Source organism: Paenibacillus tritici (genome assembly GCF_013204885.1).
Classification (GTDB): domain Bacteria; phylum Bacillota; class Bacilli; order Paenibacillales; family Paenibacillaceae; genus Paenibacillus_AQ; species Paenibacillus_AQ tritici.
The window spans coordinates 1-57,671 of sequence record NZ_JABMKX010000004.1; the positions used below are offsets into that span (position 1 = coordinate 1).

Here is a 57,671-nt window from a genome sequence, read left to right on the forward strand (position 1 = left end):
AGATTAACGTTCGCCGAGTTTGATCGGTTATTTACGCTGCAAAGGCTACCTGTGGAGTGGAAGATTTATTTAGCCCATGCTATTGATTTAATTACCAGAATATAGGTAATCAACAGGCTTAGCGTTTTTCCAACTAATAATACAGAGTGGATGCTCCCCATGAACGCCATATAATACACCAGTTCATTTCAGCGGAAAAGTAGCCGGGAATGGCGATCTAATCACAACTTGGGAAGGTGTTGGTTTGCCCTCCGGGATGATTTTGTTCTTTTGACTGTACCCCACACAAATATTTGTATAAAGTGGAGCTATGAAGAGTCTTATTGTGTGAGAGGAGCGGATGTAATGTGAAAGAAGTGAGTGTGGAATTACCCTTTAATCTTAACGGCGGAGAGACGGAGTATCAGAGCAGGGTCTGGCAGGGACTAACGCTGGGCTGGCGCGAAGGCCATCTGCTGCTGGAATTCCCGGCTGAGGCGGAGAGTATATCGAGCGCGGTGTATGGCGGAGGCACAGGACGCCTGAAGCGGGCAGTGAATCAATATGTCACCCGGGACTATGAATGCAGCAATCCGGTACGGGATATGGAAAATAAGCTGCGCGAATGGGGGTATGCGCCAGAAGGATGCGCAGGACTGATGACGGCCGTTCCGCTGGAACATGCCGCAGTTGCCGAAGAGGATACCGGATCAGCGGGGATATTCTGCTGCGTGACAGCCGCTGCCGGCAATGCCGCCCGGGCCGGGTCGCAGCGCAGCGTACTGGCAGCGTACCGTCCGGGTACGATTAATATCATGCTCGGCATTGACGGATGGCTGTCGCCGTCGGCCATGGTCAACGCTGTGATGACAGCTACGGAAGCGAAGGCTGCGGCGCTGGCCGATCTCGGAATCCGCGATTCCGAGAATGGGCTGATTGCCACCGGAACCACTACGGATGCCATTGTGCTTGCAGTGAGCGGAAGCCGCCGCTATGCTGCGGAGCATGTATATGCCGGAACCGCTACCGACCTTGGCGGAGCTATCGGCAGACTGGTGTATTGCGCGGTGACGGAGAGCCTGCGTTCGGTGAAGGCAGCGGAAACTCTGCGGAGGGAACAAGAGGAAGCGCCGCAGGCTGCACAAGCGGTAGTGGCGGAACAGGCGGGACAAATGAGGCAGACGGAGCAGGCGGTACAGGCGGGACAAATGAGGCAAACGGAGCACGCGACGCAGACTGGAGAAATGAGGCAAACGGCGCACAGGGCACAGACCGGACAAATGAGGCAAACGGTGCACAGGGCACAAACCGGACAAACGGCACAGTCGGCACAGAGGGGGCAAGCTCAGTTATCCGGGCAGCCTCAGAATGGCGGCCGGGAATGACGGGAACGGACTGCTATACACTGCAGCTGGGAATGACGGGCAAGAACTGCCAAACACAGCTGCGGGGTGAGCGGAAGTGAGGCTTGCCTTAATTCTACTAGCTGCTTATGTTGTGGACCGGATCGTTGGCGATCCGCGCAAGCTTCCCCATCCTGTTGTCTACATGGGGAAGGCTATTACTGCGATAGAGCGGTTTATCCGCCGCTTCGCCTCGGCGCCTCGTGCCCTTAAGCGGGCTGGCCTGCTGCTTCCGTTGCTGGTGGCGGGCGGCGCATGGGTGCTGACTACGCTGCTTGTCATTCTGCTCTACCGCCTATCTCCTTGGCTGGCTGGTGTTGCCGAAGTGTGGCTAATCTCCACGACGATCGCCTCCAAAGGCCTGAAGGACGCAGGGATGGCAGTGTATGCCGAGCTGCGCCAAGGCGATATCCCCGCGGCCCGCAGGGCGCTGGGGATGATCGTCGGCCGGGATACAGCCCACCTGGAGAGCCCGGAGATTGTCCGCGGCACGGTGGAGACAGTGGCGGAGAATATCGTGGATGCGATACTCTCGCCGCTGTTCTTCGCCCTGCTGGGCGGGGCACCGCTAGCTATGGCTTACCGTGCGGTGAACACGCTGGATTCCATGGTCGGTTATAAGAACGATAAATACCGTGACCTCGGCTGGGCGTCTGCCCGGCTGGACGACATCGCTAACTACATACCGGCGCGAATTACAGCGCTATTGCTAACCTTATGTGCGGCGCTCTTGCGTCTGGACTGGCGAAGATGCTGGCGCACCGTGCGGCGGGATGCCCGTCTTCACCCCAGCCCGAACAGCGGCTACCCCGAATCGGCGGTCGCCGGAGCGCTGGGCATCCGCCTGGGCGGAGAGAATGTATACCATGGCGTAACCTCCTTCCGCGCTTACATGGGCGATCCGCTGCGGACGACGGAGCCGGAGGATATTATAGCAACTTCGCGGCTGATGATGCTGTCTTCCGCCATATTTGTCTGTTTATGTGCAGCCGCCGCTATGCTGTGGCATGGGATTGGAGGCTGAGCGGGGTGGAGATGGACGAGAATGAGGGCAAGGGCAAGGGTAAGGACGAGAACAAGGACAAGGACAAGAACAAGGATAGGGATAAGGATAAGTATAAGGATAAGGACCAGTATAAGGACCAGTACAAGGATGAAGACAAGGACAAGGATAGGGATAAGGGTAAGAGTAAGGGAGGGCACTTGAAGGAGTTGCACCCGGCAGAACACGGTGCCCTAAGTGATCTGGCACATCAGATTGAGGTGGAACTGGTCCTGATCCGCCACGGGCACACCCAGTGGAATGCTGAACGCCGCTATCTGGGCCAAACGGATCTGCCGCTGCTCCCGGATGCGCATCAGCAGTTGTCCGCACTGAGGAGCCAGCCGGTACTAAGCAGAGAGTTCAGCCGCGTCTATTGCAGTGACTTGCGCAGATGCAAGGAGACGCTGGCAGACATGGCTCCGCATCTGGAGCGGCAGGCGATCTTTGACCCGCGGCTGCGGGAGGCAGATTTCGGCGCTTGGGAAGGCTGCACGTATGAGCAACTGAAGGATAACAGGCATTATCGCAGCTGGATCGACGATCCCGGGTCGGTAACCCCGCCGGACGGTGAGCCGTGGGAGGAATTTGCAGCCCGTGTAGACAACTTCTGGTCTCTGCTCCAGCGGGAAGCAGAAGCAGGATTATGGTCAGGAGTAGGAGTAAGTACGGGAGCAGGTGGAAGTGCAGAAGCAGGGGCTGATATAGGGGCAGGGGCAAGTGCAGAAGCAGGAGCAGATGTAGGTACAGGAGTAGGAGCAATTACAGGTGCGGGAGAAAGAACAGGAGCAGGTGAAGACTCTAATGCAGGAAAAGGTGCAGGAGCAAATTCAGGAGCCAGTGCAGAAGCAGCAGTAGATACGGGAGTAGGAGCAAGTGCAAAAGTAGAAGCAGGAGCTGATGTAGGAGCACTAACAGGATCAGGAGCGGTGCTGGTACATGAGGCTTCTGTAAGGCCGGAAGAACATATTACGAGTGGATGTACTCCAGAGACCACAGCAATGAAGCTAGGGTCAACGCAGGTTCCTAAGGTTTATCGTGTGCTGCTGGTAACGCATGGCGGCGTAATCCGGCAACTGCTAGCACGGATCGTCGAAGGCATGACGTTCTATGCAGCAGCGGCCCCGGCTCCGGGTGAGGTTATGGTAATGAATCTTCGCTGTCAGGCGGGAGTTTGGCGTATGATATCATGCGAAATCTAGCGGCTGGAAACAGCAGGGTGAAGCAGGAAATAACAGGGGATAGTAGGGGATAGTAGGGAATAGCAGAGAGTAGCAGGGTATATAGCCCGGATTAGCAGGGGAGCAGGACTTACCAATTGGCCGTGTAGCTACTTTTAAGGATTTGAGAATAACAAGGTAGCCATATTGCCGGGAACAGTCCGGTATAGCTGAGAGTAATTTGAAAAAGCAGAAGGTGATTGCACTATGTGCAACAGAATGAGGGGGGAAAGGTCCAAAAACACATTCTATTGTATTTCCTGCAGCAGAATATCGGAAATGGGCCCGATTAGGGTGGAAATCCAAAATTCTAATGTACATAGTGCAACAGAACACAGAAAAGGATAAGTTCTCCCCACTTCTACTGTACAAAATACAACAGATCACCCAAGGTGAATCCTGAACAGGCACGCCAGCCCTGAACAAGTCCGACAGCCATGATTCACGCCCGGTAGCTGTTTCACGCCCTATAGTCCTGATCACGCTCGATAGCCCCAGCCACACCCGGAAGTCCCCAGTCCCCCCGCTTGCCCATCCATAGAACCACGGCCGGAAGAAAATCCCGGGGCGGTGGTTCTTTTTTTACGGCTGCGTCTGTGCCATGATATCTGTGGGGGCGATCACAGGATGTTCAAGGATTTCAAGCTCATTGCCGGACGTCCGGTATATATCCAGGTGAAGGATTATATGAAGCATCTCATTATCAAAAGCGCGCTCCAGGGCGGCCAGAAGCTCCCTTCGACACGCGAGCTCAGCACCTTGCTGAAGGTCAGCCGCAACTCGGTAATTTCGGCCTACGAGAGTCTTGAAGACGATGGCTTCGCCTACACGGTGCAGGGCCAGGGCAGTTATGTCTCACAAGGCGCAGCGGCGCAGAGCGGCCCGGAGGCGGCCTCCTGGACTCTGGACTGGACAGAGCGGCTCAGCAGCCAGGCGCTGCTCGCGGAGGAGCTGGACATTATGAAGCGGGGGATACGCGCGGAGAAAGGAACGATTTCTTTTACCAGCATCGCCCCGGATGAGCGCCTCTTCGAGCTGGATCAGGTCCGGAGAGCTTTTCTGGAACGTATGTCCGTAGAGGGCAACGTTCTGCTGAATTATGGATATGCAAAAGGCTATAAGCCATTAATAGACTATCTTAAGCAATATATGGAGCACAAGGGCGTGGATCTGCGCGGGAAGGATCTGCTGATTACTAACGGGTTCACGGAGGGTTTTGACTTGGTGCTGTCGGCTCTTGGCAAGCGGCATGGCGCTGTGGTCTGCGAGAATCCGACCCATCATACGGCGATCAAGAATCTGAAGCTGCACGGCTTCGGCATTCACGGGGTAACGATGGAACGGGACGGCATCCACCTGGGAGAGCTGAAGCGGGCGCTGGAGGAGCGGGAATTCGACTGTGCTTATCTGGTGCCCTCCTACCATAATCCCACCGGCATCGTCATGTCTCCCGAGAAAAGACAAGGACTAATGAAGCTGATGCAGCACTACAACGTGCCGGTGATTGAGGACGGGTTCAACGAGGAGCTGCGTTATTCTGGTGCCCATGTGGCTCCGCTCATTGCGGCGGCGGGCGGCGGGAACAGCGTGATTTACCTCGGCAGCTTCTCCAAGGTCCTGTTCCCCGGGCTGCGGGTGGGCTGGGTGCTGGCGGATCAGGAGCTGATCTATTATCTCGAAAGCGTCAAGCGGGCACGCACCATTCATACCTCGACGCTCGACCAGTCTATTCTGTACCAATACCTGCTGGGCGGCAATCTGGAGAAGTATCTGAAGAAGGCCCGGCTGGAGTATAAACGCAAATACGAGCTGACCTTGGCCTGCTGCACCGAGCATATTCCTTATGCCTCCTTGTCGGGGGACGGGGGGCTGCATCTGTTTGTAACGTTCGCTGAAGGCTTCAGGACAAGGGAGTTGCTGGCGGCGTGCCATGCGCAGGGGGTTATTTTTACAGCGGGAGACATTTTCTTCACAGACGGTACAGGGCAGAACACGCTGCGGCTGGGCTTCTCCAGAGTGGCGGATGAGGATATACGCAGAGGGATTGAGATTATCGGCAGGACAGCACGGCAACTAATGAGAGGATGAGGTGCAGATATGATCAGAGTAGGTGTCATTATGGGCGGCGTATCGTCTGAATATGAGGTGTCGATGAAGACCGGCAGGGAGATGCTGAAGGCGCTGGACCCGGCAAAATACATCGGGATTCCTGTACCCATCACCACGCGTAAAGAGCTGCTGGAAGGCGTAAAGGGGCTGGACTTCGCTCTGCTCGCCCTGCATGGAGCCTACGGAGAGGATGGCACCGTACAAGGTACGCTGGAAACGCTCGGTATTCCGTATTCCGGGAGCGGGGTGCTCTCCAGCAGCTTGTGTATGGATAAAAGTCTGGCGAAGACGCTGATCCGCAGCCACGGGATTCCCACCCCTGACTGGCTGTGCTGGGACAGTATGAAGGAATACGAACCGCAAGCCGTGGAACGGCTCGGTTATCCAGTGATGGTCAAGCCGAATTCGGGCGGCTCAAGCATCGGCATGACCAAGGTGAATCATCCGCAGGAGCTGCGGGGGGCGGTGGAGAAGGCTTTTGCATGTGCCGAAGAGGGCCCGGTGCTGATCGAACGTTATATCACAGGGCAGGAGATTACCTGCTCGATCCTGGCGGGAGAGATGCTGCCGGTAATCGGGATTCAGTCCCTGGGTGCTGACTGGTTCGATTATAGCGCCAAATACGAGCAGGGCGGAGCAGAGGAGCGGATCATCGAACTGCCGGACGCCGTGGACGAACGGGTGCGGACGGCGGCGTTAACCTGCTACCGGGCGCTCAAATGCGCCGTGTATGTCAGAGTGGATATGTTGCTGAAGGACGGCATTCCGTATGTGCTGGAGGTGAATACACTGCCCGGGATGACCGCAACCAGCCTGCTGCCCCAGAGTGCTCAAGCGGCTGGTATTTCCTTCAGTAGCCTGCTGGATAAAATAATAACCGGATCGCTGCAGGAGCGCGGAGGGGCGGGGCTGGAACCGGAACCGGAACCGGAACCGTTGCAGGGAAAGTCGGCGGATTCACCGGATAACGATCTGCCGCAATATGCTGAAGCAGGGGGTGTCAGACGATGAGAAAAGGTCAATCTGCACTGCTGAACGGCAGCAGCTCCTTGTATGAGGAGTTCGTTACTCCCCGCTTAAGGGACATTCCGCCTTCGGGCATCCGGGCTTTTTTTGATATGGCTGCGGGTAACAACAATATTATATCACTTGGGGTCGGCGAGCCCGACTTCGCTACTCCTGAGCAGGTAAGGGCCGCCTGTATCCGCGCGCTGGACCGTGGAGAGACAATGTATACCCCGAACAGTGGAATGCCGGAGCTTCGGGAAGAGATTTCCGGCTATCTGCGGACCGGCTTCGGACTGAGCTATGAGCCAGCGGACGAGATACTGGTTACGGTAGGCAGCAGTGAAGCGGTGGATCTGGCATTGCGTGCGTTCATTGCTCCCGGGGATGAGATCCTCATTCCTTCTCCGGGCTATGTCGCTTATGCTCCTATCGCTTATCTGAACGGCGCGACGCTGGCTACGGTGGAGACGAGGGTGGAGGAGGGCTTCAAGCTTACAGCCGAAGCGCTGCGGCAGGCGGTTACGCCGCGGACGAAGCTGCTGATGGTGAATTTTCCAAGCAATCCTACGGGGGCGGTCATGACTTACGAGGATTGGCTGCCGGTCGCTGAAGTGGTGAAGGAGCACGGGCTGATCGTAATTTCGGATGAGATCTATGCCGAGCTGACCTATGGCGGAAGACATGTGAGTATCGCCTCCCTTCCCGGCATGAAGGAGCGGACGGTGGTGATCAGCGGGTTCTCGAAGGCTTTTGCCATGACGGGCTGGCGGGTGGGGTATGCCTGCGGGAACCGCGAACTTCTCGGGGCCATGCTGAAAATCCATCAATACACCGCCATGTGCGCACCTGTGCTGGGTCAGATTGCCGCTACGGAATCGCTGCGCACGGCGCTGCCGGATAAAGACCGGATGAAGGAGTGCTTCAGAGAACGCCGGTCGCTGCTGGTGGAGGGTCTGCGGTCCGCCGGACTGTCCTGCCATATGCCGGAGGGAGCCTTCTACGCCTTCGCTTCCATCGCCCGCACGGGTATGGGATCAGAGGAGTTCGCCTTGAAGCTGCTGAAGGAGGCTGGCGTTGCAGTGGTTCCGGGCCATGTGTTCGGAGCTGGTGGAGAAGGATATATCCGCTGCTCCTATGCCGCTTCTACGGCGAAGCTGACCGAAGCGCTGGAGCGGCTGGAAGGCTTCATGAAAGTGGACACCCGGAAGGGAAAAATCTAATTGTAAGATTATTTTATATCACCTATAATCCTTAAAGGAAGAAATAGGGATAAGATAGAGTAGATTGGCTTGCAGCCAGTTCAGCGGAGGCCCCCTTCTTCGAAGTTGGGGGGCTTTTTATGTTTTTAAGCTGAAGAGAGTTGTGGGACCGGATGGGTTTTGTGAAATATCAAGGACGGCGTAGCCGTTCAACTTGCAGGGGAATCACTCCTGCATGATCTGACAGGAGGCAATATCATGATCGCAGCCATTCAAGAAGTAACCGGACGAATCACCCCGCCTGACGAACAAGCCGCACTGCGCGCGGTACTCCGCCTGAACAGCCTGACCAAGCCGCCCGGCAGTCTCGGGCGGCTGGAGGAGCTGGCTGTCCGGCTGGCCGGAATCTCCAGAGATGAGCAGCCCAGTTACGGCAAACGTATGGTAGTCGTTATGGCTGCGGACCATGGGGTCTGCAGTGAAGGCGTCAGCGCCTTCCCGCAGGAGGTCACCATACAGATGGCGTATAACTTCCTGAACGGCGGGGCTGCGGTGAACGTGCTGGCCCGCCAGGGCGACGCAGAGGTGCGGTTCGTGGACATCGGGATCAACGGGGACATAGCCCACCCGCAGCTTATTGACCGCAAGGTGCGCCGGGGTACGGATAATATGGCAGCAGGTCCGGCCATGAGCCGGGAGGAGGCCATGCGCGCGGTTCTGGTTGGGATTCAGGTGGCCCAGGAGGCGGTACAGGACGGCGCGGAGCTTCTGATTACCGGTGAGATGGGAATCGGCAATACAACAGCCAGTGCTGCGGTATTATGTGCACTGGAAGGGATTCCGGCAGAGGCGGCAGCCGGACGCGGCACAGGCATCGGCGATGAGCGGCTGCAGCACAAGATCACGGTGATCGAACGCGCCCTGGAGGTGAATGCCCCGAATCCGGCAGACCCCATAGATGTGCTCTCCAAGGTCGGCGGGCTTGAGATAGCCGGCTTGGCCGGTCTGATTATCGGGGCGGCCGCGCTGCGGATTCCGGTCATTCTGGACGGGTTCATTTCCGGGGCCGCAGCCTTGGTGGCCAAGGCATTGGCGCCGGAATCCACGGCTTACATGATCGCTTCCCATGTCTCGGGCGAGCAGGGCCATAAGCTGATGCTGGACCGTCTCGGCCATACGGCCCTGCTGGATCTCGGGCTGCGCCTGGGTGAAGGCACAGGCGGCGCTCTGTGTCTGCACTTCATTGATGCGGTCAGCCGGATTATGCGGGAGATGGCCACCTTCGAGAGTGCGGGAGTCTCCGCCTCGGAGAGCGTATGAGTATCCTTGTAACCGGAGGGGCACGCAGCGGCAAAAGCGGCTTCGCCGAGCGCCTGACCCGGAAGCTGGCCGTTCCGCAGCAGGCGGTCTACGTGGCGACCGGACAAGCATTCGATGAGGAGATGGAGGCGCGAATTGCCCTGCACCGGCAGCAGCGGCTGGAAGACGGCTTCCGGTGGGAGACCCTGGAGGAGCCGCTTGCACTCACGGCGCTGCTGGAGCGGCTCTCCGGCAGCGGGCAGACCGTGCTGGTGGATTGTCTGACGCTTTGGCTGTCGAATCAATTGCTGGCCGTGGAGGAACGGAGTGACAGGCAGCAACGGATAGAGTCTGAGATTGCCGCCCTGGAGCAGGGGGTCGCCAGCTTCCAGGGGACGCTTATTCTCGTTACTAATGAAGTAGGCGACGGCATTGTGCCGGAATATGCACTTGGACGGCTGTACCGTGATTTAGCCGGGCGGATGAACGCCCGTTTAGCTGCCCGCTGTGAACAGGTATTCCTGGTTACGGCCGGGATACCGGTTGAGCTAAGAAGCCGGGAGTATCTTCTGTGAGTGCGAGGGGAAATGCCGCTGCCGCCTTTCAGTTCCTGACACGGTTCCCGGTCAGGTACAGCCCGGACTTCTCACCCGGGCTGCTGCGGGCAAGCGTGGTCTATTATCCGCTTGTCGGTGCGGCAATCGGACTCAGCACCGCACTTGGCGCCGCAGCGGCAGCCTGGCTGCTGCCGGCCTGGCCCGCCGCTGTAATCACCCTCATCCTGTGGGTGGGTCTGACCGGCGGGCTGCATCTTGATGGCTGGATGGACAGCGCCGATGCACTGCTGAGCTACCGCTCCCGGGAGCGGATGCTGGAGATTATGAAGGACAGCCGCGTAGGCGCTATGGGCGTGCTGGCCTGCGTGCTGCTCCTGCTGCTGAAGGCCTCGCTGCTGGCGGCATTTATCGGGGGCGGCAGCTTCAGCCTGCTGCCGCTGCTCCTGCTGCCGCCGGTCTGGGGCCGCTGGTACATGGTGCGGGCCATGGCCCGCTATCCGCTGGCCCGCGGCAATGAGGGGCTGGCCGCCACCTTCGGCGGGCTGCCTGCCCGGCTGGAGCGGCGCGCGCTTTTAAGCGCCGCGCTGCTTACGCTGGCCGCAGCCGCAGCGCCTCTGGCGCTCGGCGCGGGCAGCGGGGCCTGGCCGCTGCTTGCGGCGGCGGCCATCCTGGCGCCGGTGGCTGCGGCTGCCTGCGGCAGGCTTGCAGCACGGCGGGTCAGCAGCCGGCTCGGCGGGCTCACCGGCGACGTCTACGGCGCGCTGTGTGAGCTGCTGGAGACGGTGGTTCTGCTTGTGCTGGTGCTGGTGCAGCACAACCTGCTGTAGCAGGCCGCATCCGGCCTGCACTCAAGGCGCGCATAGCGCTCGAATCGTTCGGCGTTCGCCGCCCTGCACTCAAGGCCGCGCAGCGCTCTAATCGTTCGGCGTTCGCCGACCAGCATCAAACCCGCGCCGTAGCGCTCAATAGGACTGCACCGCCGTCAACTCCGGCCGCAGCAAGAAAGCGAGGAAGATGAACATGGAAGACACATCCGCAGGTAAGACCGCAGCCCAGGCAGGAGCGGGAGAAGCAGCGGAGGCGAATTTCGAGACTATTGCTCCATCGGCCCGTCAAGCTACAGTCCCATCTGCCAGTCAAGCAAAAGCTCCAGCGGTACACCGAGCCGCAGCTCCATCGGCCCGCCAAGCTACAGCCCAGCAAGCTGCGGCGCTATCGCCGAAGCCCGGGCCTGCCGCTGTGCTGATGATCCAGGGGACCGCGTCCGATGTCGGCAAAAGCCTGGTCACTGCCGCCATCGGACGGATCATGACCAGGGACGGGTACCGTACGGCCCCGTTCAAATCGCAGAATATGGCGCTGAATTCCTATGTTACAGCGGACGGCAAGGAAATCGGCCGCGCCCAGGGGATGCAGGCGGAAGCCTTCGGCATTACGGCAACCAGCGATATGAATCCAATTCTGCTGAAGCCTTCCGGTGAGATGAGTGCGCAGATCGTGGTCCACGGGGTGCCCCATGCCGCGCTCAGCGCAAGGGAATACCGGGAGAAGTTCCTCCCCGAAGCCAAAGGGACCGTGATGGATGCGCTGGGTCGTCTGCGGGAGGCCTATGATATTGTGCTGCTGGAAGGCGCGGGCAGCCCGGCTGAGATCAACCTTAAGGCCCGGGATATCGTCAATATGAATCTGGCCGGCTGGGCAGATGCGCCGGTGCTGCTGGTCGCCGACATTGACCGGGGCGGCGTCTTTGCCTTCATTGTCGGTACGCTGGAGCTGCTGGAGCCACAGGAACGCGCCCGGGTCAAAGGCTTCGTTATCAATAAATTCCGCGGGGATGTCTCCCTGCTGCAGCCCGGACTGGACTGGCTGGAGGAGCGCACCGGCATTCCGGTGCTGGGCGTGCTGCCGTTCCTGCCGCAGCTGCGGATTGAGGCAGAGGATTCCGTAGTTCTGGAAGGAACGTCCGGACGCTTCCGGGGGGATTCAGCGAAGGAGCTTGATATCGCGGTCATCCGTTATCCGCGGATATCCAACTTCACCGACTTCGATCCGCTGGAGGAGGAGCCGGATGCTGCCGTGCGTTACGTTACCTCGGCAGACGAGCTTGGAACACCGGATGTCATCATCCTGCCGGGCACGAAGAATACGGCGGCTGACCTGCAGTATCTGAGGGAGCAGGGGTTCCCGGAGGCGATAGAACGTGCGCTTGGGCAGGGAACACATCAGCTTGCCGGAATCTGCGGCGGATATCAGATGCTGGGATTGAAGCTGCTTGACCCCGATGCTGTAGAGAGTGCAGAACCTGGCGAGAGTGAAGGTCTCGGCTATCTGCCGCTCTCGACATCGTTTCTCCAGCAGAAGACTACGGTGCGTGTGAGCGGAGGGCTGGCTGGGGGCCATCCCCTGCGTTTAAGCCCCGCAGGTACCGGAAGAATGGGGGAGCTGCCTGTGACCGGGTATGAGATACATATGGGAACGACAACGAACCATGACCCGGCCTCCGTCTTGAGCCTGTTTACGATTGCGGCACCGGAAGAGCTGGCTGTGCCAGAGGGCTGGGGAACTCCGGACGGCAGAATCTGGGGCAGCTATCTGCATGGGCTGTTCCATAACGATGAGCTGCGCCGGAGCTGGCTGAACGGGCTTCGTATAGCCAAAGGGCTGGCGCCGTTAACCGCAACCTTCTCGGCCGCTGCTCTGCGTGAGCAGGAATTTGAGCGGCTGGCGGATACGATGAAGTCACATCTGAACATGGCTGCGGTTTATGAGATTATGGGCTTATCGGCAGGTGCGAACTAGAGAAGCTGGAGGACTAGAGAAGGAGGGGACAAGAGATGGTATTTGCAGTGCTTCTGTTCATTGTGGCCGGTCTGGCTGAGATCGGGGGCGGATATCTCATCTGGCTATGGCTGCGGGAATCCCGTCCGCTATGGTACGGATTAGCAGGCTCCGTCATCCTGATTGCTTATGGAGTAATCCCAACCCTGCAGAAGTTCCCATCCTTTGGCCGGGTGTACGCCGCTTATGGCGGAGTGTTCATTGTGCTTGCTGTGCTGTGGGGCTGGCTGGTGGACCGCAAAACCCCGGACTTCTACGACTGGATCGGAGCGGGCATCTGCGTGATCGGTGTATCCGTCATTTTATGGGCACCCAGGCATTGAGCAGGCGATCCCACCCCATCCTTTGCTTCATCAACCGGACCATCTACATAGCCACATAATCGCATCAATCAACCAATCGAATCATCGAACCAATGGCACCAATCAAAACATCGAACCAATCAATCCAATCGCGCCAATCGGACCAATCGAATCAACAAACCAATCAATCCAATCAAACCAATTGAAACAATCGAAAACAAACATGTCTTTCAAGGCACAACTCCAGCATGAAAATGAGCAGCGTGGCTAAAAAACAGAACATCGTCTTTTCATTTATTTAACATATTTTAACGGAAAACCGAACACAATTTGATTGGGTGCACCGCGTAGGCCGAATGTAATCGAAAAACCGAACACAATTGGACTGGGTGCACCGCGTAGGCCGAATGTAATCGAAAAACCAAACACAATTGGACTGGGTACGCCACGTAAGACAAATGTAATCGAAAAACCGAACACAATTGGACTGGGTACGCCACGTAAGCCAAATGTAATCGAAAAACCGAACACAATTGGACTGGGTACGTGGCGTTAGCCGAATGTAATCGGAAAACCGAACACAATTGGACTGGGTACGCCACGTAAGCCAAATGTAATCGAAAAACCGAACACAATTGGATTGGATGTGCCACGTAGGCTGTGCGTTTATCGAAGGTTGTACCAGACGTATTTTCACAGAAAACCGCACCAATATACCAATCCAATCAATCCAATCCGTTCAACCACACCAATCTCACAACCTCATCAGACCAAAAAGCAGTTCCATTAGCCAAGAGGCGTCTGGAACTGCTTTTTAACTTTTGCTATATAGATATGCCCCTCACACTGGAACTCATCCTGCCACTTTTCTACGCATTCGTCTTAAGGTACATAGCCTATAAATGTATATTGTACAATTAAAAGACCGCGAAACCCCAGATAAATCAACTTAAATGTACTCTGTGCAATTAAAAACAGCAGGGAGCCCTCGTTTGAGTAATATGGGCGAGTTTAATTGTATGAACTACAATTAAACTTACCATAAGCGTAATCTCCGCCATTTTAGTTGTACGTTATACAGTTAGAGTTACTGGAGCTGGTCTCATCCCTGGTCTCATTCCTGTTTCCATCCCATCCCTCAGCCTCAGCCTCAGCCTGTTGCCATTCATACAAGCCCGGACCCCTCCGGGAATTCCCCGGAATTCACTATATAGAAGGCTGAAATGGTAATAGCCGCCAGGCAGGTGACAGGAAGGTGGCAGGCTACCAGCTAAATCTTAAACTGCTCGACCGCCTGCTGCAGCTTCACCGCCTGCTGATACAGATGCTCGACGGTCATGGCGTGGCCTTCCAGCTCCTCATGCTGGCGTGCAGAATTGTCGGCAAGGGTGTCAGCACTTTGCTGGGACTTGGCGGTAATCTGCGCCGTTTCCTCCACGGAGGCACTGACCTCCTCGGTGCCTGCGGAGATCTGCTGGGTAGCGGCAGATACGGACTGGATGCTGTGGTTGATGCTCTGAATGAGGATCAGCAGGTGGTTGAAGGCATTGCCTGCTTCTACAACCTTATTCACCCCGGAAGCGACCTCTGCGTTGACATGGTTCATTTCCGATACCGAATGGTTCATATCTTCCTGCAGACTGAGCAGGAATTCACGGATCTGTTCATTGGAGGTCTTGGATTGCTCGGACAGCTTACGCACTTCCCCGGCAACGACAGCGAATCCCCGGCCATGCTCGCCCGCGCGGGCGGCTTCAATGGAAGCGTTGAGCGACAGCATCTGAATCTGCTTAGTAATCTCGGTAATGCCCTGCACGACCTCGCCGATCATGAGGGAGCGTTCATTCATCATCCGGAACTGCTCCAGCGACTGTTCGGATGCCTGTTCAACCTGGCGCATCTGCTCCACTGCACTCTGGGCAATATCATTGCCGCTCTGGGCTTCCGTGGAAGCTTCGCTGATCTGCTCGGTGACTTCACCGGCGGCGGAAGCGATATGCTGGATGCCCATATTGATCTCATCCATGGCCCGGGAATTATCCCTTGCACTGCTGGCAATCATGGTGCTGCCCTTGCCGATCTCCTCTACAGAGGATGCCGACTGTTCGGCCATGTGATTCAGAATCTGGACACGTGCCTTCAGATCATTGGAATCGGAGACTACCGTACCGGAGGTATCCAGCACATGTCCGATCATCTCCTTCAGCCGCTCGCTCATGGTGCGGAAGCTTTCAGAGAGCTGGCCAACTTCATCCGTGCCTTTGAGGGTGAGCGCTTCAGTGAAATCACCCCCGGCCAGCTTGTTGCTGTAGGCAGCCAGCTGGGTGATCGGGCGGGTGATTCTGCGGCTCATGTAGGCTGCGGCCGAGAGCCCAATTGTAAGTGCCAGCAGGGTAATGCCTGTACTGGTCCAGAGAATGCTGCTCATTTTGTCTTTTACAAAACCCATATCCGAGCTTACCGCCACAATCATTGTGGTTCCGGGAACTCCAACATAGGCACTCTTATGTATACCGTGGTTGTCTTCATAGATTTCACTAAGTTCGGTTTTTCCTTTGGAGGCTTGCTCCATGGCAGGCGACACCTCAATGGCTTCGTCCGGCTTAAGCTTGGCGCCATGATCCGCAGTCAGCACCTTGGCCTGGCCCTCCTTCAGATCAATAAGGAAGACGGTCTCCACATCCAGCTTCTTCCGCTTCTCCTCAAAAAAGAATTCGACATTGGTCCGTGCCTGTTCATTCTTGTTAAGCGTCTGCTGCGCACTGGTTGCATTCAGGTTCTTATATACATCCTGGGCGGCGGCAGTCAGAGACTTGTCGATCTGCGGCATCACATAGCTGTTTATCGTACCAATAGAGTTGACATAGAAGCTGATACTTAACAAAAGCGAAGTGAGTAACAAAACGACAAACAGCAAAAGCGTAAACTTGCGGCTAATTGATTTTTTGAAGCTAAACATGGCATTCGCTCCTTTTCCGTAAAGTGCATCTTAATCTCCCAAGCCGGACAAAGAGCCAGCAAGCTGCAATATATTCCATGGGTATAGGTCATATATTATGGTTAGCGGAAGGTGATTGATAACTATTCTATAGAATTAACCTCAGGTTGAATAGTGAAAAATTGCTATATACCGCATTATTTTCAGAAAAAACTGAATATTTAAGAAGTCGATCACCAATTTGCCAAAAAGAATGAATCAATTTCCATTTTCATGAAAAATTAAAATTCCATAGCATGTTAGCTTTATATGTGATAGAGTATTAGTGTTTTGTGGTCAGAAGCTGATCTCCGCGGTTCGTAACCATCCCGCGTAACCAAAACTAGGAGGAGTACCAGGCACTATGTTTAATTTGTTGTGGGGAGCTTTATTTGTTGTTGTTAATTTTGTGTTTTTTCTGATCTGCTACCGATTTTTCGGTAAAAAAGGGCTGTATGCCTGGGTCGGCATGGCAACCGTGGTTGCCAACATCCAGGTAGCCAAGACGATTGCGATGCCGTTTGATATCGTCATGACGCTGGGCAATACGATGTACGTCACACTCTATATGACCAGTGACCTGCTCAATGAGCGGTACGGCCGCAAGGAAGCGCGAAGCGCCGTATGGTTCGGATTCTTCACCTTGCTGATGACGACCGTCATTATGCAGATGGTGCTGAAGTTTGAGCCGCAGGAGACGGACATTGCCCAATCTTCCCTGCAGCTGATTTTTGGCCTGATGCCAAGACTTGCTCTGGGCAGTCTTACCGCGTATTTCATCAGCCAGTTTCTGGATGTGCGGCTCTATTCGTGGATACGGAAGTACTACGGCAGCTCACGCCAGCTCTGGATCCGCTCGAACGGCAGCACGATGGTTAGCTCTTTTGTCGATACGCTGATCTTCTGCACGATTGCTTTTGCCGGAATGTATGATCTGAAGGTATGGACCGAGATTCTGCTGACCACCTATCTGGCCAAGTTCATTCTCACTGCCGCAGGCACGCCGGTATTGTATCTCGCCCGCTCATTCAGATTTGCCGAAGAGGAACAGCCGACCGCTCTGCGGGAGAACGGACAGCTTCCTTTATAGATTGCATGTTGTAATAGAAGAGCCTCTCATTATAAAACCCCAGCCCCGGGATCTCCCGGGCGGCTGGGGTTTTTGTTAAAATATAAGTTGTAGGTTTCACCTGATTACTTAAAGGTTCAGCACAGTCCATTCTTTGGGGAAGCTGGTCAGAGTCTGCGGGCCTTCTGCTGTAACCAGCACATCATCCTCAATGCGCACACCGCCCAGATTCGGGACATAAATTCCCGGTTCTACCGTGAACACGTTGCCGTTCTGGATGACATCCGTATTCAGCCCATGCAGCGAAGGATATTCATGGGTGTCCATGCCAAGCCCATGCCCGACACGGTGCATGAAGTATTGGCCGTAACCGGCGGCTTCAATCACATCCCGCGCCGCCTGGTCGACTGAACCGAAGGTCGCTCCGGCCACGGAGGCGGCAATACCGGCTTCATTGGCCGCCAGCACAGCATTGTAAATATCCTGCAGCCGGCTGTCCACTTCTCCCACCGCGAAGGTCCGGGTGATGTCAGAGGCGTAGCCTGAGGCATAGACTCCCAGATCGAACATAAGCAGATCGCCCGGCTGAATGAGGCGTTCCCCCGGGACGCCATGCGGCAGGGCCGTGTTCGGGCCGGACAGCACCATGGTGTCGAAGGAGGGGCCGGAGGCACCCACTTTTTTCATCAGATATTCAAGCTCGGCAACCAGTTCAATCTCGCTGATTCCGGCTTTGACATGCGACAGGCCGCGGCGGAGAACCTCCTCCACCAGCTCGGCGGCATGCCGCATGATGCGGACCTCCTCCGGTGTCTTGATTGCGCGCATCGCGCGGAGCAGGTGGCCGATATCACAGTATGAACCGGCTGCGACGGATTCGGCCAGCAGCTCATACCGGCTGACGGAGAAGTGTTCCTTCTCGATACCGAAGCTGCCCGGACTTCCATTGCCGAAGCGTGACTTCAGCAGGGCGTAGGGATTGTCCGTATCGCTATGCGTCAGAATCGTCTTCACCGAGGAGGCAGCCTGCGCCGCTTCGGCGTCCAGCGCCGGAACGATCAGCACCGGCTCCTTGCCGCGGATCAGCAGCAGGCCCAGGAACCGTTCATGCGGGTTGCTGGCGAAGCCGGTCAGATAGTATACATGCTTAGGATCGGTTACGAGCAGGGCATCCAGGCTTCCGGCTGCCATGTCCTGCTCCAGTGTCTGCAGAGCTACATTCATTTCAATAGTTCCCCTTTCATCTACACGCTATCAACAGCAATGCTCCCATTATAATTCATAATCAGGGAGCCTGCACATCCCGGCGGCCCGCAGGATCAGGCGTTTGAGGGAGAGGGGCGCCGGGTAATAGTTGCCACTCTATCTATAATAGACTTACAGGAGGTTATGAATATGTCTCGAACGGGAAAAAGAATGCTCTCCCATATAACTCTGCTGCGCGGAACCCTGATCCTGCTGACGGGCCTGCTGTCAGCCTGCACCAATAATACTGACGCTGAGCCTGGCGGAGCTCCCGCTGCAACCGGGGGCACTCCGGTAACGGAAGCACCGGCGGCGGTCACGCCGGAGGATTCTGCTGCTGAACCGGGGCGGACGATATCCCCGGAAGTTCCATATACAGTACATACACTCGCCAGTGGACTGGATGTTCCGTGGGAGATGGCGTTCGCGCCGGACGGGCGGATCTTCTTCACCGAACGGCCGGGCAGCCTGCGGGTGATCGAGAACGGCAAGCTGCAAGAGACTCCGCTGCTGGAGTTCCCTGCTCCATTTATGAGCAAGGGTGAAGGCGGACTGCTGGGCCTGGCGCTTGATCCTGAATTTGAACGTAACGGATTCGCGTATGTATACCATACTTACCGGACGGAAGAGGGAGGGACGGCGAACCGGGTGCTGCGGCTCAAGATTGGAAGCAGCACAGCAGAGATCAGCCGGGTGCTGCTGGATCACATCCCGGGCGATACCAATCATAACGGCGGACGGATCAAGATCGGGCCGGACGGGAATTTGTATGTCACCGCAGGGGATCGCTACGAGCCGGAGCTTGCGCAGGATCAGACCAGCCTGGGCGGCAAAGTTCTGCGGATCACCACCGCAGGCTCCATCCCGGAAGATAACCCGTGGCCCGGATCGCCGGTCTACAGTATGGGCCACCGCAATCCGCAGGGCCTGGCCTGGCAGCCGGAGAGCGGGGTGCTCTTCAGCTCTGAGCATGGTCAGTCTAGTCATGATGAGCTTAACGTCATTGAGGCCGGAGCCAACTACGGCTGGCCGCTTATTGAAGGCGATGAGACCGGAGATGGCGAGCCGAAGCTTGTAGCTCCGCTGGCCCACAGCGGGGATGAGACCTGGGCCCCGTCAGGCATCACCTTCATTACACAGGGGCCCTGGTCCGGTGAACTGCTGGTTGCTACTCTAGCAGGGCAGCAAGTCTTGCGGGTATCGCTGTCCTCTTCAGGCGGTAAGCCTGCTGTCACAAGCTTGTTCAAGGAGAAATACGGAAGAATCCGCAATGTGGCGGAAGGGCCGGATGGTACGCTGTACCTTATGACGAACAACCGTGATGGCCGGGGGAACGCGGATGAGCAGGATGATAAGCTGATTGCGCTGCGGCCGAACTGGAAGTGAGGAAGGCTTGCGGTGAACTGCTGGATTCACGGGACTATTTTAACCCTCAGAAATGATGTAACATTAGCTTAGCGCATACACTCGGATAGGGAGAGCGGTATCATAGCCAAGCTGCCCGCGAGAGAGGGGAAGAAGTCCATGCAAGGACAAACTGTACTGATCACCGGTGCGAATTCCGGGATGGGGCTGGCTACGACAGTAGATATGGCCCGCAGGGGAGCAAGCGTGATTATGGCCTGCCGCAGCCGCAAGCGGGGCGAAGAGGCTCTTGCGGAAGCGGTGCGGCAGAGCGGCTCCGGCAAGATCCGGCTGATGCTGTGCGATCTCGCTTCATTCGCAAGCATCCGTGCTTTTGCCGGGGAATTCACCGCCGAATACCCTGTGCTTGATGTTCTGATCAATAACGCAGGTGTGGTCGCGCTCAAACGTGAGCTGACAGCCGATGGATACGAGCTGGATCTGGGCGTTAACCATCTGGGGCATTTCCTGCTGACCGATCTGCTGCTGGATAGCCTGAAGGCCGCTGAACAGGGACGGATTGTAGTAGTTGCTTCCGGTGCGTTCAAGATTGGCAGGCTGCATCTGGAGGATCATACGTTATCCCGTGGCTTCAATCCGGCCAAGGCATACGCCCGTTCCAAGCTGGCCAACATTCTGTTCACCCGCGAGCTGGCTTCACGCCTGCAGGGCACCAGGGTTACTGTGAACTGTCTGCATCCCGGCGCGGTAGGGACGAGTATTGGTGTGAACCGGGAGACGGGCTTCGGGCGCGGCGTGCTGAAGCTGCTGTCATACTTCTTCCTCACCCCTGAGCAGGGCGCGGACACAGCGATCTATCTGGCGACCGCACCGGAGCTGAGCGCAGTCAGCGGACACTATTATTACCGCCGCAAGATTAAGGAATTAACGCCACGGGCGAAGAATGCAGATGACGCTGCACGCTTGTGGAAATGGAGTCTGGAGCAAACAGGGCTTGACTAAAAGCTTCAAGTTCAAAACTAAGTGCGTCTTATATAGTCACTTTGAGGAGGAATCATAGCATGAATTGGCAGGCTTACAGCATAGAGGATGCAGCAATTGAGGATTTGGGGGAGATTGTGGAGATCTATAATTCGACGGTTGCCGGAAGAGTGGTAACTGCGGATCTTGAACCGGTCAGCGTGGAGGAGAGGGTGGGATGGTTCCATGAGCATAGCAGCCATCACCGGCCGCTCTGGGTACTGAGACATGGGGACGAGATTGCGGCCTGGTTCAGCTTCCAGTCGTTCTATGGACGCCCGGCTTACAATGGAACAGCAGAGATCAGCGTCTATGTGAGCGAGAAGTTCCGCGGCAGCGGCGCCGGAAGTATTCTGCTGGCTAAGGCGGTTGAGGAATGTCCGCGTCTGGGCCTCCAGAACCTCGTCGGCTTTGTCTTTGGCCATAATGAGCCGAGTCTGGCCCTGCTGCGGAAGTTCGGGTTCGAGGAGTGGGGCCTGCTGCCGGGAGTCGCCGTGCTGGATGGAATCCCGCGTGATCTCGTGATTATCGGCCGCAAGCTGTGAAGGTATAGCAGGCTATCGCACGCAGACACAAGGTATGCTTATTGAGGCTGCGGAGGAGCGGTGGAGGCGGGCTGACATTCCTCTTCCGTGATCCAGGATTCCGACCAGTCCTGCAGATCGCGGATGACCGATTCCAGCGCCCGGCCTTTGCCTGTGAGCGAATACTGGATGCGGACCGGGGTCTCAGGGAAAACCTCGCGCAGCACGATGCCCTCCTGCTCCAGCTCCTTCAGCCGTTCGGACAGCAGCCTGCCGCTGACAGGAAGCGAGGACTCAATTTCCCCGAAGCGCTGGGGGCCCTGCAAAAGCTGATAGATGATTAAGCCCGTCCAGCGTCTGCCGATAATATCCATGCTTTTTTGTAACCTTGGACATAAGTCTGTGGATTTCATTAGGCTCACCTCTTACTGTACATTATAAACGAAAAGACCTATGCCTAAAACAAAATTGCCCGAAAAGAACACCATGAAAGGATGATTTCCCTTGGCTAAAAAGAAGAAGAATACACCGGCCCCGCGCCCTGCGGCAACGGATGCCCCGGCAACCCTGAAGGATATGCTGAGCGGCGAGGTGCTGGAGAAGCTAAAGGCGCAGTCCGATGCGCTCAAGGCTGAAGAACGGGACAAGAAGGAGGCTGCCCTAAAGGCAGTCGAGGATAAGCGCAAGGCTGAGCAGAAACGGCTGGAGAATGATTTCGGCCACCTGCTGGAGAACAGCAATCAGGACTGGTCCAAATTTAAGTAAAATAATTCTTTACCAGAATAAGGGTTGACAATCTGCTGCAAGGCCATATATTATTGGGTTTATCATTTAGAGAAGGGAGGCTGACGGGTCATGATTGGAACAAATGAACGGAACAGACAGCAGGATCACCTGACAACCGCATATGTACGATCTGATCTCATCGCCTTCGTCCGGAAGACATAATGCGCAGGGTACTGCTGCTGATGTCTGAACTGAATACGGGTGTGCTTTGAACGGGTGCAAGCTTCAACGGGAAGCTGCACCTTGCACGCCGGGAGCCGCATGATCAGAATCTGATCTGCGGCTCTTTTTGTGTACCCTGAAACTCGAAATTTACTGAACCCCCTATGGAACCAAACCAGAAACCCAACCTGAGAGGAAATGAACAAATAGATGAATAACATGACACCCCAAGCGGGGGAGATGTCCCGCTACAAACATGAGGTAGCCCTTCCGGGCGGCGACCTTAAGGTCTACGCCAGCGAGCAATTATTCGGCTCACTGGATTACAAGGTCCTGGAAATGGCCAACAACAATCTGCAGATTCCGGGTATTGAATATATGAGCTATACGCCCGATGTGCATGTAGGCGTCGGAACCTGCATCGGAACTACTGCGGTCTGGGATGCCGCGACCGGCTATGTGTCGCCGTCCATCGTGGGCAGCGATATCGGCTGCGGGATGCGTGTGCATCTGACCAATCTCCATATGGATGATCTGCGTGAAGTGAAGCTGCGCCGGAAGCTGGTCCGTGCGATTGAGAAGTATCTGCCGATGGAGGCCCAGCAGCGCGGCCATTACAGTGATATCCGGCTGGAGAATATTGTCCGCAAGGGACTGCATGGCCTGCCGAACAAATATGTTCCGGACAGCTACACTCCGAAGAAATCAAGCGCGCTGTCCCATGTGGAGATCAGCAAGCTGGCCTTCGATGACGAGATTCTGAATGAGCTGCCGGATATGGCCTGGCACCGCGGCCACCGCCAGCTCGGCACGCTTGGCGGCGGCAACCATTTCGTCGAGATTCAGGCGATTGAGATCGCTGAGGAGCAGCGTGAGGTCGCTGAAGCGTGGGGACTGAAGGACGGGCAGATTGCCGTGATGATCCACTCCGGCTCCCGGGCCTGGGGAGGCATGGTCAATCAGTTCTGTACCCCGGCCTTCGCCAAGGTCATGGGCCAGCTTGGATTGGGCAGCGCCGACCCGCGCCTGATCTATGCGCCTCTGGCACATCCGCAGGCCCGGCGTTATGTTAATCTGATGTACTCGGCGCTGAACTATGCGGTGGTGAACCGCCATCTGATCGCTTATGGTGTACGTGAAGGCTTCCGTGACGTCTTCGGTACGAAGTGCGAGCTGCGTACCCTCTACGATCTGATGCACAATTATGCCTGGGAAGAGGAGACTTCCTCGGGCACCAAGTTCGTGCACCGCAAAGGGGCGACCCGCGCTCTGCCCGCAGACCATGCGGATAACCCGAAGGCTTATGCGGCGACCGGGCATCCGGCTCTGATTCCAGGCTCGATGGGCACCGCTTCTTACATCATGGTCGGCCAGCCCGGAGGAGAAGAGAATTATTATTCAATCTGTCATGGAGCCGGACGCATTCGTTCCCGCTCGGCAACGAAGCGGCTGGTGTCTGTCCATGAATTTTCCCGGTCGATGAAGGTGGGGACAGCAGATGAGATTGTAGTGAATCAGCATTCCCTGGAATCTATCATTGACGAATCTCCCCAGGCCTATAAGAATGTAGATGAGATCATAGAAAGCGTTACGGGCGCCGGCCTGGCTGCCGTTGTGGCCAAATGCAAGCCGCTCGCAGCGATAAAGGGGACGAAATAAAGATGGAGCAGGAGAATAAGAAACCAGCTGTGATCTATGAATATCATGAGGACAGTGCCGGAATCATCAAAGGTTATGAGGTGTACGCGCGCCTGGTAGACGGTATACTTGAAGCCCTTCACACTCGTTACGGCGTCCGTTATGAACTGTATGCCAGCGATGACCCCAACAGTGAGTACTGGAAGCTGCTGGAGAACGATGTGCAGAGCGGGAATGCCGGAGTGGAGCATGTGGCGCGGATTTTTGACCGCCTGGAGGACCGGACGTTCGTGTTCGATGATGAGAAAGAGCAGCCGGAGTACCATATCCATCTGTCGGTCCGCAATAATGTGCTGGCTTATCCGGCCATGGGCGTAGCTCTGGCACGGGTGCCGGTGTTCCAGGAGAACGGCATTAACTTTCAGGATTATGTGTTCGCCGCATCCGATGCGCAGCTGCAGTTCTTCCTTGGCAATGTGCGCAACCGGCAGCGGGAGCAGAATATCAACAAGGTGACGGTGTTCACCGACAGACGGAATGGGATTTCCCGTGAGGATGAACCGATTACGCGTGCTGTAAGGCGGGAAGAGGTGATTTTGGACGCCGGTATCAAAAAAGAGATTTACCGCTCACTCGACCAGTTTTTTGATAGCGACCGCAGCTTCTATGTTACCTATGACATCCCGTATAAACGGGGGATTCTGCTCTACGGGCATCCGGGCAACGGCAAGACTACGCTGGTCAAATCCATTGCCGGAAGCGTTCCGGGACCTGTGCTCTACTGGCAGATTACGGAGTATACGAGCAGTGAATCAGTGAATGAGGTGTTCGAGGCTGCGGCCCGGCTGGCACCGATGGTGCTGGTGATTGAGGATATTGATTCCATGCCGCAGGAGGTCCGCTCCTTTTTCCTGAACACGCTGGACGGGGCCACCTCCAAGGAGGGCATCTTCCTGATCGGCACCACCAATTACCCGGATAAAATCGACCCCGGCCTCATGAACCGCGCCGGGCGCTTCGACCGGGCTTATGAGATTAAGATGCCGAGCGAGGCGCTGCGCCTTGAATACCTGCAGCTTAGAGGCTTCTCCGCCTTCGTTGGAGAAGAAGGCACGGCCACGGCTGCGCGCCTGACCGGAGATTTCTCCCTGACCCAGCTGGGGGAGCTGTATGTCAGTGCGGCACTGGAATGGCATGAGAACGGCACGGCTGAGGTGGAGTCGCTGGTGCGGGGGATGCGCGGCGAGCTGGACAAAGGCCGCAAACGGGAATGGATGAAGGATGCTTCGTCCAGTATCGGATTCTATTGATTAGTCGGCTGGAGATAGTCCCTATGCGCTCGCGGCAGGGCCTGAACTGAATACGAAGCTGTACCGGAGGGAGCCTTGAGGCTCCCTTTTTCCAAATATAAAAATTTAAATGCTAAAAGACGGCAAAGCCGTTTCCACTTGTGGCAGGACAAGATTTCAAACATACCAGTGTGCTTATTTGCGGAGATGTATCTCATTCCCCCGCTGATTCAAGTATTGTGCGTAAACTTCGGAGTGCGGCGGGTGATCTAAGTGGAATTAGTACATCTAATTTGGCGTCAAAGGTACACTTATAGGCAGCAGTTGGACAAACAGCACTTAATCGGTCCGATTTCTGCTGAATCCAGGGGGTTGGGTGGAGTAAGTGGACTTTTTCCAACTGCTTCCCCACAACTCTCCATTTCAGCAGAATTAAGTGTCTTTTTTCCAACTGCTTCCCGTTAACAAACTCAGCTTCCCCTCTGTCCCCTCAGCAACGGCGCGGATACGGGGAATTTCCTGCAGAAGTGTAACTTTTGGCGTTCTCATACGTGGATGGAGTAAGGGGGGAGGAGATGGAGCCGAATTCGCTGGATGAGGTATACGAAAATTATGTTGCGGACATCTACCGCTATCTGCGCTCCCTCTGCCAGGACCACCATGCGGCCGAAGATTTGATGCAGGAGACCTTTTACCGTGCTTATCTGTATCTGGAGGATTGCCGGGAAGAGAAGATTAAGCCGTGGCTGTTCCGCGTGGCTTACAATGCTTTTGTAGATTATAAGCGCAAGGAGAAGCGGAGTGTGGCCAAGGAAGCCGGTTACTTCAGCAGTCTGGTTCATCCGGACACGACAGAGGGGACTTTGCTGCGTCAGGAACGCTGGGAGGAAGCGGCTCTGGCGCTCAGTCTTCTGCCGGAAGGACAGCGCCATGCGCTGCTCCTGCATGATTATCACGGGCTGAGTTACAAGGAAGCCGCAGACATTATGGATGTGGGCCTGTCCCAATACAAGATACTGGTATTCCGCGCCAGGCAGAAGCTGCGTGAGGCGGAGCGGAGGAGGAATGAGCATGAGTGAGGAATTCAAAGAGAAGCTGCGCCAATACAGCGAAGGCACCCTTCCGGAGGAAGAGCGTGAGGAGCTGGAGAGTGAACTGGCGAAGCTTGAAGCGTATCAGCAGTATCTGGAGGAGCAGATGGAGCAGGAGGAGCAGACCGGCGGACGGTGGACCAAGGCGGACCCGGAAGGAGGGGCAGCTCCAGGGCCCAAGAAGACGAAGAGGAAGGCGAAGCGAAGAGAAAAGTCTATTATCCGCCGGGGCAAATGGAAAGCACGGATCACCAACACGTTCACTGTATTCTCTGCGCTTCTGATCTTTACAGTCATCAGCAGCATTATCACAACGGTCTTCTACAGCACCGGAGACCGTGGGGACACTTACAGTGATGTAGTGTCATCGGCGATTGCCGTTACCCGTCCCAATACGACGGTGAGGCTTTCATCGAACGCGCATTATTTTTTCCGCCTGGAGTTAACCGGGAACCTGCTGAGGCAGGTGGGCGGCGAGAGCATTCAGGTGGGCAACTATACCCAGAACCTCTTTCTGGGAAGAGGCAATCCTGGGGAGTTTAACTGGACGGATGAGCGGAATGGGTCCGGGAATATTTTTTATTATCCGTCTGCGAAGGGCACGGCCGGGAGAGGGGATAACAGCGATCAGTGGAAGAGGCTGGAGAAGCTTCCTGAAGGTACGGTTGCTGAGGCGTATCTGTCACTCGGCCATTTATATACCACAGATGAACTCCTGAAGCAGCTGGAGCCGCTGAATCTTCAGCCGGTCTGGTTCGGAGCAGATGCCGGACCTTCAACGAGGGAGGACGATGTGGTCGTATATCCGCTTGGCTTCCCTTATCAGCCTATGTGGCATAAGGACGATATGAAGAAATCCGAAGTCACCACTACCAAGACAGGCTGGTTCAGCTCGGTATCCTCCTATAGCAGCGTATCGCCTTCCGTTGATGAATACGGTAGCGGCGCGTTGCGGGATGCCAACTTTATCAAGACGCTTAAGCTGCTGCAGCAGCATCAGACACTCGCGGGCAGAGCGGTGCATATCAATCAGTTAGACACCTCTCTGGCCTATCTGGAACAGAATGGGGTTAAGCTCTATGGAGCCGTTGTCACCGGACCGGTCAAGGAGCTGCTGAAGCTGCGCGAAGCCTCCTGGGTAAGCCATTTACAGGTAGGGGAAGTGCGGCTGTGGAACTGGCAGGAATAATTGGAGTTAAAGACTACAAGAATAGGAGATTTCCCATGGAAAAGAAATTGCGTTCTTATCTGATCCAAGAGAGTAAACTTCCGGTCAACTGGAATGAGATTAGTCCGCTTGGAGTGGATCAGTACCTGTGGCTTCACAATGGATACCAGCCGAAGGTCGAGGTCAAGCTTTGTTACACGGGTGAGCGATTGCATATAAGGTTTCAAGTCTTTGAGGAGAATCCGCTCATCCGCTACCATAGTCCCGGTGATCCTGTATATAAGGACAGCTGCGTCGAATTTTTTATCCAGCCGCTTCCTGATTCGGATGCCCGTTACCTGAATTTTGAGCTGAATGCGGCAGGCGTCCTTCTGTTGCAGCTGGGTGAGGGAAGAGAGCAGCGGATTCCGCTTGCACAGGATTCAACAGAACTTTTTCAGATCAAGGGGGACTTTCATGCGAATGCTGGGCAAACAACCGGGGAGAACACCTGGTGGACACTGGAATTTTCGATCCCCTTTGCCTGGCTGCAGAGCCTGTTTCCTGACTTCACGGTAGCATCCGGGCAGCTTCTGCGCGGTAACTTCTATAAATGCGGGGATGAGACGGATATACCCCATTACGGATGCTGGAACCGGGTGGATTCAGCTTCGCCGAACTTTCATTTGAGCTCCTGCTTCGGTGAATTGAAGTTTCAATAGGTAGGCTTAATCGCAGCCGCTTGGCTATACCCTCATCTGATATATCAGGTGGGGGTTTCTTTTTGAAATATATTGCGGAATGAGTCGAAAAAAGCGGGATTATGCAATTAATCTCTTGATCAGCTAAATAACCATGATCGGGGTTTTAGTATAATTATCTTTAAGAAGCTAAGGTATGCGCTGTAATGTGTTCATTTATCAATTACTCGTTTCCTGTCGTTTTTTCTTGAAGTCTGGGGTCATATGAAAGATACTTAAGTTTATTTACTGTAGTCTATGAAGCATGGCGGGAGAACTATTTCGGCCTTACAGGGGGGTGGCAGGTTGGGTACGGGAATCACCAGGTGGACTCTGCGTTCCAAATTCATTGTGATGTTGCTGCTCTTCGGCGTGCTTCCCATGCTTGTTATCGGCTGGGCCGGTTATGATGCCTCCAAGCGTACGATTATTCAACAGGCAGTGGAAATCCAGTCCCGTTTGCTCGAACAGACGGTTGCCTCCGTAGACAGTGAGCTGTCGATGTATCAAATGCTCGCCGGATCGTTCGGGCAGGAGGAGAGTGTCCGCCAGATGCTTGATCCGGAGTCTTCTCCGGACGATCTGAGGCGCTACGTCAAGGAATGGGATATGTTCAACCAGTTGCTGAGCAAACTGGTCTTCTCCAAATTTGAAGAGACGCCCTCAATTGTGATCTACGGTTATAACCGTAAAGTGTTCACAAGCTGGGGGGCGGACGGCACCAGTCTGGCCGATTATCTGGACAGCAATACGGAATTCAGAAAAGTACTGAAGGCCGCCAGCACCGGCCGGTTTGTATGGGCGGCTCCGCATCCCGTCTTCGACTTGTCCAGCGCGGCCGAGCCGATGTTCACCTATGTGGCCGGATATACGGATGCCGATACCGGCACAGAGTTGGGGAAAATGCTAATCTCGGGTTCCTTAACCGCCTTGGTAGAAGATCTGGCCTCCAATAACCGGTTTGTCATCGCGAAGCCGGAGGGTTCACTGGTGTACTCCGTCCCTGGGGCCGCCGTACCTGAAGCCGTTCTTGGGGAAGCAGTTGCTGCTTCTTATATCAAGGGCGCAGCTGTGCTGAACCGGGGAGAGAGTATGAACAAGTCCCTTTATATATCCGCGAAGCTGCTGAACGATTGGGTTGTTGTTAAGGAGATCCCCTACCGCAGTCTGCTGTCAGAGCTTGGGGAGATCCGCAATATCATGCTGCTGGTCATCGGACTCTGTGTACTGCTGTCTATTCTGCTTGGGCATTGGTTCACCGGCCGGATGCTGCGGCCGATTAAGCAGATGGTCCGGGTCATGAGAAGGATCGGGTCAGGGGAGTGGGCGCATCTTCCGCTGATCCGCACCGACCCGGAGCTTGACCTGCTTCAGCGTTCATTTCTGAGCATGACCTCCGATTTGAAGGAGCTGCAGGAACGTATGGAGGTCGAGCAGCAGCAGAAGCTGGAGCTGGAGCTTGAATCACTGCTGGCGCAAATTCAGCCCCACATGATCAAGAATACGCTGGCAGTGGTCAGCGGGCTGGCGCTGCGCGGCAAGACGGAGCAGATCCGCGAGGTCGTCCATGCGCTGGGATATTTTCTATCCTCCAAGATCTACCCGGAGAATCCGCTTGTCACCATTGAAGAAGATTTGGATGCGCTACAGCACTACCTGACCATTATGCGGATTCGCTACCCGGACCGGATTCATGTCCTGATTGATGTGCCGGATGCGCTGCTTGGACAGCATATTCCCCGCTTTACTTTGCAGCCGCTGGTGGAGAATAGTATCTATCACGGGATGAAGAACGATGAAGCCATTCATATCTGGATTCAGGCTTATGATATATCCGCCACCTTCACCATTTCAGTAGCCGACAACGGGGCAGGCACAGCCAAGCAGCCGTTCGAAGCTGCCGTAGAAGGGGAGGATACGGGGCGGGTGACTGCATACTCCGGCATTGGGTTATCCAATATCCGGCAGCGTATAGCCCTGTATTTCGGCGGAGCCGGGACCCTGCGCTTCGAGAGCCGTCCGGGAACCGGAGCTCAGGTGGAGATCACACTGCCCAAGCGGCAATAAGCAGAAGAAGCTGTCTATATAAGGAGGGGCAACATGACCATTCGAACGATGCTGGTGGAGGATGAGTGGCTGATCCGGGAGGCCCTGCTGAAGACCATTCCCTGGGAGCGGTACGGCTTCGAAATTGCAGGGGAGGCGGGCAATGGAAGTGAAGCGCTTGAGATGTTCATCCGGCTGCAGCCGGATGTGGTGATTACAGATATTCGTATGCCGGGCATGGACGGGCTGGAGCTGATTGCCTGCATCCGCGAGATATCGCCGACGGTACTGATTTGTATCTTAAGCAGCCATACGGACTTTCAGCTCGCCCGGCAGGGCATCCGCTACGGCGTATTCGAATATCTGGACAAGCTGAATCTGTCATCCGGCGAGATCGAACACTGTCTGGCAAGATTGTATGAGACCTTTCAGGGGCACTCCCGCGAGCGTGACGTTTCCACGCTTCCGGTAGAGCCGCAGCAGGAAGTGCGGAGTCTTGAGCTGCAATCTCCCTCTGCCTGGCTGAAGCAGTTCAGGATACAGGCACGGGAGTGTGCAGGCTGGAGATGGGTCATTATGCAGATCAGCCGGGAGACATGGGAGCAGACGGATATTCATGCCTGGCTGGAGGAATTCCCGTATCCGGAGGTCATTAAGGAGCGGCGATTGTTCGTGGACGCAGAGCAGCGGCTGCATCTTATTATGGAGGGCGAGATCGAAGTGCCGCGCCTGCTGCTGGAACGTTATGAGGATACCGGTATCCTGATCAGCTCCAGGGTGGCTGGACCGGAGGAGTGGGAGAAGGCTTACCGTGAGGCTGAAGAATTGCAGGCGGATTTGTTCTATACGGGCTGGAACCATGCGGTGGATTATGAGCACAAGCGTATCTATCAAGTCTCTGGCCCGGCGCTGACGGGCGATCAGGAGGATAAGCTGATAGCTTTGCTTGCGGTCGGCAATGCCAATGCGATCCTGGAGTGCCTGGATGAGCTGCTGCTGGATGCGCAGCGGCGCAGCGTTCATCCGAAGCGGTTGATCCAGGCGCTTACAATGCTGCTGACTCGGAATATCCCCGGTAAATATCTTCAGCGCGAGCATACCGCCGTGTGGGGGGAAGCCATCGGCCGCATTCATTCCTGTACAACCGCCGGAGAATTCATGGAGCGTATGTCATCTGCTCTGAGGACGGTGATGCAGGACAAGGACCGCCCGGTAACCATGGATGTGGAAGTTGCGCTCCGCTATGCGCAGGAGCATTATGCAGAGAAGCTGACGCTTGGCCGCCTGGCCGGTGCTGCGCACCTGAATCCGAATTATTTCGCCACGTTATTCAAGGAGCAGACCGGCGAGACGCCGATGGCCTTCGTGGCCCGTCTGCGCGTAGAGAAGGCCAAGGAGCTGCTCAAGCGCCGCGAGGGGAGTGTCCAGGAGATTGCGGAGCAGGTAGGTCTGCATAATCTAAGCCACTTCTCGCGGGTATTCAAAAAGATGACCGGACAGACTCCCTCCGAATATCGCGGATAATCTGTATTATAGAATACAAAACTGAAGATCGGACTAGTCAAGGGATAACATCCCTTTTTTTGTGCGCATATGTCATGTCAATGTTATGAAAACGTACATGAAAGTTACTGAAAGCGCAAACAAAACTTTATTATTATGAAGGAATCAACAATTGTACTGAGTTGTGTGCAAAGACAACCGCCTTAAACTGCTTTATATTTACATCAAGTGAGGAACACTTACACAACCGACCTTGGAGGGGAATACATGAAAAATTGGATGAAGCCTTTGATTGGAATTTCGGCAAGTGCAGTACTTCTGGCAGGCTGCGGCAAGGACACAACAGATCAAGCAGCGAAGGGGACCCCGGCTTCGGAGCAAGAGGTGGCCATTAAGTTCATGCTGTGGAATGATAGCGCCTCAGAGCGGATGTATGATGAACTGGCCCAGGCGTTTGAAGCGAAGAACCCGGGTCTCACCGTTGATTTCACCAAAAGCGATGCCAATACCTACAGTGAACGGTTGACGGTAACATTGACAGGCGGCGGAGAAGTTGACGCTTTTGCTTTTAAAAGTCTGGACGAGTACTACAAGCTGGCCTCGTCGGGACGCGCATTGGCGCTCGATGATTATGCGGCTGCTAACAGTGCCGGGCTGGCTGGCGTGGAGTCTTCCTTGGACAACCTCAAGATTAACGATAAGCTGTATGGCTTGCCTTTCCGCTCTGACGGCTGGGCGCTCTACTACAATAAGAATCTGTTTGACAAGGCGGGTGTTGCCTATCCGGGTGACGATCTGACCTGGGAACAATATTTGGAACTGGCTAAGCAGATGACCAGCGGAAGCGGACAGGACAAGATTTACGGCTCCTTCATGCCGGATTGGGCGCAGACCTGGTATTCATACGGACAGCAGCTTGGCGCCTCGCTCTACAGTGAGGATCTAACGCCTTATATTGAAGGGCTTAAGCTGCGTAAAGAACTGTCGGACAGCGGCGCACAGCCTTCCATAGCCGAGAACAAGGCCACCAATGCGCATTACAGAACGGCCTTCCTGACCGGTAAATATGCAATGGTTGTGACGGGAACCTGGTTCCCTGGCATGCTGGAGCAGGATAAGAAGGACAGCAAGCTGAACTTCGATTGGGGAATGACCTATGTCCCGCATCCGCCGGAGGTTAAGAAGGGCACCACAATGACCGCGGTAGTTGTCCATGCCGTGAGCTCGGATTCCAAACATCAGGAGGAGGCCAAGAAGTGGATCGGCTTCATCTCCAGTGAAGAAGGACAGCAGATTGTGGCTAAATACCAGACGCCGGCTTCAGCAGCCGACAGTGTCAAGGACCAGTACAAAGCAGCTTTTACCAATGATGCGGTGAATCTGGATGCCATCTTCAATATTACGTCTGTTCCAGAGCGGGAATTACGCAAAGGGATTACCCAAATGAATACGATCGTTACAGAAGAAGGAGAATTGGCGCTCCTGGGCGAGTCAACACCTGAGAAGGCGATTGAGAACATTAAGAAGAGAAGAGACCAAGAGATTCAATAGATCAAGAGCGGGGAAGTGATGACATGTCTTCTTTGAATAAAAGCGTACCGGCAGCGCAGGGAGCCAGCCTGGCCAAAGGCAGGGAACCATCCTTGTGGCAGCGGATGATGCATCCGCAAGCGAGAACGGCCTATCTGTTCCTCCTGCCTAATCTACTGGGGTTCCTGTTGTTCATTGCCGTTCCGAGCGTGATGGCGCTCGGACTCGGCTTCACGGAATGGGACGGCTATAATCCGGTGAAATGGACCGGACTGAGCAATTATGTCCGGCTGATGCAGGACGAGAACTTCCGGATTGCTCTCCAGAATACCCTGCTCTACACCTTCGGCTCTTGTCTGCTCGTTATCATTGCCTCCCTGTCCCTGGCCTTGCTTGTTAACCAGAAAATGAAAGGGATGTCGCTCTACAGAGCAGCCTTCTTCTTCCCCCATATCGCATCATTTATCGCGGTGGCAGTGGTCTGGCAGGCCATCTTCAATCCGACGCTCGGGCCGCTGAATATGTTCCTTGGCAAGTTCATGGATCATCCGCCCGGATGGCTGATCAGCTCAGACTGGGCTCTGTTCAGCATCATCCTTGTCTCCGCCTGGAAGATGGCCGGCTACTATATGCTGCTGTTCCTGGCCGGCTTGCAGGGGATTTCCAAAGAGCTATACGAAGCAGCCAACATCGACGGCGCCAATATACTGCAGCGCTTCCGCAACATCACGCTGCCGATGCTGTCTCCGGTCACCTTCTTTGTCATCATCACCTGCATTATTAATCTGTTCAAGTCCTTTGATCTGGTGTATGTCATGACCGGCGGGGGGCCGGGCCGTTCCACGAAGCTGCTCGTCTATGATATCTTCGTCCAGTCGTTCCGCAATTCCGCATTTGGTTACGCTTCGGCCGAAGCCATCGTGCTGTTCCTGATCGTTCTGGCGATTACGTACGTTCAATTCAAGGGGGAGAAAAGATGGGTCAATTACTAGGCCATGCCGTGCCAAAATCACTGTCACATCTGTTCATGATCCTGATCTCGCTAATCATGATCGTGCCCTTCCTGTGGATGCTCTCCACCTCCTTCAAGCTGCAGGAGGAAGTGTTCCAGTATCCGATCCAGTGGATTCCGCAGGTATTTCACTTCGAGAATTATGTCGAGGTCTGGACGAGTATTCCATTTCCGCTATACTATTTCAACTCATTGAAGGTTTCCGTTCTGGTTACTTTGGGCCAGCTTATCACATGCTCTCTGGCCGGATATGCTTTCGCCAGACTGGACTTCCCCGGGAAAAACCGGCTGTTCATCATGTATTTCGCGGCCTTCATGATCCCTTATCAGGTCATTATGATCCCGCAGTATTTCGTGATCAAGAAGCTGGGCCTGGTGGACAGCCACTGGGCATTGATTCTGCTGGAAATCTTCAGCCCCTACGGCGTGTTCCTGATGCGGCAGTTCCTCTCCGGTATCTCGAAGGAGCTTTCGGAAGCGGCCCGGATCGACGGCTGCAACGAATTCGGCATCTTCGCCCGGATTATCCTGCCGCTGGCCAAGCCGGCGCTGGCGACACTTGGCATCTTCGCCTTCTCCTGGGTGTGGAATGACTTTCAGGCTCCGCTTATTTATCTTACCAGCGACAGCCTCAAGACCTTGCCGCTTGGCCTAGCTAGTCTGAACGGGGAGTTCACCTCGCAGACTCAACTGGTTATGGCAGGCACCGTATTGTCACTTATTCCAGTAGTCACCGTCTTTCTGTTCTTCCAGCGGTACTTTATCTCGGGCATTACAGCCGGCTCTGTGAAAGGATGATACCTGTGAAGGAAATAATGGCACCGGGCGTGAAGTGGCATGAGGCCATCGACTTCGCCGTGCTCAAAACAAAACGCAATCTGACCCGCCATAATCTGCAATTCCCGCATATCTCCAATGACAAACGTTATGAATGGGGAGAGAACGACGACTGGATCGAAGGCTTCTGGACCGGGATGGTCTGGCTATGCTACGAGTACAGCGGGGACGAATATCTGCGCTTGCAGGCCGAAGCCCAGACGAACAGCTTTGACCTCAGGCTTCAGGCCAAGCACGCTCTGGAACATCATGACATCGGTTTTCTGTATGGGTTGTCCGCAATGGCGGGCTGGATTGTCCAAGAGGATGAGCGGCACAGGGCGCTGGCGCTGCGCGCCGCTGACCATCTGCTGGGCCGCTGGCGCGAGTCTGCCGGGCTCATCCAGGCCTGGGGGCCAGAGGGTGATCCGGAGAACGGCGGGCGTATCATCATCGACTGTCTGATGAATCTTCCCTTGCTGTATTGGGCCTCCGGGACAACCGGCGATCCCATCTATGCGGAGATTGCCGCCCGGCATGCCAAGCTGTCGCGGAAGTTCCTTGTGCGGGGAGACGACTCGTCTTATCACACCTTCTATTTTGACGGCAGCGGGAATTCGCTCAGAGGGGGAACGCATCAGGGCTACCGCGACGGCTCTACCTGGACGCGCGGACAGGCGTGGGGAATCTATGGATTTGCTCTATCTTACCTCTACACAGGCGACATGGATTTCCTGGAGACCTCGAAACGTCTTGCCGTCTATTTCATCGAGCGGATACCGGCGGATGGGATGGTCTATTGGGATTTCGATGTTCCTGTGAACAGCTCGACCAGCCGGGACAGCTCAGCTTCCGCCATTGCCGCTTGCGGCATGCTTGAACTGCTGGAGCATCTGGCGCCCGCTGATCCGCTCGTTCCGCGTCTGGAGGCAGCGGTCATGCTGACCATGACGGCCTTGGCCGAGTCCTCGCTGGGCATGGCTGAGGAAGACGAAGGCCTTATCGACCATGGCTCCTATCATGTCAGGGGCGACTATGGGCTGGATGGTTATATGATCTGGGGCGACTATTATTATCTGGAAGCCCTGCTGCGTCTGGAGAAGCAGATTCCCGGATATTGGTATGAACGGGAACAGGCCTGAAAACTATGAATCATGGAGGGGTAGCCATGCAATTGTTCACTAGGCCATTCGTCAAGCCGTTGTTCGTCCGTCTGATCATAGGAGTAACCGTCCTGTCTCTCATCCTTCCTGCTGCGGCCTTGCCGCCGGCGGAAGCGGCGGGTACCGTATACGTCAATGTGAACTATGATGAGAGCGGAAATGCCAAGAATACGAAGCTCTATAACGGCTCTACCTACAGCGGCTCAGCCGGGGGAGGCTGGGGCATCTATAATTCTGCGGCAGACACAGATTATGTGACTATAGCGAACGCTCCCCAGCGTGAGGATTACAGCCTCAAAATCGTCTCCAATACCAAAAATGTAAATACAGGCAGGAACAATCTGGGCGGAACGGCGACCGGCAATACCGGCATCGCCGGGAAGCTGGTGCTGGAAACCTCGGTTTATATGAACAGCACAACCCACCGCCGGGAGATTCAGCTCAGAAGCCTGAATGCCCCTTCCCCCGCTACACTCACTACCAATGTATCCGTCCTTACTTTCAATACCGCAGGAGAAGTCCGGGGTGCCGGCAATCAGTTCCTGGCCCGCTACGAGAAGAATTCATGGTACAAATTGAAAATGTTCGTGGACAGTACGGCCCGCACCGTCTCTTATTTCATGAATGACCAGTATGTGGGGACAGCTTCGCTGCCTTCCAGCTGGCTGAATATCAGACATATCTACCTCAATCAGTACTTTCAGAACGGCCAGCAGGGGGAATGGCTTGTTGACGACCTGAAGCTCGCGGATTACGTGCCGCTTACGGGAATCAGCACTTCAGTGACAACGCTTGAGCTGGCGGAGAGTGCCAGTGCCAATATAGCGGTTACGGTATTGCCGCAGGATGCTTCCGACCAGCGCCTACTATGGAGTACGGCTGATCCTTCTGTAGCGACAGTTACTTATGGCACAGTCCACGCGCTAAGCGAAGGCAGCACTACAGTGATGGTAAGCACTTATGAGGGTGATTATTCGCTCACGGTCCCGTTAACGGTGACCAAGCCTGTGCTGCCGCAAAGCCTCTCGCTGCCGAATGAAGTCAACTTGACGGTAACAGGCCAACAAACCTTGAAGCCGGGGTTCCAGCCCGCGAATACAACGAATCAGGCTGTGGTCTGGAGCTCTGCCGATTCTGCCGTTGCAGCTGTAGATGCCAGCGGAGAAGTCACCGGAAGGTCGGTGGGGTCTACGGAGATTACAGCAGTGTCACAAGCCGATCCGGCAGTCTCCGCAGCCGTTACCGTTGTGGTTACTCCATATATCCCTGTTACTGCCGTTACCATTACCTATTCACCCCCGCAGCTCTCCAAATACGACAGCTTGCAGCTTATCGCGGATGTTGAACCTGCGGATGCGACGGATTCGCAGTTAACCTGGGTCTCTGACCGTCCGGATATCGTACGTGTGGCTGCGGATGGCACATTGCAGGGAATTTCCGTCGGTACGGCTACGGTGTCTGCGACTGCGGTTAATGGAGTGTCGGACTCGGTTACCCTTGAAGTGATAGCCGCTCAGCCGGATAATCCCCAGGAATACGACAATATCAGGCTGCGCTGGAAAGAGTCGCTGACCGGTAAAGATTCTTTGGATGTAAATGATCCGGCGGTCCAAGCCATTCTTCAGGCCAACGCAGCTGCAGCTCAGGGGTATTGGGAGAGCATGCAGCTTATACCCGGCGGAACAACGCTCTGGACAGATCTGCCTGCGTCTAGCAGTGACTCCGCTTTTATAAACAGCCATTATACCCGTTTGAAGGCAATGACGTTAGCTTATCAGACCCAGGGAACCTCCGTCTAACATCATTCCGGGCTGAAGGACGATCTGCTACTGGCCATGGACTGGATGTTGGATGAACTATATACAGATTCGGGCAGCGAATTCGGCAACTGGTGGAACTGGGATATCGGTGTTCCCAACCGGCTGGCTGATATTCTGATTCTGATGTATGACGAGCTGGCGCCGGAGCAAATCCTGCGGAATACAGCAAGCATAGATCATTATATCGGGGATATCACCGCCCCTTCTTTTACACAGACAGGTGCCAACCGCTCCGATATCATGCTGATTCAGATCCGTATGGGACTTGTCGAACATAACTATGACCGGCTGATTCAGGCCAGGGACGGAATGAGCGAGCTGTTCCAGTACACGGCGGCTGGCGACGGGTTCTATGAAGACGGCTCGTATGTGCAGCACAGCACGATAGCCTACACGGGAAGCTACGGGGAGGTTCTGATCCAGGGGATGGGGAACCTGCTGTTCCTGCTGAACGGTAGCACCTGGGAGCCGGTGGTTCCCGGGGTGAACAATGTCTACAGGTGGATCGGCGAAGGTTTTGCTCCTATCCTATACAAAGGCCAGGCTATTGATATGACGAGAGGCCGCGCGATTGTGAGACCGGCTGCAGATGCCTATTATTCCGGCAGAAACATTCTGGCAGGCATCGCCCGAATTGCGCAGACCTCGCCCCCGGAGCTTTCGCTGAGATTAAAGGGCCTGGTTAAATATCATATCGGGTATCAGCTGAGCCAGGGCGCATCCTACTATCAATTCCCGCTGGATCTGGCGGATACGATCCGGCAGTGGGTGGACGATCCTGCGGTTGTTCCTGCCGCCGATATTCAGGCGCACTACGAGTTGAACGGCATGGCCCGCAGTGTGCACCGGGGTGAGGACTTTCTGTTCGGAGTCAGCAAAAGCTCAAAGCGTATTGCGACCTATGAGCTGACGAACGGAGAAAATCCCAAGGGCTGGTACACCGGCGATGGAATGACCTATCTCTACAACCGCGATCTGTCCCAGTATACAGGCAGCTTCTGGGCCACGGTGAACTGGAGCCGGCTGCCCGGCACAACAGTTGTCTCCCGTCCAAGGAATGCCGGTGACTATCAAAACGGTGACGGCGAGGCGGTGCCGCTTAACGCCTGGGCGGGCGGAACAACACTGGATACTTTCGGGGCAACCGGCATGAAGCTGATTCAGAACGGCACGCAGATGCAGGCACGGAAATCCTGGTTTGCTTTTGACAACGAGATTGTTGCGCTGGGTGCAGGGATTACAAGCACGGATAATCTTCCTGTAGAGACCGTCATTGAGCAGAGGAAGCTGAAGGAGGACAACTCCAATAGCTTCGTCCTGGATGGTGAAGCCCTGAACGGGAACATTCCGGGTCAGGAGATAGAGAACCCGTCATGGGCTTATCTCGAAGGAAATGCGGCAGATTCAAATATTGGTTATGTTTTCCAGGATGATTCATCCATCAGGCTCACCAGACAGGTTCAGGAGGGAAGGTGGTCCGACATCAATCTCAGCAATCCGCCTTCCTCCACAACGCCAACCGGACTGCTGCAGAATTACTTTCTGACGATGTGGATGGATCATGGGAGCAATCCTGTTGACAGCCGGTACGAATATATGATTTTGCCGAATGCCAGCAGGCAGGCCACGGAAGCCTATGCCGATTCGCCGGATGTCACTATTCTCGCCAATTCACCAGCGGTCCAAGCTGTGCGGGAGAATACGCTTAACGTTGCCGGGTATAATTTCTGGACGGATACTCTGACTTCGGCAGGAGGTGTGACCTCGAACAAGCCAGCCTCTGTCCTGATCAGGAACAATGCCGACGCTGGCACCATTAAGCTTGCCGTGTCCGATCCTACACTGGAGAACCAGGGTTATATTGAGCTGGAGCTGGATACGGAGGCAGCAGGCATACTGAGCAAAGATGACCGGATCGAGGTCACACAGCTCTCGCCGAAGCTGAAGCTGAAGATCCATACGGCAGGCACCCTCGGGCGAACGATGCTGATAACGCTGCAAACGGCATCTGCGAATAAGTGAACTAGCACCTCAATCAGGAGGCGGGCCGATGGCTCGTCTCTTTGCTGTGAGCGGGCTTGGGTACGGGGAGTTGGCATCTTGGCTGCCTCACAGAATGCGCCAAAGCTTGCGGTAGGCACGTGGAGAAATCCCCTCATTGGCTGTGAATACCCTGCTGAAGTAGTGGATATCGGGATAGCCGACCCGTTCTCCCACGGCCTCAATCGACTCATCCGTCTCGCGGAGCAGCTTACGTGCTTCCCGGTGGCGGATGGACCGGAGGAATTCACCGGGAGGCATCCCGGCAATCTCCCGGAACAGCTTGGAGAAATGGTCCTCATGCATATTCATCGTTGCAGCCATAGACCGGTTGGTCCAGCGGCCGGCGGGCTGAAGCTCCATCTCATCAATCAGCAACCTGATCCGCTCCCCGTGCACGGAAGACTTGGCCAGCCGCCGGGAGCCTTGGGAACGCAGCAGGGAAGTCAGAATGCCCAGCATCAAGCCCCGGCAGACCCATTCATAACCGGCTTGCCGCATGGTGAACTCATGAACAAGCTGCTCCATCGCATGGACACATTCGGGAGACGGCGTATACACCGGTTCTTCTGACAATGGTGAAAAAGGGGCGGTTACGGCCTCCAGAGCGAATTTATGGGGAAGCACCTCCTCCTCGTTGACCAGCATATCTTCTTCCCGCGTAATGACGGATTCGCCAAAAAAGTCGAAGTGGATGCCCAGCAGCTTAGAGTCGGAAGCCGAAACGATCATGTTCTGATGGTAAACACCAGGGGATAGAAAAATAAGCTGACCGGAGCTTAAGCGGAACTCCTTATTGTCCATCCGGGTCAACAAACTCCCTTGACGGATGTAGAGCAGCTCGAAATCATACAGCCTCCGCCTTGGAAAAATGCAGGGGGCCAGGGTCTGCAGCTGTGCGTAATGGATTCCAGGCGACCATTCACGGGAGGGTACCTGTTTGCTCAAAGGATAGGATGTTTCTGTCTCGGGCATGCTCAATCCTCCTCTAGAAATATGACCGGAATCGTCCAAAAGTTATCTATATCCCCTAAATAAATAGAGGTGTAAAACCATTATAATTTAATTATATCAAGGAAAAAAGAACATTATTGCAGAATTCCTGAAAAACGGAAAATAACAAAAATGAGGATGGTAATGATGAAAAAAGGAATTAATATCTGGTCATTTCCCGAGGGTATGGCAATTGAGGAATGTGTGCGCCTAGCTAAAGCGGCAGGGTTCGACGGCCTTGAATTGTCTATGAATGAAAGTGGTGAACTCAGTCTGGAAACCAGTGAGAAGGAAGCATTGAAGCTCAAGGAATCCATTAACGAGACCGGCCTGGAAATTGCCGGACTGGCAACGGGACTGTACTGGTCTTATGCGATGACCAGCGAATCGGTGGCCAACCGGACCAAGGCAATCGACGTATGCAAAAAGCAGCTGGAGCTTGCTGCTGTGCTTGGCGTGGATACGATTCTTGTGATACCCGGTGCAGTCGGGGTGGATTTCATTCCTGGCTGTGAGGTTGTAGCTTATGACAAAGCTTATGACAGGGCGTTAGAGGCGATTGGTGGTCTGGCGCTGGAGGCAGAGAAAACTGGGGTTTCCATAGGGATCGAGAATGTGTGGAATAAATTTCTGCTGTCCCCGCTTGAAATGCGTGCGTTCATTGATTCGGTTGGCTCCGGCTATGTAGGTTCTTATTTGGATGTGGGAAATGTGGTACATTCCGGCTATCCGGAGCAGTGGATAAGAATTCTGGGACACCGGATCAAGAAGGTTCACTTCAAGGATTACCGCCGGGAAGCGGGAGGACTGCACGGATTTGTTGATCTGCTGGCCGGGGATGTGAACTATCCGGCTGTGATGGAAGCGCTCCGGGAGATTGGATACGACAACTATGTTACAGGTGAAATGATTCCGGCTTACACTCATCATCCGGAGCAGATTATTTTCAATACTTCTGCGGCTATGGATGCTATTCTGCAACGTTCCAGCCATAAGGCGTAAGCGGGGTGAGGGAAATGCTCAAGGTGGGTCTGGTAGGGTTTGGATTCATGGGCCGGATGAACTTTGATCAATACGTCCGGCTTGGCGAAGACGGGTACGGGGTTACGTTAACTGCGATTTGCGACCCGCAGATTGAGAAGCTGAAGCTTGTGAAGTCCGGCGGGAATATGAACACAGACCAGGAGATATACGATTTATCCGCCTATAACCTGTATGAGGATTTGGAGGATATGCTGGCCAATGAGGAGCTGGATGCGGTCAGTCTCGCAGTCCCTACCTTTCTGCATGCTGAGATGGCCTGTTCTCTGCTGGAACGGGGCTACCATGTGTTCTGTGAGAAGCCAATGGCCAGGCATTCCCATGAAGCGTGGAAGATGGCGGAAACGGCGCGAAGCAGCGGCAAGAAGCTGATGATTGGTCATTGTCTGCGGTTCTGGCCGGCATATGAATATTTGAAAAGACTTGTGGAGGACGGGGAATTCGGCCAGGTTACCGAAGGCTGCTTCTACCGGGGGTCCGGTGCACCGAAAGGCTGGCTGGTAAACGATGAATTGAGCGGCGGCTGTATGCTGGACATGCATATCCACGATACCGATATGATTCATTACTTGTTCGGGAAGCCGGACAAGGTCTCGGCGCTGGGAAGGAATGTCCTGCCGGGCAGCGGCTACGATATAGTGTCCTCCCATTATTATTACAAGGACGGCAAGGTAATCAACGCCCAGGCCGATTGGACGCTGGAAGGGGACTTCGGCTTCAGCATGGGCTTCCGGGTCAATTTTGAACAGGGTAATGTGGTGTTTGACGGCAATGTGCTTAAAGTCAATCCTGTCGGGCAACCGGGTTATACTGCCTCACTCTCCCCGCATACCGGCTATTACAGAGAGTTGGTCTATTTCCTGGATGCCATACTGCAGGATAATCCGGTCACAGTATGTCTGCCCGGGAGCACTGCACAATCGCTTGAGATCATTGAGGCTGAGATGGAGTCCGCAGGGCGGCAGGGAGCCTGGGTATCCCTGTATGGAGCGGATATGAAGAAATATAATTCAGAATAATCGGAGGACATTCCTATGCTGAAAGTAGGCTTGATCGGCTTCGGATTTATGGGCCGGATGCATTTTGACAATTATGTCCGGTTGACGGAGGAGGGCTATCCGGTTGCATTAAGCGCGATATGTGATCTGCGGATCGAGGAACTCAAGGGCGGCAAAGCAGACGGGAATATGAGCACGGCCCGTGAAGTCTATGATTTGTCTTCTTACAATCTCTATGATGACCTGGAAACAATGCTTGAACAGGAAGTGCTGGATGTCGTTGATATCTGTGTTCCTACTTATTTACATGCCGGGATAACCTGCTCGCTACTGGAACGCGGATATCACGTTTTCTGCGAGAAACCGATGGGCAGAACTTCGGCGGAAGCACGGAGGATGGCGGAAACGGCAGACCGCAGCGGCAGGAAGCTTATGATCGGACAATGTCTCCGTTTCTGGCCGGGGTATGAGTACTTGAAGGAGACTGTGGAGTCAGGCAAATTCGGTGAGGTGACCGAGGGGTATTTCTACCGCGGCTCCGGGGCCCCCAAGGATTGGTTCCTGGATGAGCAGCTCAGCGGCGGCAGTATTCTGGATATGCATATTCACGATACGGATATGATCAGCTACCTGTTCGGCAAGCCGGATAAAGTCTCTACTCTTGCCCGCAATGTCTTACCTGGCAGCGGTTATGATCTTTGCTCCACCCATTACTATTATAAGGACGGAAAAGTAGTCAATGCCCAGGTCGATTGGACGCTGGAAGGAGATTTCGGTTTCTATATGGGTTATCGGGTTAACTTTGAGAAGGGCAATCTTGTATTTGACGGGAATCAGCTTAAAGTGAACCCGAACGATGGACCGGGCTTTATTGCTGAGCTCTCACCGGATACCGGCTACTACCGGGAGCTGGTTTATTTTCTGGATGCGGTTATTCACGATAAGCCGATTGTGGTATGCACCCCGGAGAGTGCGGCAGAATCGCTTGAAATTGTTGAAGCGGAAGTACAATCGGCAGATACTCAAGGGGAATGGGTTGTGCTGGATTGATGCAAGGATGACCTAACGAATCCCCTGCTTACTTGCTTCTCCCCCCTGCACATCGTACAATTATAGGACGTAAACTTGGATCTGAACATGAAATGGCTGAGAGTCGCAGTTTACAGCGCTTCTCGGCCATTGTGTTTTTTGAAATGCCGGGTAGGATGACAATAGGAATGGGGAGTGGATGCAGATGAAGGTAGGCGTGGTATCGGATACACATCTCTCAAGCAGGGCCAAGGGGCTGCCCTCCGTGCTTATGGAAGAATTCAGCAAGGTGGATATGATTCTGCATCTGGGCGATTGGGTATCGCTGGAGATCTACGATCTGCTGGCCGGGCTTGCTCCGGTAGAGGGAATTGCCGGCAACAACGACGGATATGAGATTATTCAGCGCTTCGGAGAGAGCAAGATCGTTACGCTGGAGGGCATGCGTATCGGGATGATTCACGGACATGCGCCGTATTCCCGTAAGGGGACGGATGGGAATGCGCTGCTGGCCTTTGAAGGCCAGGAGGTGGACTGTATTCTCTTTGGCCACTCCCATCAGCCGCTGATGCGCCGGGAGAATGGTATTCTGCTGTTCAACCCAGGCTCTCCTACGGACAAACGCCGGGAGAAGCAGTATTCTTTCGGCCTGATGGACATTGAAGACGGGAAGATCACAGCGCGTCATGTCTTTTACGATTCGAGAGACTAAGGGAAAGCAGGGGAGCCGTTATGTTGAATTACCGTTTTGAACGGGCGGAGCTTGCAGATGTAGAGGAGCTTGCTCCACTCTTTGACGAATACCGCAGCTTTTACGGCCAGGCTCCGGACCCGGAGGCTGCCCGGGAGTTCCTGGCGGCGAGGCTGCAGAATGAGGAATCCGTTATTTTTATGGCCGTTGCCGGTGAGGGTGCAGAACGCCGCACGTATGGCCTAGCCCAGCTATACCCCTCCTTCTCTTCCATCTCGGTCCAGCCGGTATGGATTCTGAACGATCTGTTCGTAACGAAGGAGCAGCGCGGACAGGGACTTGGCTCACTGCTGCTTGAAGGCGTGAAGGGATTCGCACAGGGAACAGGCGCCAAAGGCCTGACGCTGTCTACAATGACCACCAATACCGGTGCACAGCGCCTATACGAAGCCCAGGGTTATGTGCGGGACGAGAGTTTTTTCACTTATCATTTATATTTCTGAAGTATAGTTAGGAGAGTTAACGTGGTAGAGACAAGCAACAAGCTGGCTGTGTTTTTTGATCTGGATGATACGCTGTATGACCATCTGGTCCCGTTCAGGGAAGCCGTTCGTGAGGTACTGGCACCTGACGAGGACAAGCTGGATTACGCGGAGCTGTTCTATACCGTACGGCATCACAGTGACCTGCTGTGGCCGAAGTATCTGAGCGGGGAGCTTGAGCTGGAGGAGACGCGGGTGATGCGGCTGGAGCTGGCTTTTGCCGAGTATGGCTTGCACTTGACCCGGGAGCAAGCTGTGCGGATACAAGCTTCCTATATTGCCCGCCAGTATACGATTGAGATGATCGAAGGTGTGGCGGAGCAGCTTCAACGGTTCATTAGCCTGGGGCACCCGGTAGGCATTATCACCAACGGCCCGCTGGAGCACCAGACGGGCAAGCTGCGCGGGCTGGGCATCGACAAGCTCATTCCGCCGGAGATGATCTTCATCTCGGACGCTGTCGGCCTGGCCAAGCCGGACCCGGCGATCTTCGTCCATGTTAATCAGATGACGGGAACTTCACCGGAGAACAGCCTCTATGTAGGCGACACCTGGGCGAATGATGTAGTGGGTGCGCTTGCGGCCGGCTGGAAGGTCTGCTGGTATAATCCGCGCGGGCGGAAGCCGGGCACGGATCATACACCGAGCTATATTTTCACCAATTATAAGGAGTTCAGTGAGCTGCCGCTGGTGTGAGACTGGCTTTAATTATACTTTCCATAGTCTTTAATGATTACCTTGGGATGGAATTCAATCTCAACCGAAGGATAAACTTTGTTCCAGTCGGTACTTTTCCACTCTCTGTATGAAAGACTGTTCCTCACATACTGTCCGATGCCCAGACTGTCTACATGGTGCTGCTGTAAATTCCGGATCATCTGATTTCCCTCGGAAGACAATTTGGCGGATATTTCCTTCTCCAGCTCTTGGCGATCTGCCTTATTCTGAAGTCTGAGGCTTCCGGTATACTCCAGGACAGAACCCTGAATGGAGGCACTGATCTTTACTTTGAATCGGGAATTCTCCGACCTTATGACTTTAAGTTTATGCTGGCTGCCCAGAGAGCTGAACATGACTATACGCTTACGGCCCCCGTCTTCACCCAAATTGAGTGCCACCTCCCCTTGATTGAGACTGCCCCGCAGAAGAGCAAAGATCATACCGTCTGCTGCAGGGATTTTCATACGGTAGCGGTCTTGCTCGAAGCAGGCAATTCCTTCAATAACCACATGATCTTCCGTCTCCTTAATGATGGGGGCAATGGGATCAATACCATCGTCATTGTAATCTCTGGAGAACTCATACAAAGTAATTTGAGGAATACTATTGCGGCCGCCCTCTTTTTCCAGCAAATGGTCGACATACTGCCCGGTGTCCGCATGCTGTTTGTAATCCTTGGATAACAGTGCACCTGCATCCCCGTCAACAATGGATACTCTTACCCCAAGGGCTACCGATGGGTCCCTCATAAGGGTATCCAGATAGTTTCCGAGTCCCGCTTTGGTTAGATTCAAGCCAAATAAGACATTCCTGAGTTGTCCGCTCACCAAAAATAATTCGGTTTTCCGGGAAAATTGCAGCCTTGCTTCTTTGATGCTATCCGCCTCTACCACTAATAACTCCCTTCGGCTTACGGACTCCGGATTGACTACTGGAATGCTGGAGGTCACTTTAAGCCTTTGATCCTCACTCAGATCATAGCTTGAGGTCTGTACCATTCCCAGACGCTCCAGAATTCTTTCGTCACTTTTACAACCGCTTAACAGGAACATGAGAACAATCACAGCCGACAGCTTACGCATATGAATTCCTCCGTTTTCTTTGAACAAGCAGCAGAACTACCAGCAGCAGAGGCAGGCCGAAGGCGATTCCGGTAGCAGCATAACTCAGATACATAATCCATGTATTAACCTGGTCCAGAGTTGTGGGTATATAGGAAACGACAAAAGAAATTCCAACCAGAATGCTGCACAGGATAGAAATATTTGCGCGGGGAAGAATTCTCTGCACTGATTCTGCCGCCGCCCACCAATACATGACAACAGTAACAAGAATAAGGAACAGAAAGAATCCATATAGCAGATTCTCCAGCCGTTCAACAAAGGGGAGCTGAATGAAGGCCAGTAAATCCAGCAGGGGATAGAGCAGTTTTTTTAATTGGCCCAGGCTGAAGAATCCGAAGCAAATGAAGGCAAAGCTGATATATGCCACACTTAAAATCGTATTCCCCGCATAGACACCGCGCATAGATTTTTTCTTATGATCCATATAAGGGAGGTACAACAGAGACAATTCATACCCGAGGAACGCTGTATAGATATCCAGTCCCCCCCGTACCATATCGTGACCTTCCTTGAAAATAAAGGGGGTCAGCCGGACCCACTGGAAGTTAGGTATAAATCCCAGCAATAATAGATACATCCAAATGGTGACCCAGAAAAAAACTGTCGTAGCTTTGGAGATGGTATAAATCCCTTTCGTAAGCAGCAATAAAGCCAGCAGGTCTATGGCCAGCTTGAAGATCATTGGATTGGTCGTGGGAAAAGAGATCATTTGAAAGAGCAGCACGTATTTTTTGCCAATCATACATCCGAAGATTAACCACACAGATGACAATCCTATATATAGCGGATACAGCACCACTTTGGAGATAGACTGTTCCAGGATTAAGAATATAGACCGTCCCTTACCCATATGGTACACCAAAGAAATCAGGTAGATATTTAGAGAAGAGATCACAAAGCAAGGAACCATAAACAGCCATCCGTTTGTCCCGAAATACTCGGCCAGCTGGCGGGGCAACGTGAATATAATGATCCCCGATTGGGTCATGTACACCAGGATGGTGATATGAAAGGGAGTCAGTTTCTCGGCCATCACAATTTCCTACTTTCTCATTTTCTGCCTGATAGTATTAGGTGTCCGGGTCTGGGACGGACGGGTCTTGAGCAGTGCAAACGGAGCGCGGATGAATACATCCTTCCAATCTGTACCTTTCATAGGTGCAACAGGGGATAAGTAAGAAGAGCCGAGACTGGTAAGGCTCGAGAGATGGATGATAAGCAATGCTACTCCCATCGACAACCCCATATTTCCCCATATTCCAGCCAGGATAATGAGCCCGAAACGAACCAGACGGATGGAAGCGCTCATCATATAGCTGGGAATTACAAATGAGGCAATCGCTGAAGAAGCTACGGCAATAATCAGGATATTGCTGGTTAATCCGGCTTGGACCGCGGCTTGCCCGATCACGATCCCGCCTACAATACCGATGGTTTGTCCGATTTTGGTCGGAAGACGCGCTCCCGCCTCTCTTAACAGCTCAATCATGGTTTCCATCAGCAACGCTTCGTATACAGGGGGGAACGGAACTCTGGTTCTGGATTCAGCCAGGGTCCGTAGCAAGGCTTCCGGAATCATCTCATAATGATAAGTGGTTATGGACACGTACATCGCTGTGAATATGATCGTTATAAGCAGAGCCGAATATCTTAACAGTCTCAGTGCCGTTCCCAAAGCCCAGCGCTGATAATAATCATCGGGGGAAGAGAAGAATTCAAAAAAAGAAGCCGGAGCACTGATAGCGGTAGGGCTGTTATCAATAATCGTAATGATTTTGCCGCCCTCCAATTTGGATTCAGCAGCATCCGGCCGCTCTGTCGTCAGAAATTGCGGGAATACCGAATTGGGGTTATCTTCAATGAACTGGCTTAACATCGCACCTTCATTGATCGCATCAATCTCTATTCTTTGAATACGCTTCTGCAGTTCCTCCACGTACTCCAGATTAGCAATTCCTTTAATATAGAGGATATACACATCGGTTTTGGAGATCTCGCCTACAGAGCAGCGGATCACTTTTAAATGTGAACTTTTGATCCTCCGCCGGATTAGAGACAGATTCGTACTAGCGGATTCCACAAAAGAATCATGGGGTCCGGTAATAATAGTCTCCGTTTCGGATTGCACTAAGCTCCGGGTTTCAGGCCCGTAAGCGTCAAGCATATAGACCTGATCCATATGGAAAATGGCCACACTGCCCCCCAGTATGCCAACCACTACCTTTTTAACATCCGCCTGAAAAACAAATTGTGATTGTTCCAGCAGTTGTTCTATCTTATCGCCTTGTGGCCTTGCAAAAGGTTCCAGAATTTCATCAGTAAGAAGCTTGCTGCTTACCAAGTGGGGGAAATAGACGATATCGACCCGTATCTCCGGGAAGTTCCGCCGGGATAGATCAGCACATTGGTCAAATTGCTGAAGGATGTGCTGTAAAGACGGTGTCGTTTTCTGATCTCTTCCCATATCAAGCAGCCCCCAATCGTAATTATCAAAGGTAGTATCCCCAAATATTCCAAGGCTATTATAGGCAGGATGAATACACAAACGTTAAAAAGCAGCGATCCCCGTTAGTGGGAAACGCTGCTTTCTGTTCGTGTTGGTATTAATTCGCGAAGCTGTACGTCGGATCGGTTAGATTCAGCCGTTCTTTGAGGGCGGCGGTGGCATAAATCTTATTGTCATCTGTGATGAAGAAGGCATCGACCTTCTCCGGCAGTGCTTCAAGATACTTCATGCCGTCTTCAAGGCCCATCAGGAACACGCCGGTAGACAGAGCGTCCGCATCGGTTGCATTCGGACTCATAATAGTAATGCTCTTGAGTCCGTTCTGGGAAGGGAAGCCTGTACGCGGGTCCAGGATATGATGGTAACGTACCCCGTCCTGCAGGAAGAAGCGCTCATATACCCCGGACGCGTCAACCACCTCATCGGTAACCTTAATGGTTCCCAGCTGGCTGCCGCGGCTCTGATCGGGGTCCTGCAGGCCGATATTCCACGGAGAGCCATTGGGCTTGTTGCCAAGGGCGATAATGCTGCTGCCCCCGAGATTGATCATCGCGCTGTTCAGGCCTTCAGCCTTAAGATAGTCTGCGATCCGGTCAGCCGCATAACCTTTGCCGATTCCGCCCATATCCAGCACCATGCCTTCTTTGGCCAGCTTAACGGTCTTCGCAGCCTCATCTACAATAACATCCTTGTAGTTGGTCAGGCTCCGGGCCTTATCAATGGCAGCCTGATCGGGCACATGTTCCCCGCCTTCGCCGATTGCCCAGAGATCTACAAGCGGTCCGACCGTCGGATCGTACAGCCCCTCCATTTCTTCGGCGTATTTAAGGGAGAGCTTCACAATATCCAGTGTTTCATCGGACACGGCAACGGCTTCCTTACCGGCTGCCTGATTCACAGCGTATAATTCCCCGTCCTTCTTGGTACGGCTGAACTCCGTGTCCATCCGTTCCAGCATGGCCTGGATATCATCCATATTCTTCTGCGCTACCGTATCGCCGAACACCTTGATATTCACGACCGTACCATAAATATAAAACGTCTGTTCCAGGGACTTCGTATCGCCATCCTTAGAGGCCGTTGCGCCGCCAGGGGTTGCCGTAGCAGCCGGGCTGTCTTCCCCCTTGTTGCCCAGGGTAAGCCAGATTACCACAGCCGCAGCGATAACAAGGACGAGAACGGCCAGAATTACAACGGTTTTTTTGTTCTTAGATGTTTTTTTGATTTCAGACATATTCCACCATCCATACAATTAGTTTCGTGGTTGCATCTTTACTATCATACCCCAGAAAGAATGGCAATGGATACTCATTTGATGACATTTTGTGCAGAAGAGCCGCTTGCAGGGAGGGAGCAGCAGGTAGAATATTGTCTGGGAATATTGTCTTCTTCCCGTTGACATGGTAAATTGCTGGTACCTAAGCAATAGCTGAACCCGATAGGAAAGGAGCTTCACCCATGTCCATTGACCGCAAGGCGTTGATCCTGCAGGCAGCAACCTTGTCCTTTGTACAATTTGGCTATAAAGCTACGACTATGGATCAGGTATCCAGAATCGCCAATGTGGGCAAAGGTACGATTTATACCTTTTTCAAAACAAAAGAAGAACTGTTCGAGGAAATTCTGGACAAGGCTACCTCCGAATTAAGGTCGGTGATGAGCCGTGTAGCTGCGGAGCAAACAACCTTTGTCCATAAGCTGCTCAATCTGCTGGATTCCATTCTGGAATTCCGTTCAGATCATGAGCTGTTCGTGAAGCTGGCCCAGGAGGTGCGGGATATCGGTACGGCCCAGGCACTAGAAGGGGTTAAGCGGATGGAAGAATACGCGCTGGAGTTCCTCCAGCAGCAGATTGAGGCGGCTATCGGCAGCGGAGAAGTGAAGCCCTGCGATTCCAGTGTTGCCGCATTTATGATTCTGCGTATGTACCTGGCTCTGACCACAGAATGGAATAAATCCCATGACCCGCTGGACCAGGACCGGATCAAAGAGCATATGATTCTGTTCATTTCAACCGGAATTCTGCAATAACATGAGAGGAGGGTGAGCGAAGTGGAGGAGTACAACAGCAGCAATGAACTTAACAGTCAGGAGGGGCCGGCAGCTCCCAAAGATCCGGTGCAGCGGCGGGACGGCTTCTTCGTCATGTTTGAAACAGCGATAGAGGCGACCGCCAGGGCGGAAGGCAAGCCTTCGGAGGAGGTCTATCTGGAAGGGAACTATCTTATTGATAAGGCCAGGTACATAGGCGGGGTTACGGATGAACAGATGCTGGCGATGCTCACAACCTGGGCCGGCTTCCGCCAATTGGTGCATAGCATCGGAGTGTCCGTGAAGACCGCAAGAGAAGGGGAAGAGGTCTCTTTTCTTATGCAGAATTGGGGCAGAACCAGCAAATATGAGACAGGAACACAGCACCGCGTCGTCTGTCCGGGGGATGGCACAGAGGTGCTGCTGGTACTGGATGAGATCGCCTGGTCTGAGGAGGATACGGCTCCCGGCAAATATGCCTTTGAATTTGGCGGCGAAGGGGAGCTGGCAATGGCGAGCATTGTCCTCTATCTGAATGACGGGTATACTGCGCCTGAGCTTACAGCGGAACCTCCGGTTGACTTCGATTCCCAGCCGTACCGTGAGATGATTGCGAAGTCTCTGTTTCATACCGGCAACAACCGGCGGCTGAAGAAGGCGATAGACAAGGCGGCGAACGGCGAGAATGTGACTATTGCCTATATTGGCGGGTCCATCACTCAGGGGGCCGGTGCTAAGCCGATCCATACCGAATGTTATGCCTATCAGTCTTACCTGAGATTTAAGGAGCTGTTCAGCAAGGGTGGAGGAGAGAACATCCATTTCGTCAAGGCCGGGGTTGGCGGAACGCCCTCCGAGCTTGGGGTGATCCGCTATGAGCGGGATGTGCTGAAGGATGGCGCTGTAGCACCGGATATCGTAATCGTGGAGTTTGCAGTGAATGACGAGGGGGATGAGACGAAGGGCAACTGCTTCGAGAGCCTGTGCCTCAAAATCCTGTCCGCCCCGAACCAGCCTGCCGTAATCCTGCTGTTCAGTGTATTTGTGAATGACTGGAACCTGCAGGAACGGCTCTCTCCTGTGGGCAGGCGCTATAATCTCCCGATGGTCAGCATCAAAGATGCGGTGACCGGGCAGTTCCGGCTCAGCAAGGCAGAAGGGAATATCATCTCGAAACGGCAATTTTTCTACGATATCTACCATCCTACGAATGACGGGCACCGGGTAATGGCGGATGCTCTGGGTTACCTGTTCGCTGAGATTAGCCGGTCGCTTAGAAGCGAGGAAGAGGATTGGACGGCTGGGTTACCGGTGTTTGGTCATGATTTTGCCCGCATCCGGCTGCTGGACCGCAAGAGTGATCTGAGTACTGAGGCTGCCTTGATTGAGATTGCAGCAGGCGGCTTCCACGGAACGGATGAGGATCTGCAGCAGGTGGAGATGGATGCCGATCACTTCGGATCTCCGCAATTTCCGCATAATTGGCTGCACACGGCGTCCTCAGGTGAGGCCGGCTTCAGGCTGACGCTGGCCAGCAAGAACCTGATCCTGGTCTTCAAGGATTCGGGCAGCCCTGATTTTGGCAAAGCGGAGGTCTGGGTTGACGGCAAGCGGGTCCTGACCGCTGATCCGCATGTGAATAGCTGGACACACTGCAACGCGGTGATTCTATATCAGAATGAACAGAGCCGGGAGCATGTAGTCGAGATCAGAATGGCGCCTGGGGATCAGGACAAATGCTTCACCATTCTGGGCTTCGGTTATACCGCATGAGGATTAACTAATCAAGCATGAATTCCCTGTATTTGTCCTTGCGGGGATTGAGTACGAACAGAATTCCGCTGGCATAGCCTGAGACGGCATTGAAATTCCGTTTCAGGGTAGCTTTTCCCGTCAGATAGGTCAGAGTCCAGAGCAGAGCCGCATAATTCTTAACGGGTGCTTTGCGCAGATTAAGCAGATAATAATGATTGACTGCGGTAGCCCGGGCCACCCGGCCTGCCTTGTCACGGGAGCTGGGGGATTCATGGTGGAGGATCTTCATCTCCGGGTTAATAACCAGCTTACCGTATCTGCTGGCCAGATGGCACATATAGATGTCGTCCGCCACTGCATAGCTGGTCATCCACGGATAGGGCTTCATATCCTGCAGCGCCAAAGTACGGAAGGACATATTGCAGCCGTGGAAGAAATCCGTCTCGAATATATTCTCGGTCTCCCCCCACAGCAGCAGGGAACCGGCCAGCGTGCTTGCCGACAGTCTGCCTGGGGAAGCCGACATTTGACAGGTCAGTCTGCCGAGCAGCTTGCCGGACTTACTGCTGGAGAGACCCTTGGCGATCCCGCCGACCCCGACAATGGACGGGTCTGAGTCATAGGTATCCAGCATCCGGCGGATATAGAGCGGATCGTCCAGCTCTGCATCGTCATCGAAGCTGAGCAGAATCTCACCGTCGATGAGACCGAGGGCTTCATAGCGGGAGAGCCAGACGCCGGGTTTGGTTTTGCGGTAATAACGCAGCTCCGCATCAGGCAGACGCCCGAGCACCTTGCGGAAATAATCCAGCACATGCTCTTCGATCTCGCCGTCGTCCACAATCAGCAGTTCGATGGAGATATCCTCCAGCCTGGTCTGTCCGCCGATGGATTCAATGCAGAGGGTCAGATCGCTGATCCGGTTGCGTGTAGGAATGACTATAGACAGGTCATGCATGCCGCTGACTCCTTTCGGGACGCGTTAGACCGTCCGCTTTTAATTAGAGATACAATCGTAGCTGCTCTAATTTTACCCGCCCCGTATGCCGGACGTATATACCTCTTTGGTTTACTTTTATCCTGAACGCTTGCCGGAACTGAGGATACAGGCATTCGGAAAGTTTGTTTGTAATTTTCGGTTTATAACTATATAATAGTAAGTGTGTAAGAAGCACGAAAGAAATTAATAAAACCCTTCAGGAGGAATTTCCATGAGAATTGATATATGGTCCGATTATGCCTGCCCGTTCTGCTATATCGGCAAAAGACGGCTGGAGCACGCGCTGAGCCAATTCCCGGGCCGTGACAAGGTGGAGGTGGTGTTCCGCAGCTTCCAGCTGGACCCGAATGCCCGCATCGATGAGACGAGAGATATCCACGAGCTGCTGGCCGGCAAATACGGCATGACCCGCGACAAGGCGAAGGCTATGAACGCACAGCTTGGAGAACAAGCGCAGGGAGTGGGACTGGAATTCAATTTCGATACGATCCGTTCGACGAATACCTTCGATGCCCATCGTTTGAGCCACTATGCGGCAACGGAAGGCAAAGCCCCGCAAATGACCGAACGGCTGCTGCGTGCGTATTTCACCGATTCTCTGAATCTGGGTGACCGCAAGGTGCTGGCTGAGCTGGCTGCCGAGGTTGGACTGGATCAGGCGAAGGTTACCGCCGTGCTGGACAGTGAGGCTTATGGTGATAAGGTTCATGCCGATATTGCGCAAGCCCAGCAGTTGAATATTACCGGCGTGCCCTTCTTTGTCTTCAACAATAAATATGCGGTGTCCGGTGCCCAGCCGGGTCCGGTATTCACTGAAGTGCTGGACACCGTGTGGGCCGAGGAGCAGAATACGCCTGTGCTTCAGGTAGTTGGCAAGCCGGAGTCCAAGGCTGCTGCTGCGGACGGCTGCGATGACGGCTCCTGCAGTATCTGATTGCGGTCAGAGGCAGTGGAGTACACAACGAATGGATGCATCAAACCCCCGCCGCATGTAATTCATGCAGCGGGGGTTTGATTTTTGTACAGGAGCCACTCCCCTTGGGCGAAAACCCGAACAGAATTGGACTGGGTACGCCGCGTGGGCCGAATGTAATCGAAAAACCGAACACAATTGGACTGGGAGCGCCGCGTGGGCCAAATGTAATCGAAAAACCGAACACAATTGGATTGGGAGCGCCGCGTAGGCCAAATGTAATCGAAAAACCGAACACACTTCCGGTCTGTTACCGGAACGAAGTCACCAGACTGGAGAACAAGGTGCGCACATCATGCTGGTACGCATTGATCGGCTCTACCGGACGGTTCAGGCCAAACAGGGTGTAGACGGCGATTCGGGCGGCGCGGACAGAATACTCTTCCGTGAAAACGATATCGTCCGGGATCTCGCAGTATTGGCCGATAAAGGCCAGATTGGTTGAGCCTTCAGGTACCACCTGCGGCCGGTCGCTGTTCAGGCGCGGCATGAACTGGGAGGTGATGTACGGCATCATGCAAGGAATACAGTTGGCGGTAGCCATGATCTCCTCCTTATGCGCCTCGAAGTGCAGATGTCCGATCAGCTCCTCCATAATCTCCTCGCCGGTACAGTCGCACATTTTTTTGTGCACATAATCGCCGACCTTGTCCGGGTACAGGCCATATCCCCAGAAGACCCTGACATGCTCCGGCTGGTTGCGGAAATGCGGCTGGAACGCCAGCACGACAGACATCAGCCAGCTGGAATCCTTGAAGGTGACGAGTGCGCCGGTTCCGGCCCGGTTGCGGGTGAACTTCTCCATAAGGTCGAAGAACTTAGAGTCCTGGAAGGTTACCGTGAAGGATTCCCATTTGGATTCATCCACATGATCGTCGAAGGAGGAGGGATTGCCGAGACCCGGCTTCTTCGCGGCGATCGTCTCCCACAGCTTCCATGAGCTGCCCTTACCGTTCATCCCGGGAGCAGAGGTCATGGACCCGAGGCTGGAGCCTTCGGTCATCGAGCCGTTGGTCACAATGACGCGGTCGCCTTCATGAACCTGGATCGTGTCCTCCACGCCAGCGCGGACGACCTTCATCGCTGTTACAGTAATGCCGTCGCCTTCTTTGAATTCCAGATCAGTTACCGTACATTTCAAGGTGAAGTCTACGCCCAGCGGCTCCAGATATTGATGCAGCGGCAGAATGATGGAATCATACTGGTTGTATGGGGTGCGGGTTACGCCTTCAAGTGTTTGAATTCTAGGGAACTCGTGCATGAAGCGCAGCATATAACGTTTGAACTCAACCGCACTATGCCAAGGCTGGAAGGCGAAGGTGGTCGCCCACATGTACCAGAAGTTAGTGGTGAAGAAATGCGGGCCGAACCAGTCGTTAATCCGCAAGGTGCCCAAGGCTGGCTCCGGCGTAATGATCAGCTTGCCCAGAGCCAGGCGGTCTGCCATATCGAAGCCCATAGAGGTGACGTCCTGAACCACGCCTGCGCTGTCAATCAGCCGGGCCTGGCCGCGGGTTGGATTGGATTCGTCGAATTGAACGATTTCTTCCCGTAGCGTCAGCCCCGGCTGATCAATGGACGGAATGGTGCTTAATAGCTCCCACAGGTTCTCATAGGTCTCATCGTTCAGCATCCGGCCGCCGCGAATGACATACCCATGCTGTGCATCGCCGGCTCCGTCATTGCTGCCGCCAAGGATCTTCATCTCTTCAATAATGTGAATGTTCTGTCCGGGAAAATTGCAGTCTCTAACCAGATAGGCCGCACCCGCAAGGGATGCAATGCCACCGCCTACGAAATATACCTGCTCGTTACCGTACTCTTTGTTCACTGATTACCGCCTCCATAGGTTTGCTTGAATACTGGACCTGAACCGAGTGTAATCCTGTCACGGCCCGGAGGGTATGATCAAAGCAATGGATCTGTATAAAATTTGGACATATGGAACAAAGTGTAACGTTTTTGAGCAGAAAAAAAGCCGCAACCACAAAGGTTACGACAATTCCTTCTCATATTCATGCAGCGCCTTCAGGAAGTTCCCTTCAATCAGCACGCTGAGCTTCCCGATGATCTGCTTGGGCTGCTCCTTCATCCCTTGCTGCATCCACTGAATCACAAGTCCGGTGAAGGCCAGCGTGTAAAAGTTAGCGATAAACTGCTTATCCGCAGGCCCGACATTCATTCCCTCCGCCAGCTCGTTGATGACGCCCATCACCAGATCATGGGTCACCTCATAGAGATACGCGTCCAGATGCGTCCGTCCGAGGGAGTCCAGCGTATTACAGCAGAATGCCTTATTGCTCTCAATATAACAGAATATTCTATAAAA

General features: G+C 54.2%; 47 protein-coding genes and 1 pseudogene (1 of these 48 running past the window's edge). 37 read left to right on the top strand and 11 right to left on the bottom strand.

Annotated elements, in window-relative coordinates:
- Positions 1 to 347: 347 nt before the first annotated feature.
- The 11 genes from HQN87_RS07665 (at position 348) to HQN87_RS07715 (ending at position 12,977) form a co-directional block, all read left to right on the top strand.
- Positions 348 to 1,364: an adenosylcobinamide amidohydrolase gene (locus HQN87_RS07665; RefSeq protein ID WP_367272672.1), complete on the top strand. Its 1,017-nt coding sequence runs from the start codon at positions 348 to 350 to the stop codon at positions 1,362 to 1,364.
- A gap of 76 nt (positions 1,365 to 1,440) precedes the next feature.
- Complete coding sequence (gene cbiB / locus HQN87_RS07670) at positions 1,441 to 2,406, top strand: adenosylcobinamide-phosphate synthase CbiB (RefSeq protein WP_173130257.1); 966 nt, start codon at positions 1,441 to 1,443, stop codon at positions 2,404 to 2,406.
- Between the two features lie 11 nt (positions 2,407 to 2,417).
- Positions 2,418 to 3,626, top strand: coding sequence for a histidine phosphatase family protein (locus HQN87_RS07675; RefSeq protein WP_173130260.1), 1,209 nt, complete (start codon positions 2,418 to 2,420; stop codon positions 3,624 to 3,626).
- A gap of 645 nt (positions 3,627 to 4,271) precedes the next feature.
- Positions 4,272 to 5,732, top strand: coding sequence for an aminotransferase-like domain-containing protein (locus tag HQN87_RS07680; RefSeq protein WP_173130263.1), 1,461 nt, complete (start codon positions 4,272 to 4,274; stop codon positions 5,730 to 5,732).
- A gap of 9 nt (positions 5,733 to 5,741) precedes the next feature.
- Positions 5,742 to 6,764, top strand: a complete 1,023-nt coding sequence (locus tag HQN87_RS07685; protein WP_216857200.1) for a D-alanine--D-alanine ligase — start codon at positions 5,742 to 5,744, stop codon at positions 6,762 to 6,764.
- On the top strand, positions 6,761 to 7,981 hold the full coding sequence (locus HQN87_RS07690; protein WP_173130265.1) for a pyridoxal phosphate-dependent aminotransferase: 1,221 nt from the start codon (positions 6,761 to 6,763) through the stop codon (positions 7,979 to 7,981). The genes HQN87_RS07685 and HQN87_RS07690 overlap by 4 nt, the downstream gene beginning before the upstream one ends.
- A 237-nt stretch (positions 7,982 to 8,218) precedes the next feature.
- A complete protein-coding gene (gene cobT, locus HQN87_RS07695; protein WP_173130268.1) occupies positions 8,219 to 9,280 on the top strand; it encodes a nicotinate-nucleotide--dimethylbenzimidazole phosphoribosyltransferase in 1,062 nt (353 codons plus the stop codon).
- Complete coding sequence (gene cobU / locus HQN87_RS07700; protein WP_173130271.1) at positions 9,277 to 9,834, top strand: bifunctional adenosylcobinamide kinase/adenosylcobinamide-phosphate guanylyltransferase; 558 nt, start codon at positions 9,277 to 9,279, stop codon at positions 9,832 to 9,834. The genes cobT and cobU overlap by 4 nt, the downstream gene beginning before the upstream one ends.
- Positions 9,831 to 10,643 carry an adenosylcobinamide-GDP ribazoletransferase gene (gene cobS, locus HQN87_RS07705; RefSeq protein WP_173130274.1) on the top strand — a complete coding sequence of 271 codons (813 nt, stop codon included), beginning with the start codon at positions 9,831 to 9,833 and terminating at the stop codon, positions 10,641 to 10,643. The genes cobU and cobS overlap by 4 nt, the downstream gene beginning before the upstream one ends.
- Positions 10,644 to 11,061: 418 nt before the next feature.
- Positions 11,062 to 12,615 (top strand): cobyric acid synthase, encoded by a 1,554-nt coding sequence (locus HQN87_RS07710; protein WP_173131343.1) that lies wholly within the window; start codon positions 11,062 to 11,064, stop codon positions 12,613 to 12,615.
- Between the two features lie 35 nt (positions 12,616 to 12,650).
- Positions 12,651 to 12,977 (top strand): YnfA family protein, encoded by a 327-nt coding sequence (locus tag HQN87_RS07715; protein WP_173130277.1) that lies wholly within the window; start codon positions 12,651 to 12,653, stop codon positions 12,975 to 12,977.
- A gap of 1,249 nt (positions 12,978 to 14,226) precedes the next feature.
- Here the strand turns inward: HQN87_RS07715 and HQN87_RS07720 are convergent.
- On the bottom strand, positions 14,227 to 15,915 hold the full coding sequence (locus HQN87_RS07720) for a methyl-accepting chemotaxis protein (RefSeq protein WP_173130280.1): 1,689 nt from the start codon (positions 15,913 to 15,915) through the stop codon (positions 14,227 to 14,229).
- 382 nt (positions 15,916 to 16,297) lie between these two features.
- Here HQN87_RS07720 and HQN87_RS07725 point away from each other — a divergent pair, with 382 nt between their 5' ends.
- Positions 16,298 to 17,023 (top strand): queuosine precursor transporter, encoded by a 726-nt coding sequence (locus HQN87_RS07725; protein ID WP_173130282.1) that lies wholly within the window; start codon positions 16,298 to 16,300, stop codon positions 17,021 to 17,023.
- A 108-nt stretch (positions 17,024 to 17,131) separates the two neighbouring features.
- Here HQN87_RS07725 and HQN87_RS07730 read toward each other — a convergent pair whose 3' ends face one another.
- Positions 17,132 to 18,226, bottom strand: coding sequence for a M24 family metallopeptidase (locus tag HQN87_RS07730; RefSeq protein WP_173130284.1), 1,095 nt, complete (start codon positions 18,224 to 18,226; stop codon positions 17,132 to 17,134).
- A 171-nt stretch (positions 18,227 to 18,397) separates the two neighbouring features.
- Between HQN87_RS07730 and HQN87_RS07735 the strand changes: the two genes are divergently transcribed.
- From HQN87_RS07735 to HQN87_RS07745, 3 genes are all read left to right on the top strand, one after another.
- Positions 18,398 to 19,633, top strand: a complete 1,236-nt coding sequence (locus HQN87_RS07735; protein WP_254075409.1) for a PQQ-dependent sugar dehydrogenase — start codon at positions 18,398 to 18,400, stop codon at positions 19,631 to 19,633.
- A gap of 138 nt (positions 19,634 to 19,771) precedes the next feature.
- A complete protein-coding gene (locus HQN87_RS07740; protein ID WP_173130287.1) occupies positions 19,772 to 20,614 on the top strand; it encodes an SDR family oxidoreductase in 843 nt (280 codons plus the stop codon).
- Positions 20,615 to 20,673: 59 nt separating this feature from the next.
- Complete coding sequence (locus HQN87_RS07745) at positions 20,674 to 21,177, top strand: GNAT family N-acetyltransferase (protein WP_173130289.1); 504 nt, start codon at positions 20,674 to 20,676, stop codon at positions 21,175 to 21,177.
- Positions 21,178 to 21,215: 38 nt separating this feature from the next.
- On the opposite strand, the gene HQN87_RS07750 is transcribed toward HQN87_RS07745, so the two are convergent.
- On the bottom strand, positions 21,216 to 21,569 hold the full coding sequence (locus HQN87_RS07750; RefSeq protein ID WP_173130291.1) for a winged helix-turn-helix transcriptional regulator: 354 nt from the start codon (positions 21,567 to 21,569) through the stop codon (positions 21,216 to 21,218).
- Positions 21,570 to 21,660: 91 nt separating this feature from the next.
- On the opposite strand from HQN87_RS07750, the gene HQN87_RS07755 reads away from it, so the two are divergent.
- The 13 genes and pseudogenes from HQN87_RS07755 (at position 21,661) to HQN87_RS32265 (ending at position 39,921) form a co-directional block, all read left to right on the top strand.
- Positions 21,661 to 21,921 carry a YqkE family protein gene (locus HQN87_RS07755; RefSeq protein WP_173130293.1) on the top strand — a complete coding sequence of 87 codons (261 nt, stop codon included), beginning with the start codon at positions 21,661 to 21,663 and terminating at the stop codon, positions 21,919 to 21,921.
- A gap of 423 nt (positions 21,922 to 22,344) precedes the next feature.
- Entirely contained in the window at positions 22,345 to 23,763 is a 1,419-nt protein-coding gene (locus tag HQN87_RS07760; RefSeq protein ID WP_173130296.1) for an RtcB family protein, read from the top strand.
- 2 nt (positions 23,764 to 23,765) lie between these two features.
- Complete coding sequence (locus HQN87_RS07765; RefSeq protein WP_173130299.1) at positions 23,766 to 25,052, top strand: AAA family ATPase; 1,287 nt, start codon at positions 23,766 to 23,768, stop codon at positions 25,050 to 25,052.
- Between the two features lie 554 nt (positions 25,053 to 25,606).
- The gene (locus HQN87_RS07770) at positions 25,607 to 26,110 is read left to right on the top strand and encodes a sigma-70 family RNA polymerase sigma factor (protein ID WP_173130302.1); all 504 of its coding nucleotides are present in this window, start codon (positions 25,607 to 25,609) and stop codon (positions 26,108 to 26,110) included.
- On the top strand, positions 26,103 to 27,311 hold the full coding sequence (locus HQN87_RS07775; protein ID WP_173130305.1) for an anti-sigma factor: 1,209 nt from the start codon (positions 26,103 to 26,105) through the stop codon (positions 27,309 to 27,311). Before HQN87_RS07770 ends, HQN87_RS07775 begins: the two co-directional genes overlap by 8 nt.
- 35 nt (positions 27,312 to 27,346) lie before the next feature.
- Positions 27,347 to 27,991 carry a carbohydrate-binding family 9-like protein gene (locus HQN87_RS07780; protein WP_173130310.1) on the top strand — a complete coding sequence of 215 codons (645 nt, stop codon included), beginning with the start codon at positions 27,347 to 27,349 and terminating at the stop codon, positions 27,989 to 27,991.
- Between the two features lie 324 nt (positions 27,992 to 28,315).
- Complete coding sequence (locus HQN87_RS07785; RefSeq protein WP_173130313.1) at positions 28,316 to 30,076, top strand: sensor histidine kinase; 1,761 nt, start codon at positions 28,316 to 28,318, stop codon at positions 30,074 to 30,076.
- Positions 30,077 to 30,109: 33 nt separating this feature from the next.
- Positions 30,110 to 31,579, top strand: coding sequence for a helix-turn-helix domain-containing protein (locus HQN87_RS07790; protein WP_173130316.1), 1,470 nt, complete (start codon positions 30,110 to 30,112; stop codon positions 31,577 to 31,579).
- A gap of 246 nt (positions 31,580 to 31,825) precedes the next feature.
- The gene (locus HQN87_RS07795; RefSeq protein ID WP_173130319.1) at positions 31,826 to 33,109 is read left to right on the top strand and encodes an ABC transporter substrate-binding protein; all 1,284 of its coding nucleotides are present in this window, start codon (positions 31,826 to 31,828) and stop codon (positions 33,107 to 33,109) included.
- A gap of 23 nt (positions 33,110 to 33,132) precedes the next feature.
- Positions 33,133 to 34,080 carry a carbohydrate ABC transporter permease gene (locus HQN87_RS07800; RefSeq protein ID WP_254075410.1) on the top strand — a complete coding sequence of 316 codons (948 nt, stop codon included), beginning with the start codon at positions 33,133 to 33,135 and terminating at the stop codon, positions 34,078 to 34,080.
- Entirely contained in the window at positions 34,065 to 34,898 is an 834-nt protein-coding gene (locus HQN87_RS07805) for a carbohydrate ABC transporter permease (protein ID WP_173130321.1), read from the top strand. Before HQN87_RS07800 ends, HQN87_RS07805 begins: the two co-directional genes overlap by 16 nt.
- A gap of 17 nt (positions 34,899 to 34,915) precedes the next feature.
- Entirely contained in the window at positions 34,916 to 36,058 is a 1,143-nt protein-coding gene (locus HQN87_RS07810; protein WP_173131351.1) for a glycoside hydrolase family 88 protein, read from the top strand.
- 641 nt (positions 36,059 to 36,699) lie between these two features.
- A pseudogene (locus HQN87_RS32265) lies at positions 36,700 to 39,921 on the top strand (polysaccharide lyase family 8 super-sandwich domain-containing protein).
- Between the two features lie 87 nt (positions 39,922 to 40,008).
- Here the strand turns inward: HQN87_RS32265 and HQN87_RS07825 are convergent.
- Positions 40,009 to 40,914, bottom strand: a complete 906-nt coding sequence (locus HQN87_RS07825; RefSeq protein ID WP_173130329.1) for a helix-turn-helix transcriptional regulator — start codon at positions 40,912 to 40,914, stop codon at positions 40,009 to 40,011.
- 165 nt (positions 40,915 to 41,079) lie between these two features.
- On the opposite strand from HQN87_RS07825, the gene HQN87_RS07830 reads away from it, so the two are divergent.
- The 6 genes from HQN87_RS07830 (at position 41,080) to HQN87_RS07855 (ending at position 45,929) form a co-directional block, all read left to right on the top strand.
- The gene (locus HQN87_RS07830; RefSeq protein ID WP_173131354.1) at positions 41,080 to 41,934 is read left to right on the top strand and encodes a sugar phosphate isomerase/epimerase family protein; all 855 of its coding nucleotides are present in this window, start codon (positions 41,080 to 41,082) and stop codon (positions 41,932 to 41,934) included.
- Between the two features lie 14 nt (positions 41,935 to 41,948).
- A complete protein-coding gene (locus tag HQN87_RS07835) occupies positions 41,949 to 42,992 on the top strand; it encodes a Gfo/Idh/MocA family protein (RefSeq protein ID WP_173130332.1) in 1,044 nt (347 codons plus the stop codon).
- A 15-nt stretch (positions 42,993 to 43,007) separates the two neighbouring features.
- The gene (locus tag HQN87_RS07840) at positions 43,008 to 44,021 is read left to right on the top strand and encodes a Gfo/Idh/MocA family protein (RefSeq protein ID WP_173130335.1); all 1,014 of its coding nucleotides are present in this window, start codon (positions 43,008 to 43,010) and stop codon (positions 44,019 to 44,021) included.
- Positions 44,022 to 44,205: 184 nt separating this feature from the next.
- The gene (locus HQN87_RS07845) at positions 44,206 to 44,712 is read left to right on the top strand and encodes a metallophosphoesterase family protein (protein WP_076242427.1); all 507 of its coding nucleotides are present in this window, start codon (positions 44,206 to 44,208) and stop codon (positions 44,710 to 44,712) included.
- 20 nt (positions 44,713 to 44,732) lie between these two features.
- Positions 44,733 to 45,194: a GNAT family N-acetyltransferase gene (locus HQN87_RS07850; protein ID WP_173130338.1), complete on the top strand. Its 462-nt coding sequence runs from the start codon at positions 44,733 to 44,735 to the stop codon at positions 45,192 to 45,194.
- A gap of 21 nt (positions 45,195 to 45,215) precedes the next feature.
- Entirely contained in the window at positions 45,216 to 45,929 is a 714-nt protein-coding gene (locus HQN87_RS07855; protein ID WP_173130340.1) for an HAD family hydrolase, read from the top strand.
- An 8-nt stretch (positions 45,930 to 45,937) separates the two neighbouring features.
- On the opposite strand, the gene HQN87_RS07860 is transcribed toward HQN87_RS07855, so the two are convergent.
- The 4 genes from HQN87_RS07860 to HQN87_RS07875 form a co-directional block, all read right to left on the bottom strand.
- Positions 45,938 to 47,035: a Ger(x)C family spore germination protein gene (locus HQN87_RS07860; RefSeq protein ID WP_173130343.1), complete on the bottom strand. Its 1,098-nt coding sequence runs from the start codon at positions 47,033 to 47,035 to the stop codon at positions 45,938 to 45,940.
- Positions 47,028 to 48,110, bottom strand: a complete 1,083-nt coding sequence (locus HQN87_RS07865; RefSeq protein WP_173130346.1) for a GerAB/ArcD/ProY family transporter — start codon at positions 48,108 to 48,110, stop codon at positions 47,028 to 47,030. Before HQN87_RS07865 ends, HQN87_RS07860 begins: the two co-directional genes overlap by 8 nt.
- Positions 48,111 to 48,119: 9 nt before the next feature.
- Positions 48,120 to 49,541 carry a spore germination protein gene (locus tag HQN87_RS07870; protein WP_173130349.1) on the bottom strand — a complete coding sequence of 474 codons (1,422 nt, stop codon included), beginning with the start codon at positions 49,539 to 49,541 and terminating at the stop codon, positions 48,120 to 48,122.
- Between the two features lie 139 nt (positions 49,542 to 49,680).
- Complete coding sequence (locus HQN87_RS07875; RefSeq protein WP_173130352.1) at positions 49,681 to 50,817, bottom strand: FAD:protein FMN transferase; 1,137 nt, start codon at positions 50,815 to 50,817, stop codon at positions 49,681 to 49,683.
- Between the two features lie 224 nt (positions 50,818 to 51,041).
- On the opposite strand from HQN87_RS07875, the gene HQN87_RS07880 reads away from it, so the two are divergent.
- Together HQN87_RS07880 and HQN87_RS07885 are read left to right on the top strand one after the other, a co-directional pair.
- Complete coding sequence (locus tag HQN87_RS07880) at positions 51,042 to 51,614, top strand: TetR/AcrR family transcriptional regulator (protein ID WP_173130355.1); 573 nt, start codon at positions 51,042 to 51,044, stop codon at positions 51,612 to 51,614.
- A 114-nt stretch (positions 51,615 to 51,728) separates the two neighbouring features.
- On the top strand, positions 51,729 to 53,387 hold the full coding sequence (locus tag HQN87_RS07885; protein WP_173131357.1) for an SGNH/GDSL hydrolase family protein: 1,659 nt from the start codon (positions 51,729 to 51,731) through the stop codon (positions 53,385 to 53,387).
- A 7-nt stretch (positions 53,388 to 53,394) separates the two neighbouring features.
- On the opposite strand, the gene HQN87_RS07890 is transcribed toward HQN87_RS07885, so the two are convergent.
- Positions 53,395 to 54,327: a glycosyltransferase family A protein gene (locus tag HQN87_RS07890; protein WP_173130358.1), complete on the bottom strand. Its 933-nt coding sequence runs from the start codon at positions 54,325 to 54,327 to the stop codon at positions 53,395 to 53,397.
- Positions 54,328 to 54,580: 253 nt separating this feature from the next.
- On the opposite strand from HQN87_RS07890, the gene HQN87_RS07895 reads away from it, so the two are divergent.
- Positions 54,581 to 55,303 (top strand): DsbA family oxidoreductase, encoded by a 723-nt coding sequence (locus tag HQN87_RS07895; RefSeq protein ID WP_173130361.1) that lies wholly within the window; start codon positions 54,581 to 54,583, stop codon positions 55,301 to 55,303.
- A 289-nt stretch (positions 55,304 to 55,592) separates the two neighbouring features.
- On the opposite strand, the gene HQN87_RS07900 is transcribed toward HQN87_RS07895, so the two are convergent.
- Together HQN87_RS07900 and HQN87_RS07905 are read right to left on the bottom strand one after the other, a co-directional pair.
- Positions 55,593 to 57,173, bottom strand: coding sequence for an oleate hydratase (locus HQN87_RS07900; protein ID WP_173130364.1), 1,581 nt, complete (start codon positions 57,171 to 57,173; stop codon positions 55,593 to 55,595).
- Positions 57,174 to 57,335: 162 nt separating this feature from the next.
- Positions 57,336 to 57,671 carry the 3' portion of a TetR-like C-terminal domain-containing protein gene (locus tag HQN87_RS07905; protein ID WP_173130367.1) on the bottom strand. Its footprint extends 234 nt past the window's final position, so 336 of the gene's 570 nt are visible here — the last part of the coding sequence; the start codon falls outside the window, past its right edge — the gene reads right to left on this strand; the stop codon is at positions 57,336 to 57,338.

Bases quoted from the DNA above. Each gene is read 5' to 3' on its own strand.
- HQN87_RS07750 (WP_173130291.1), bottom strand. From the start codon at position 21,569: ATGAAATCCACAGACTTATGTCCAAGGTTACAAAAAAGCATGGATATT.
- HQN87_RS07775 (WP_173130305.1), top strand. From the start codon at position 26,103: ATGAGTGAGGAATTCAAAGAGAAGCTGCGCCAATACAGCGAAGGCACC.
- HQN87_RS07870 (WP_173130349.1), bottom strand. From the start codon at position 49,541: ATGGGAAGAGATCAGAAAACGACACCGTCTTTACAGCACATCCTTCAG.
- HQN87_RS07715 (WP_173130277.1), top strand. From the start codon at position 12,651: ATGGTATTTGCAGTGCTTCTGTTCATTGTGGCCGGTCTGGCTGAGATC.
- HQN87_RS07880 (WP_173130355.1), top strand. From the start codon at position 51,042: ATGTCCATTGACCGCAAGGCGTTGATCCTGCAGGCAGCAACCTTGTCC.
- HQN87_RS07735 (WP_254075409.1), top strand. From the start codon at position 18,398: ATGTCTCGAACGGGAAAAAGAATGCTCTCCCATATAACTCTGCTGCGC.
- HQN87_RS07685 (WP_216857200.1), top strand. From the start codon at position 5,742: ATGATCAGAGTAGGTGTCATTATGGGCGGCGTATCGTCTGAATATGAG.
- HQN87_RS07745 (WP_173130289.1), top strand. From the start codon at position 20,674: ATGAATTGGCAGGCTTACAGCATAGAGGATGCAGCAATTGAGGATTTG.
- cobU (WP_173130271.1), top strand. From the start codon at position 9,277: ATGAGTATCCTTGTAACCGGAGGGGCACGCAGCGGCAAAAGCGGCTTC.
- HQN87_RS07805 (WP_173130321.1), top strand. From the start codon at position 34,065: ATGGGTCAATTACTAGGCCATGCCGTGCCAAAATCACTGTCACATCTG.
- HQN87_RS07850 (WP_173130338.1), top strand. From the start codon at position 44,733: ATGTTGAATTACCGTTTTGAACGGGCGGAGCTTGCAGATGTAGAGGAG.
- HQN87_RS07725 (WP_173130282.1), top strand. From the start codon at position 16,298: ATGTTTAATTTGTTGTGGGGAGCTTTATTTGTTGTTGTTAATTTTGTG.
- HQN87_RS07890 (WP_173130358.1), bottom strand. From the start codon at position 54,327: ATGCATGACCTGTCTATAGTCATTCCTACACGCAACCGGATCAGCGAT.
- HQN87_RS07895 (WP_173130361.1), top strand. From the start codon at position 54,581: ATGAGAATTGATATATGGTCCGATTATGCCTGCCCGTTCTGCTATATC.
- HQN87_RS07690 (WP_173130265.1), top strand. From the start codon at position 6,761: ATGAGAAAAGGTCAATCTGCACTGCTGAACGGCAGCAGCTCCTTGTAT.
- HQN87_RS07765 (WP_173130299.1), top strand. From the start codon at position 23,766: ATGGAGCAGGAGAATAAGAAACCAGCTGTGATCTATGAATATCATGAG.
- HQN87_RS07860 (WP_173130343.1), bottom strand. From the start codon at position 47,035: ATGCGTAAGCTGTCGGCTGTGATTGTTCTCATGTTCCTGTTAAGCGGT.
- HQN87_RS07675 (WP_173130260.1), top strand. From the start codon at position 2,418: ATGGACGAGAATGAGGGCAAGGGCAAGGGTAAGGACGAGAACAAGGAC.
- HQN87_RS07830 (WP_173131354.1), top strand. From the start codon at position 41,080: ATGAAAAAAGGAATTAATATCTGGTCATTTCCCGAGGGTATGGCAATT.
- HQN87_RS07730 (WP_173130284.1), bottom strand. From the start codon at position 18,226: ATGAATGTAGCTCTGCAGACACTGGAGCAGGACATGGCAGCCGGAAGC.
- HQN87_RS07840 (WP_173130335.1), top strand. From the start codon at position 43,008: ATGCTGAAAGTAGGCTTGATCGGCTTCGGATTTATGGGCCGGATGCAT.
- HQN87_RS07810 (WP_173131351.1), top strand. From the start codon at position 34,916: ATGGCACCGGGCGTGAAGTGGCATGAGGCCATCGACTTCGCCGTGCTC.
- HQN87_RS07875 (WP_173130352.1), bottom strand. From the start codon at position 50,817: ATGTCTGAAATCAAAAAAACATCTAAGAACAAAAAAACCGTTGTAATT.
- HQN87_RS07680 (WP_173130263.1), top strand. From the start codon at position 4,272: ATGTTCAAGGATTTCAAGCTCATTGCCGGACGTCCGGTATATATCCAG.
- HQN87_RS07760 (WP_173130296.1), top strand. From the start codon at position 22,345: ATGTCCCGCTACAAACATGAGGTAGCCCTTCCGGGCGGCGACCTTAAG.
- HQN87_RS07770 (WP_173130302.1), top strand. From the start codon at position 25,607: ATGGAGCCGAATTCGCTGGATGAGGTATACGAAAATTATGTTGCGGAC.
- HQN87_RS07795 (WP_173130319.1), top strand. From the start codon at position 31,826: ATGAAAAATTGGATGAAGCCTTTGATTGGAATTTCGGCAAGTGCAGTA.
- HQN87_RS07780 (WP_173130310.1), top strand. From the start codon at position 27,347: ATGGAAAAGAAATTGCGTTCTTATCTGATCCAAGAGAGTAAACTTCCG.
- HQN87_RS07845 (WP_076242427.1), top strand. From the start codon at position 44,206: ATGAAGGTAGGCGTGGTATCGGATACACATCTCTCAAGCAGGGCCAAG.
- HQN87_RS07825 (WP_173130329.1), bottom strand. From the start codon at position 40,914: ATGCCCGAGACAGAAACATCCTATCCTTTGAGCAAACAGGTACCCTCC.
- HQN87_RS07800 (WP_254075410.1), top strand. From the start codon at position 33,133: ATGTCTTCTTTGAATAAAAGCGTACCGGCAGCGCAGGGAGCCAGCCTG.
- HQN87_RS07865 (WP_173130346.1), bottom strand. From the start codon at position 48,110: ATGGCCGAGAAACTGACTCCCTTTCATATCACCATCCTGGTGTACATG.
- HQN87_RS07885 (WP_173131357.1), top strand. From the start codon at position 51,729: ATGTTTGAAACAGCGATAGAGGCGACCGCCAGGGCGGAAGGCAAGCCT.
- HQN87_RS07790 (WP_173130316.1), top strand. From the start codon at position 30,110: ATGACCATTCGAACGATGCTGGTGGAGGATGAGTGGCTGATCCGGGAG.
- HQN87_RS07740 (WP_173130287.1), top strand. From the start codon at position 19,772: ATGCAAGGACAAACTGTACTGATCACCGGTGCGAATTCCGGGATGGGG.
- HQN87_RS07835 (WP_173130332.1), top strand. From the start codon at position 41,949: ATGCTCAAGGTGGGTCTGGTAGGGTTTGGATTCATGGGCCGGATGAAC.
- HQN87_RS07720 (WP_173130280.1), bottom strand. From the start codon at position 15,915: ATGTTTAGCTTCAAAAAATCAATTAGCCGCAAGTTTACGCTTTTGCTG.
- HQN87_RS07710 (WP_173131343.1), top strand. From the start codon at position 11,062: ATGATCCAGGGGACCGCGTCCGATGTCGGCAAAAGCCTGGTCACTGCC.
- cobT (WP_173130268.1), top strand. From the start codon at position 8,219: ATGATCGCAGCCATTCAAGAAGTAACCGGACGAATCACCCCGCCTGAC.